The organism is Flaviflexus equikiangi (genome assembly GCF_014069875.1).
In the GTDB taxonomy this organism is placed as follows: Bacteria; Actinomycetota; Actinomycetes; order Actinomycetales; family Actinomycetaceae; genus Flaviflexus; species Flaviflexus equikiangi.
On the sequence record NZ_CP059676.1, the window covers coordinates 1,947,659 to 2,005,329 of the forward strand.

A 57,671-nucleotide genomic window follows, 5' to 3' on the forward strand; every position below is an offset into this window, starting at 1 on the left:
AACGTCGAGGGCGCACGCGAGAAGGCAGAGGCCGGCGATCTGCTGTTCGGCAACACCGACTCGTGGGTTCTGTGGAACCTGACCGGCGGCGTCGAGGGCGGCGTGCACGTCACTGACGTCACCAACGCATCCCGCACGATGCTCATGGATGTTCGCGAGCTCAAGTGGCACGAGGGCATCTGTGAGGACATGGGCGTACCGATGTCGATGCTTCCCGAGATCAAGTCGTCCTCGGAGGTCTACGGCTACGGCGCGAAGAACACCCTGATCATCGACACCCCGATCTCCGGCATTCTCGGCGACCAGCAGGCGGCAACCTTCGGCCAGGCCTGCTTCGAGAAGGGCATGGCGAAGAACACCTACGGCACCGGCTGCTTCATGCTCATCAACACGGGCGAAGAGGCTGTCACCTCGAAGAACGGCCTCCTCACGACGGTCTGCTACAAGATCGGCGATGCTCCCGCCGTCTACGCCCTCGAGGGTTCGATCGCTGTGACGGGCTCCCTCGTCCAGTGGCTGCGCGACAACCTCAACATGATCTCGTCCGCTCCCGAGATCGAGACGCTGGCTGAGACCGTTGAAGACAATGGCGGCGTCTACGTCGTCCCCGCATTCTCCGGACTCTTCGCCCCGTACTGGAAGGACGATGCTCGCGGCGCGATCGTCGGCCTGACACGCTTCAACAACAAGGGCCACATCGCTCGCGCAGTCCTCGAGGCAACCGCCTTCCAGACCGCCGAGGTCCTCGAGGCCATGAACCTCGACTCCGGTGCAGACCTCAAGGAGCTGCGCGTCGACGGCGGCATGACAGCCAACTCGGCACTCATGCAGTTCCAGGCCGACATCCTCGGTGTGGACGTTGTCGCACCGAAGGTGACCGAGACGACGGCACTGGGCGCAGCCTACGCCGCCGGCATCGCCGTCGGTTTCTGGAACGGCGAGCAGGACGTCATCGACAACTGGCAGGAGGGCTCGCGCTGGACGCCGAACCTGGACGAGGGCGAGCGCGCACGTCAGATGAGGCTCTGGAAGAAGGCTGTTACCCGCACCTTCGACTGGGTCGACGAGGACGTCACCAACGCCTGAGTCACCTCTAGCCGACTAGACGAGTAACGAAACCGTGGGGCCCTTTCGGGCCCCACGGTCTTCTTATGCGGTTTCTCGACTGCCGTTCTCGCGGATTCCGCGACAGGCCGCCGGGCTCCCCTCCTCGGACCCGTGTCGCGATCAGTGGGGTGCCGCGGCGGCCGCGGGGCTAGGCGTTCTTCTTGTCGTGGACGCGCCGCTGGAACTCCTTGAGCCGCGCCATGACATCGTTTGCTCCCCGACCGAAGTAGTCGTGCAGCGTGACGTACTCTTCGTAGAGCAGGTCGTACTTCTGGGCGTTGTCCTCGTTGGGGACATAGGCGTGTTCGATCTTGGATCCCATGTTCTTCGCAGCCGCGTAGACGTCCGGATATGCTCCGGCTGCGACGGCACCGTAGATAGCGGCCCCGAGTGAACCGGCAAGCTTCGAACCTGAGATCGAGAGCGGGATGCGGGTGATGTCGGCGTACATCTGCATGAGGACCTTGTTCTTGAGCAGGCCGCCCGCGGCAACGATCTCGTTGATCTCGACGCCGTGTTCGAGGAAGTTCTCGATGATGACGCGGAGTCCGAAGCCGGTTGCCTCAAGGTATGCCCGATAGATGTCCTCCGGGGTGGTGTTGAGAGTCATGCCGAGCAGCGTGCCCGACAGGTTCGCGTTGTTGAGGATCGAACGGTTGCCGTTGTGCCAGTCGAGGGCGATGAGGCCGTGCTCCCCCACCTCCTGCTTGCCCGCCTTCTCGGTGAGAAGCTCGTGGACGGAGATTCCGCGGCGATTCGCCTCGTTCTGGTACTCGCCCGGCACGATGTTGTCGACGATCCAGGCGAAGATGTCTCCCACGCCGGTCTGGCCGCCCTCGTAGCCCCACAGGCCGGCGGAGATGCCGCCATTGGTGATGCCGAAGACGCCGGGGATATCGCGAGCCGTCCTCCCGTTGACGATGTACACGTTGGACGTTCCCATGATTGCCGTCATCTGTCCGGGCTCCACCGCTTGGGCGGCAGGAGCCGTGACGTGAGCATCGATCTGGCCCACTGCTACGGCAATGCCGGAGGGCAGGCCGAGAGCCTCCGCCATCTCCTCCGTGAGAGCACCGGCACGCTCGCCGAGCTGCATGACGGGAGCATCGAACTTATCCGCGATGAATGTGCGGAACTTCGGGTTGAGCTCAGCGAAGTACTCTTCCGACGGATACTGATCATTCTGGCGGAGCGCCTTGTAACCGGCAGGTGCGGCGGAGTGGACGAGACGTCCGCACAGCTGCCACACGATCCAATCCACGGCCTCGACGTAGAAGTCCATGGCCTCGTAGACGTCGGGGGCCTTCTCGAGCGTCTCCAGCGCCTTCGGCAGAACGATCTCGGAGGAGAGTCGACCTCCGTAGCGGCCCAGCCACATCTCACCACGCGCCTCAGCGATCGCAATGGCGCGCTCAGCCTGCTCAGTACCGCCGTGATGCTTCCACATCTTCACATAGGCGTGCGGGTTGTTCTTGAACTCCTCCCGCTCGCACAGGGGTGTGCCGAGAGAATCGGTGGGAAGCGTGGAGGCCGAGGTGAAATCCGTTCCGATACCGATGACATCTTGAGCATCGATCTTCGCGTCCGCGACCGCCTCGGGCACCACTGCCCGAAGGACCTCGAGGTAGTCTGCCGGCACCTGGAGGGCGAAGTCCGGCGGCAGCTGCTGATCATCTCCCGCCGTCAGGGTTCGATCCATGACTCCATGCGGGTATTCCATGACGGAGCTGCCGAGCTCCAGGCCGTCTGAGACTCGGACGACTGTGGCCCGCCCAGACAGAGTGCCGAAATCGACACCGATGACAAATTTCTCGCTCATATGAATCACCTTTGATTCTCTTGTTGGGGTGGAACATCGTAGGGCCGGGTGAACAGTGGGGAAAGGTTGGGGTGTTCGACGGCCCCGGGACGAGAGCGCCCCGGGGCCGGTCGATCAGAGGGTGTCGAGGACCTTCTGCGTGCCGGAGAGACCGAGACGGCTCGCGCCTGCTTCGATCAGCTCGGTCGCGAACTTGCCGTCGCGGATGCCGCCGGAGGCCTTGACTCCGACCTCGGGGCCGACCGTCTCGCGCATGAGCTTGACCGCTGCGACGGATGCGCCGCCGGCCTTGTGGTATCCGGTGGACGTCTTGACATAGTCGGCCTTCGCCGCGACGGAGGCGCGGCAGGCGGCGACGATCTCGTCATCCGTCAGCGCGGCCGATTCGATGATGACCTTGAGGAGGACGTTCGGCGCGGCGTCGCGGACGGCCTGGATCTCGTGCTGGATGTAGTCGAAGTCGCCCTCCTTGGCCTTGCCCACGTTGATCACCATGTCGATCTCGTCGACACCGGCTTCGGCCAGTTCTTTCGCCTCGGCGGCCTTCACCGTGGCGCTGTGCGCGCCGGAGGGGAAGCCGCACACCGCGGCAACCTTGACGGTCGTCTCGCGCGGCAGCGGGATCTGGGAGGGGGACACGCATACGGAGAACGTGCCGAGCGCCTCCGCATCGTCCAGGAGGGCAAGGACATCGTCCCTAGTTGCCTCCGGTGCGAGGAGCGTGTGGTCGACCATTGCGACGACGTCCTGAGGATTCATGTTCTTCTCCGAATTCTGAGCGGCGCGAGCGCCGCATCGTAGGTGGTGGTATTCAGCCTGTCACGGATGTGCGGACGATGGCATTACTCAAGACTATTCCCGAGAACCTGCTCCGCGATCTTCGATTCTGTCACGAGAACGGTACAGAGCCCCGCGTAGAGGGCCGCCTTCGTGATCCCGCTCTTCTCCGCCCCGACAGAGACCGCTATCGAGGTCGGAATCGCCGCCAGGCGGTCAAGATCCAGCCCGATGGTGCGCTGATCGAGCTCGATGTCGACAACCCTGCCGGAACGGTCGATGAAGTGGCCGAGAATGTCGCCGATAGCACCTGACTTGTTGAGCCTGACAAGCTCATCGGCAGTGATGCAGTCCGTCTTCACCAGGACCGATTGCGGTGAGAGGACGCCGATCGAATAGACGGCGACATCTGCCTTGGCGGCAAGATTGATCGTGCCGGCGACCTGGCGGTCGGCCAGGAGGTGGCGCGCGAGCTCTCGATCGTGGACGACCGCTGATGATGGGAGGAGCGCCGTGCGGGGGTCGCGTGACTTGCTTGCGATCGTGCGGATGATGCTTCCAGCATCGACCGTATCCCGCAGCGAGTTGGCGCCCCCGTTGAGCTGGACGATCGTCGGCTCGCGCAAACCGCCCTCGGGGATGCGGTCGGCGATAGCGGCGACAGTATGCCCCCACGACACGCCGATGATCGATGGCTGCGGGCGCAGCTCCATGAGGTAGTCGGCGGCTGCCTGCGCTGCGAGCTCCATCGTTGCCGCATTGGTCGGCTGGCTCTCGATGACGACAGCCTCCGAGCAGTCGTAGCGTGCCACCAGCTTCCGCTCGAGGTCACGCCTGCGCGATCGGGGATGATGGATCTTGATCTCCACCAATCCCGAAGCTCGCGCTTCCTCGAGGAGCCTGCCGACTTTCCACCTGCTCATGCGGAGCTTGTCGGCAACCTCCGATTGGAGAAGCCCATCGTTGTAGTACAGCTCGGCGGCACGCACCATGGCGTGCTCGTGCTCAGCGCTCCCTGTTTTCATGCCTCGTTGACGGGAAGATCCATGCCGTTGGGGAAGAACATGACCTTCGAGGAGTGGATGGTCCGCTCCGACATGGCTCGGATCGTCTCGCCGACCTTCTCGAGCGGCTCTTCATGGGTGATCATGAACTCCCACTGGAGATTGCCCTTGGCCATGTGGTCCAGAGTGGTCGTCCACTCCGCACCCGGGAAGGGTGCGCTGAAGGAGTTCCAGGATCCGCAGATGTTGATCTCGAGTCGCATGAGACGGGCCCAGTTGGCGGCAGAGATCTCGACGGGGGCGTTGGGAATGCCGATGAGGGTGACGTCGCCATGACGGGCGGCGATCCCGACGGCCTGGTCTGCCACGGCAGGGACTCCCGTGGTCTCGACGACGACATCGAATCCGCGTCCCACGATGTCGGCGAGCTGCTCGGGCGAGGAGACAGCGGTCGTGGCACCGGCCTGGCGGGCGAGTGCGGCCTTCTCCTCCGAGACGTCGACAGCAACAATGTCGGTGGCTCCCATGATTCGCGCCCACTGGACTGCGAAGAGACCGATCGGCCCTCCGCCTCCCATGACCGCGACGCGAGATCCTGTTGTCAGTTTGGTGCGCCAGATCGCGTGCAGCGCGATCGCGGCCGGATCGACCATGGCGGCCGCTCTCGCGTCGAGCCCCGCAGGCACCTTGAGGAGAAGGTTGGCGGGCCCGGCAACATACTCTGCATAGGCCCCGTTTCTGCGGGAGCCGTAGTAGTCGTAGTCCTCGCACAGCGAGAAGTGGCCCTGGGTGCAGGGCTCACAGGCGAAGCACGGCAGCATGGGCGGGACTGTCACGAGGTCGCCGACGGCGAATCCTTCAACACCCTCACCCAACTCCTCGATGTAGGCCGAGAACTCGTGGCCGCACACGAGCGGCAGCTTGTGCGGGCCCTTCTTGAACATCCGGTCCATGTCGGAGCCGCACACGCCGCACACGGCGACTTTCATGACCACCTCACCGGGCCCCGCTACCGGCTTGTCGATTTCCTCGACACGAATGTCACCTACCGCGTGCATGACAACGGCTTTCATTTTCGCCACTGCGTACTCCTTACAAGTTGTCGTGCCCTCACGCTACGACACTTCACCACCTCGTTCAACATAAATAGGAAACACCAACATATGAGCATTTTGGTCTCACAATTGTTGGTAGACCGCCTTTTCGCCCCGTAGACGATAGGGTCGAGTATGCCCATAAAACTGATCGATGCCCTTCCTGACGCACTGTCCACGATCTCGGTGGCTGTCTTCGACGTCGACGGCACGCTGGCCCGCGAGGATGCCGCCGTCTCCGACCGGACAATCTCCGCCCTTCGGGAGCTCGCCGACACCGGCATCCACATCGTCATCGCCTCCGGGCGCATGGCTCCCGCGCTCCGCATCCTGTTCGACAGGATCGAAAGGCCCGGTTATGTCATCGGATGCAACGGCGCGATCACTGTCCACACCGACCACGACGAGATCATCGGGTCCACTCCCCTCGACGACGATCTCTATCGGGAGGTTCTATCGTTCGGGCGGTCAGAGGATCTCGAGACCGTCATCTTCGGCACCGACTCGTTCTACACCGAGGTAGACGGGGTTGGCCGCGAACTCTTGAAGGGCCCCAACGAGGGCCAATCTCCCGAGCTGACCGACCTTGAGCGGCTAGACCGCACGAACCGCCTCAAGGTCATGTACTACGTCGATCCCGCCCGAGAGGACGGAGTCGTGGAGCGGCTGAGGACGAGATTTCCCGCGACTGTCCAAACGCTCCCGGAGTTCTTCGAGCTCACTCACGAGAGTGTCGACAAATGGTCGGGCCTGCAGCCCGTCCTCAGGGAGCTCGGTGCCGACCCTGCCTCGACTCTCGGCATCGGCGACTCTGAGAACGATCTCTCCTGGCTGCCGAGGGTCGGCATCTCGATTGCCATGGGCAATGCGTATCCCGCGGTCAAGGAGGCCTGCCGCTATGAGATCGGGACGAACGATGATGACGGCGTCGCGGCCTTTGCGAGCGCATGGGCGCGGTCTCGCCGATGATCGAGCCCCACATCCGCCCCGCACGAGTTCGATAGGGTTCTTCCATGGCACAACCACTTCTCCACAACCTCCCTCCCGGCATCGATGAGTGCCGGGCCGCAGTCTTTGACGTCGACGGAACACTGGCCCGCGAGGATTCCACAGTCAGCGATGGCACGATAGCCGCGCTGCGGCGCCTTGCCGATACCGGCATCGCCATCATCATCGCGACGGGCCGCATGGCACCTGCCGCCGTCTCGATCCTCAACCGGATGGGGACATCCGGTTATGCGATTGGATGCAACGGGGCGATCACCGTCCACACGGATCATGCGGATCCCGTGTCTGTCATGCCTATCGAGGCCGCCGTCTACGATAGGGCGCTCGACTTCTGCCATTCAGCCGGCGTGGATGTCGCGGTCTTCACACCGACGACTCTCGTGGCCGAACGCCGCGGAGAGGCCTACCGTTTCGTCATGGAATCGAACGAGGGAATGGTTCCGGAGATCGCAGACTTGGCGGCAATCCCGCATGCGGACCGCCTCAAGTTCATGATCCATGTCAGCCATGAGCAGGACGGTGTCGTCGGCCCCGCGATCAGGCAGCAGTTCCCCGGCGTCATGAAGACCCTTCCCGAGTATTACGAGATCAACGAGCCCGGGGTGTCGAAGTGGCGGGGAGTATCGGCGGCTCTCTCCGATCTCGGCATCGCTCCGCACGAGGTGGTCGGAATGGGTGACTCGGAGAACGACCTGTCCTGGCTCCCCCAGATCGGCATACCGATCGCCATGGAGAACGCCTTCCCCAACGTGAAGGAGGTCTGCTCCTACGAGATCGGCAGCAACGAGGTTGATAGTGCCGCGGAGTTCATCAACCGCTGGGCAGCCGTGCGCGAGAGCAGCCTCGTCCGGGCTGTGCACCAGCCTGGGGCTACCCAGTCCTAGGATTCGAAATGGAACTGAAGCTTCATGCGGTCCCCCCGCATGAGGAGCTTCGTGCATTCGAAAACGCGCCCCGAAGAGTCGGAGAGAACGTCTTCGAGGAGGAGAAGGGGGGCGCCCGGTTCACATTCGAGCAGGGCCGCCTCACTCTCGTCCGCCATGACAACCTCGAGGGTCTCGTCCGTCCGGCTCACCACGAGCCCATATTCCGTGCTCAGCACCTCGCACAGCTGCCGTTCCACCACATCGAAGCGATCAAGGTCCGGAGCGAGCTCTGGGTTTACCCACGACTGGTGGAGTGTCACCACCTTCCCCTCGAGGAGACGGCGCCTCGTAATCTCGTAGGCCATGCCGAGCGGTCCTAGGTTGAAGTGCTGGCGAACGCCGTCGGAGGGAGCACCGAGCTCGAAGCCGAGCAGCTCGGTCTCCGTCTTGAAGCCTCGGGCCTCGAGCTGTTCACGGATCCCCTGATAGGCGGGTGAATGGGTCGTGATCTTCTGCTCCGACACGAAGGTTCCCTTGCCGGGCACCCGATGGAGCAGCCCCTCATCGGCGAGGAGATTGAGGACGCCGCGCACAGTCATCCGCGAGACGCCGAAACGCTTCTGCAGAACGGACTCTGACGGGATGCGATGGCCGGGAGCCCACTCCCCACCGTTTAGCTGGTCGCGCAGCACTCTCTCGATTTGGGTGTAGAGGGGGACCGCAGATTCTCGATCCAGTAGCTCTTCCATGTCATCCTCGTCTTCACGGTCCGCCTATCGCATCGCTCGGCGTCCGAACCTCACCGTGACGACCCGAGCGCCGGCATCATCATCTTAGCGCGATTGGACGACGTTCATCATGGCCCTTGCAATTCCAGGAACATCGAGGCCATTTCGGCGAAGCAGATCATCGTAGGTGCTCGACGGCTGATTCCTCTGCGGAACCGCAACCTTGCTGAGTCTGGCACCGCCGGAGGCGCTGAGGACATCAGCAACCCGAGACCCCAGTCCCCCGAATTCATAATGCTCTTCGACGGTCAGCACGAGACCGGTTCTGTTGGCGGACTCGAGGATGATGCCAGCGTCGATGGGGACGACCGTGGGGACGCACACGAGCTCGACGTCGAGGCCGCCAGCACGCGCCGCCGCCACTGCTTCACGGACGAGGATGGAGGTGTATCCAGTCGTGACGACCGTCAAATCGGCGCCCCGGGTCACGTAATATCCTCGCCCGATGACAAACTCGCGATTGTCGCGAAAGTCGGGGATAGGACCCGACCCAATCCTCATGTAGACGGGCCCCTCATAGTCGAGCATGGCTCGACAGGCTGCTCTCAGCTCGCCCGCATCACCGGGCGCGAGCACGACCACGTTCGGGATAGAGCCCGCGAGCGCATAGTCCTCGAGGCTGTGGTGTGTGGAGCCGAGCTCTGAGTAGGTGAAGCCGCCGTTCCGCCCCACGATCTTGACGTTCTGCTTCATGTATCCGATGTCGTTGCGGAAGAATTCGAAGTTCCTGCTCGTCACGAAGGGCGCGATTGAGCACAGCACCGGTATCGCACCCGTGGTCGCGAGGCCTGCCGCGATCGCTGTCGCGGCCTGCTCGGCAATGCCCACCTCGATATACCGGTCCGGTGCTTCCTCGGCGAATGCGCCGAATCCGGAGCTCTTGCCCGAATCGGTCGACAGCACGACGATCTCGGGACGCTCGAGCGCACAGTCAGAAACAGTGGCGCCGAAGGTCTTTCTTGGGTCAACGAGAGTCATGAGCAGTCCTGTCATCGAGGCCGAGGGAACGGATAGCATCGTCCAGCTCCTCGGGGGTCGGCTTCCAATAGTGGGATTCCACGCGGCTAGCAATGGTGGGGATACCCGCACCCTTGACGGTGCGCATGATGATTGCGGTGGGACGCGGCTCGGATGATGGCAGGGTCAGCACGTCGTGGAGGGCTTCATGATCGTGCCCGTCGACCTCGACGACCCGCCATCCGAAAGCCGCAAACTTCTCGGGGATGCTCTCCATGCTCATGACGGCCGCCGTGGGCCCGCTGATCTGCATCCCGTTGACGTCGACGAGCGCGGTCAACGAACCGAGTCGATAGTGCGCGGCGATCGCGGCCGCCTCCCAGTTCGAGCCTTCTGCCAGTTCTCCGTCACCGAGGATGACGAACACTCTGGCATCGCAGTTCTGCTGACGAAGCCCCATGCCCATGCCCACGCCGAGAGCCAGGCCGTGGCCGAGGGCGCCGGTGTTGCCTTCGATGCCCGGCAGCTTGTACATGTCTGGGTGCCCGCCGAGTGCGGTGTCCTCCTTGCCGTAGGTGTCGAGGAGGCTCTTGTCGAAGAAGCCGCACTCCGCCAAGATCGCGTACTGCGCCATGGCCTTGTGCCCGGCCGATAGCAGGAAGCGGTCCCGCCTGGGATCGCCAGGCCTCGAGGGGTCGATGGTGAGGACAGATGCGTAGAGGACGGCAAGAGCATCGATGCATGACATCGCCCCACCCACGTGCCCCGCGGGCGTCGCCTCGAGCATTCGCAGGACATTGCGTCGCGCACGCAGGGCGAGATCACGTGAACTGTCGCAAGATATTGGGGACATCGCTCCTCCTTTCGCCAATGGGCACCGCCTCGCGCGTTGCCGTGTCACCATCAGATCATGGTTGTCTAGCCCAGTCAATACAAGCATGTACAACCCGAGGAAGAAACCACTTTCCGTCCGCTGCACGGTCTTCTCGTTGAGGCGCTGGCGCGACCGTGCCATACTGTACCTATACATGGCTAGACGAGTTCGGCAACGAGGCTTGGACTCCGGCGACGAAGGGCGACACATGGACGATGTCTGGTTCCAGCGCGATGACCACACCGAACTCATTCGGGCCACCTATGTCATGGCGTCACCGGAAGGCTCCGCCGCTGCGGCGGCCGCGAAGCTCGCGGTCGGGCAGACCACGGGCACGTGGGTCGACGTCCCCGGGGTGACGGAGAGGATGCGAAGGGAACACGAGGGTCGGGTTATCCGCGTCATCGAGGTTCCATCCGTCGATGTCGGCACCGCGGACCGCGCCACTCACGCTCTCATGACGATCGGCATCCCAGCAGCGAACGTGGGAGGCGATATCCCGACCCTGCTGACCACTGTTCTCGGCAATGATGCCTCCACATCAGTTCTCGCCAAGCTGGTCGAGCTCGAACTCCCCGTCTCCTTCCACGACGCTGCCGGAGGCCCGCGGGTAGGACTGGAGGGAATACGGGAACTGACGGGCGTGAGGACTCGACCGCTCCTCCTCAGCATGATCAAGCCCTGCATCGGGCTCACTCTCGAAGAGTCTGCCCGGATCTTCCGAGAAACCGCGCTCGGCGGTGCCGACATCATCAAGGATGACGAGGTTCTTACCCACACGACGAACTCGTCTCCGGTCGACCGTGTGCGCGCTATTGCCCGTGAGGCCCACCGCGTCTTCGAGGAGACTGGCCGCCGCGTGCCCTACGCGGTGAATATCACCGGCAGGCCCGACCGCATGCTGGCTGACGCACGCGCATGTCGGGACGAGGGTGCCACCGCCCTCATGATCAACTACGCCGCGGCAGGCTACGGCGCGGTGCAGATGGTTAGGGATGCGGTCGATCTGCCCATCCTCGGCCATTTCGCAGGCTCTGGCCCCTTCATCGAGAGCCCGCATTCGGGCATGGTCGGCGCTATCGCCACGGGCCAGCTCCCGAGGCTCGCGGGAGCCGATATGGCGATGATCCTGACTCCGTGGGGCGGTTATCCACTGTCCGAGCACACGTACCGGCAGACTGTCAGCGCACTCCGAAGCCCGGTTCCCGGCCTCAAACCGGCACTGCCGCTCATCGGCGGCGGCGTTCATCCCGGCATGGTGGAGAGATATGTGTCGGACCTCGGCCACGACATCGCACTATCCCCGGGCGGAGGCGTTCATGGCCACCCGGGAGGTTCGCGAGCCGGGGCCGCTGCCATGCGACAGGCGATCGATGCTGTCCTGGATGGGCGGCCGATGCTCGAGGCCGCACGGGAACATCCCGAACTCAGAGCCGCGCTCGAAGCCTTCGGCACCGGGATCTAGGGTGTGTGGGCCGTCCAACCGACCCACACACCTCCCGCGCGCGGCCTAGACGCTGCTGACTTCCCGAGCCCAGCCCTTGGCGCTGTCCACGGCTAGTCGCCAGCCGTGATACATCTCCTCGCGCTGATCATCGGAGATCTGCGGTTCGAACACACGGTCAACAGTCCACAGGCTCGAGATCTCGTCCAAGCCTCCGAGCAGCCCGGTCGACAGACCCGCCAACCAGGCGGCGCCGAGAGCCGTGGCCTCCGTATCCCGCGGACGGATGACGGGAATACCGAGAACATCCGCCTGGAGTTGGCAGAGCATATTGTTGTTGACGGCTCCCCCGTCGACCCTCAGCTCGGGGATGCGGATGTCCTTGTCGGTCTGTGTCGCATCGACGAGGTCACGGGTCTGATAGGCCATCGATTCGACGGCTGCCCTGATGATGTGGAGCCTGGTCGTCGCATTGGACATGCCAACGATGTTGGCGCGAGCATACGGATCCCAGTGCGGTGCTGCCAGTCCGGTGAATGCCGGCACGAGATAGACCCCGTGCGTCGAGCTCACCTGCCCGCCATACCATTCAGAGTCGGTTGCGTGGTGGATGAGCTTCATGTCATCGCGCAGCCACTGCATGGTCTTGCCCATCGAGAACACGACACCCTCGATGTCGTAAGTCGTCTCCCCCTTCGCCTGCCACGCGGTCGATGCCGTCACGCCATCGACGAGCCGCGGAGTCCCGCCCGTGTTCATGACGAGTACCCCCGAGGTGCCGTAGGACATCTTGGTCTGCCCCTTGGAGAAGCACGCCTGGCCGAACAGCCCCGCCTGCTGATCGCCCATGACGGAGGCAATCGGAATGGGGCTGCCGAACGTGCTTTCCAGGTTTCCGAACTCCGCATCGGAGGGCAGCACCTCGGCGAGGATACGGCGCGGAATACCGTAAGCCGCCAGCAGTTCGTCATCCCAGTCCCCCGTGTGGATGTTGAACATCTGAGTCCGCGACGCATTCGACACATCGGTGACGAAGCGCTTGCGGCCCGTGAAGTTCCAGATCAGCCACGAATCGACCGTGCCCGCCATGAGCTCGCCGCGTTCGGCCCGCTCTCGCGCACCGGTGATGTGGTCGAGGATCCAGGCGATCTTCGACGCCGAATAGTAGGCATCCGAGATGAGGCCCGTCTTCTCTCGAATGATCGGATCAAGGCCCTTCTCGCGCCATTGCTCGATAATCCCGTTCGATTGGCGCGACGCCCAGACGATTGCGTTGTAGATGGGCTCGCCCGTGTGCCGATCCCACACGAGCGCGGTCTCACGCTGGTTGGTGATCGATACCGCGTGCACATCGGATGGATGGATTCCGTTGTTCCGCAGCACTGCGCGCATCGTCTCCAACTGGAAGGAGACCAGCTCTTCCGGATCATGTTCGATCCAGCCGGAATGCGGGTAATGCTGCGTGACTTCCTTCTGCGCCGTGTCGACAATGTCGTACTTGTCCGTCAGCAGGAGCGTGCGAACGCTCGTCGTGCCGCCGTCAACCGCAAGGATGTGTTTCGTCATAGTTATCCCTCGTCATTGAGTTCCATACTTCCCAGTTTCAGCCCTCAAGCATTTCTGTATATTGGGCTGACGTGCCGATGATCGGCACCCGCACATCATTGCACATTCCTGAACGGACTTGTATAGTCCTGTTAGATCTCGATCACATTTCTTTCGCCGAGGCGCTCGGCAGGTGGTTGAGCATCGCGCGGAGAATGACCTCCCGCGAGAAGGGGAATACGCCGATGGCAACCGATATCGCTTCCGAGATTGAACGCGGCACTGACTACCTCGAGCGCATACTCGAGCGCACGCCGACAACTCGGGTCGCCACGTTCGGCCATGGCGTCATGAGCGACCTGGGAAGCCTCATCGTCGCCAACCACGGGGCTGCCACGGTCGTCTGCGTAGCGGACGAGACAACATGGTCGGTCGCGGGCACGCCTGTCCTGGCCTCACTCATGGACTCAGCGCTGACCGTCGCGCCTGCCATCATCCTGCCCGCTCGCCCACGGCCCTATGCCGACATCGATCTCGTTCACCGCGTCCGGGACGCGCTCGCCGCACATCCAGGAGCCCTCCCCATCGCTCTCGGTTCCGGCACGCTCAACGACGCGGTCAAGCTCGCGTCGGCAGAGCTGGAAACGCCCTATTGGGTGGTTGGAACCGCGCCGTCGATGGACGGATATACGGCCGCGGGAGCATCGATCTCTCGCGATGGCTTCAAGCAGAACATTCCCTGCCCCGCCCCCTACGGCGTTGTCATGGACCTCGACGTGCTCCAGACGGCGCCGCAACCGATGTGGGCATCAGGATTCGGCGACATGATCGGAAAGATCTCGGCGCTGGCGGACTGGCGGGTTGCCGATGCGATGGGTGTCGAGACGATCGATCCATGGGTGTGGGACCTTGCGAAGCAGTCAGCTGTCGACGCTCTGTCGAACCCCTCGGGCGTGGGCTCTCGCGATCCCGAGGCACTGCCATCCTTGACGGTCGGTCTGCTCATGTCGGGACTCTCCATCCAGGCCTACAATTCATCTCGCCCGGGCTCCGGCGCTGAGCACATGTTCAGCCACCTGTGGGAGATGGAGCATGTCGGCTTGCAACTCGATCCGCCGCTCTCGCACGGAGCGAAGGTCGGCATCGGCTCGTATCTCGCGGCCGCCTTCTACGATGTTCTCCTCGACCAGGACCTGACGCAGCTCGACGTGAGGACGCGCTGCCAGTCCTGGCCCCCGCTCGAGTCCGAACTCTCTCTCGTCACTGCCCTGCACGGGGATTCACCGCTCGCGAGCGTTGCCGCATCGCAGCTCCCCCTCAAGTACCCGCACCCGGCCGAGCTCGAGAGGCGGCTTCACGCGGCACGCGATGTGTGGCCCAGTCTCCGAGTGGAGCTGCGCGGACTCATGAAGCCCGCCCCTGACATTCGAGACCACCTCATCCGGGCGAAAGCCCACCACCACCCCCACCAGATCGGACTCTCGCTCGAGCAGACCCAGGCCGATTTCCTTCGGTTGCGGTCGACTCGAGACCGATACACCAGCGTTGATCTGGCAGCCGAGACCGGTTGCCTGCCTGCGATCATCGCCGACCTTTTCACCCCATCGAGCATCCTTCGAGATGACGTGCCAACCATCCCCACACTCAGCGAAGAGAATGGACCATCATGACACGACTAATGAATAACCCCGACAACTTCCCCGTCGAATCGGCGGAGGGCTTCCTCCTCGCCAACAAGCGTCACGTCCGCGGACTTTACGGCGGCGCTGTTCGCGCCACGAAGACTCCCGACGGCAAGGTCGCCCTCGTCATCGGCGGCGGCACCGGTCACTATCCCGCTTTCGCGGGATGGGTCGGCCATGGCATGGCAGACGGCGTCGTCATGGGCAACATTTTCTCCTCCCCTTCGGCCGCCCAGGCTGTCTCTGTTGCCAAGGCTGCAGAGCGGGGCGGCGGCGTCCTCATCGCGTTCGGGAACTATGCGGGCGATGTTCTCCACTTCGGGGATGCGGCAGCGCAGCTGAGCGCCCAGGGGATCCCTGCTCGTGCTGTCGTCACAACTGATGACATCGCCTCGGCCGGCCCCGATGAGACGGAGAAGCGTCGCGGGATCGCAGGCTGGGTTCCGATTTTCAAGGCGACGGGAGCGGCTGCGGAACGCGGCATGGACCTCGACGAGGTTGAGCGCGTCTTCCACAAGGCGAACTCGCGGACGAGAACTCTCGGTGTCGCCTTCTCAGGATGTACTCTCCCGGGCGACTCTGAGCCTCTCTTCACCGTTCCCGAGGGCAAGATGGCAATCGGCCTCGGCGTGCACGGCGAACCTGGTATCGCGGAAGTCCCGTTCGGCACTGCGGATGAAGTAGCTCGTGTTCTCGTCGAGAAGCTTCTCGAGGAGCGCCCGGAAGGATCCGATCACCGGGTCATTGCCCTGCTCAACGGTCTCGGCACTGCGAAGTATGAGGAAATGTTCGTCACGTATCGTGCCGTCTATAAGCTCCTCGAGGCTGCCGGTCTGGAGATCGTCGATGGCGAAGTCGGCGAGTTCGCCACCTCCCTCGACATGTCCGGCATCTCACTCACCCTCTGCTGGGTCGACGACGAGCTCATCGACCTCTGGAACGACCCGGTGGATACGCCGACGATTAGGCGCGGCACGGTTGATGCGGGGGCACTGCGCGACGATATCGAGTCCCTCTCTCACGAGCCCACCCGCATCACTGTCACGGAGAAGGGCTCTGAAGAATCTCGCGCTCTCGCTTCGAACATCGCGGCCTCACTCGACACGATCGCAGCGATGCTGCGAGACAAGGCCGCTGAGCTTGGAAAGCTCGATTCCTATGCGGGGGACGGCGACCACGGGGTCGGTATGCAGCGCGGATCGGAGAACGCGGCGGACGCGGCCCGCAAGCTCGTGGCTGACGGAGCCGGAGCGGGCACCACTCTCGCCGGCGCCGGTGAAGCCTGGTCGGCGACCGCGGGAGGCACGTCCGGTGCGCTCTGGGGAGTCATTCTCAACGCGGCCGGCCACAGCATGGGCGACTCCTCGGTGCCGTCCCGCCAGGACGTCGTCGAGATCGTCCAGAATGTTGCGGACACTCTCCAGCAGGTGGGCGCGGCCGCCGAGGGCGACAAGACCATGCTCGATGCTCTCCTGCCCTTCGTTCGAGCGCTCTCGAGCGAATCCGAAACATCCACCCTTGCCGCGGCGTGGCGGAGCGCTTCGACCGTTGCCGCGCACGCCGCTGAGAAGACAGCCGAGCTGAGCCCGAAGATCGGCCGGGCACGTCCACTGGCAGAAAAGTCTGTCGGGCACGCCGATCCCGGCGCAGTCTCCCTCGCCTACATTCTGGCGGCGATCGGCGAGGACCTGTCGTGACCCTCCCCTCGAGGCTTGCCGGGTTCAGCTCCAAGGCCTACCAGTCGGTCGAGGACGCGAAGCGCTGGGCACAGACCGTGAGCGATCGCTTGGCGGAAGGGCGCGGTGCGGGCCATTACGTCTGCGTCCCCCACCCCATCCTCCCCCTCATGGCGGAGTGGCTCGAGGGCACGGGAATGGACGTGGGCGTACAGGATCTGTCACGCTTCGGACCCGGGCCGCATACCGGTGATGTGACCGCCGAAATACTGGCGGAGTTAGGTTGCCGCTACGTCATGCTCGGGCATCCCGAGCGGCGCAGAGACTACGGGGAGACATGGCAGATCGTGGCCGAGAAGTCGGCTCGAGCCGCACAGAACGGCATCGTGCCGATCATCATCGCGGGTGAGCCGCACCGGGATGATGACGTGCGCGCCGTCTGCGCTGAGCAGCTCGATCACGTTCTCTCGGCTATCGACCCCGACGCTGATCTTGTCATCGCCTATGAGCCCGCCTGGGCCATTGGGGTGGCCGACGCCGCTCCCGCCGCACACATCATCGACTCTGTCGCCGCGATCCGCGACCTACTAGGATCCCGCTCCGGTGATACTCGGATCGTGTACGGCGGCAGTGCGAAGTCGGGAACATTCACCGATATCGTCGCCGCGGGAGCCGCGCGTCCCGCGGGGATACCCGACGGCGTCTTTCTCGGCCGTGCCGGACTGGACCCGCACGCATTCCTCGCAAGCGTGGACGAGGTGGCATCCGACTAGATCAAGCTCAGCCACACTCTCGTCACGAAAACGTCCTTCAAAAGGAGAACATCATGCCTTACGTCAATACTCTCGACCTTGTCAGGGAGGCCGAGAAGCATGGCTATGCCGTGCCCGCTATCAACATTGTCGATCCCCTGACTATCGCAGCGATCGTCGCACAAGCCGATGAGATCGGATCCCCCGTGATCCTCCAGACATCCGTGAAGACGGTGAAGAGTGCTGGCGCGGAGATCCTCTATACGGCTGCCCGCGAGGCCGCGGACCGTGCACGTGTCGGCGTCGCCCTCCATCTCGACCACTGCCCCGACCGCAGCGTCATCACGCTCTGCATCGAGAAGGGGTGGAGCTCAGTCCTTTTCGACGCCTCCGACCGGGATCTCGAGACGGCGCGCCGGGAGACTGCTGAAGTCGTCGAGGAGGCCCACGCGGCCGGTGTCACGGTTGAATCCGAGATCGAGAACATTCTCGGTGTCGAGGACGGAGTCGGGTCGGATTCAGCCACCCACGCCTACACGGTCGAACAGCTCATCGAGGTCGCGCGGGAGACTGGGACGGACATGCTTGCCCCCGCTCTGGGCACGGCCCACGGCCAGTACACGTCCGATCCCGTCCTTGTCCCCGGGCGGGTGAAGGAGATCAAGGATCAGTTCGACATTCCCGTCGTCCTGCACGGCGGAACCGGGCTCACGGACGAGCAGTTCCATGAGTTCATCGATATGGGCGTCAGCAAGATCAACATTTCCACTGCCCTCAAGCATGCCTACATGAAGTCGGCACTCTCCTATCTCAAGGAGTGCGAGGCTACAGACAAGTGGGAGCCGGTCAAGCTCTTCGCCGAGATCGAGGCCGCCTCGAAGTCTGTCATTCGGGAGTTTGCCGAGATCTTCCGCTCAGCGGGTCAGGCAGGGTCACGATGAAGGCCCTGATCTTCGACTGCGATGGCGTTCTCGCCGATACGGAACTCGACGGTCATCTCGTCGCCTTCAACGAGACATTCGAACACTTCGGGCTGCCATTCCGGTGGAGCGTCGAGGAGTACGGTGAGCTCTTGGCTGTCGGCGGCGGCAAGGAACGGTTTATCGCCTACATCGGCGATCATCCCGAATATCGCGACGCAATCCCCGAATCGCTCGAGGACTTCGTCGTCAAGGTCCACGCCGAGAAGACGAGGCGCTACATCGATCGCGTCGACAAGGGCCTGCTTCCCGGCCGCCCCGGTATTGCACGCCTCATCACCGAGGCGCTCGATCAGGGATGGCAGGTTGCGGTGGCTTCCACCTCGGCGCTCAACAGTGTCGAGGCTGTTCTCGCGGCAGCGGTGGGGCCAAAGACACGCGAGCGCCTGGCGGGAGTGTGGGCGGGCGACATGGCCCGCGCGAAGAAGCCGGCTCCCGACATCTACCTGTTGGCGATGGAGGGGGTGGGTGTCGACGCCGAGAACGTTGTTGTCGTTGAGGACTCCAATACGGGCGCACGCGCCGCGGCCGCCGCGAACGTACGCTACCTCGTCACCTTGTCAACGTTCACGACAAACGAAGAGTTTCCCCGCGCGACGAGCGTGGTCACCAACCTTGGGGAGCCCGGCGCACCAGCGGCGGTCCGGGAGGGGGCGGATGTTCGGCGCGACGGCATGATCACCGTGGAGTCGCTCGACGAGATCCTCTCCCTTCCGTTACCCAACTAGAGCGGGATCCGCCCGTTCTACAGGTTGTACGAGTAGGACAGGCGGATCCTATCGCCTCGCAAGAGTATCCTCGTGTACTCGAACGGCACACCGGCGGGTGTGCTCACCTGCTGCCGCAGCAGGAGCAGCGGCTCTCCCGGGTTGATGCTGAGCTTCTCGCCCTCCCAGCGGGATGCTCTCGTGGATTCGAGGGTCTCTTCGACTCGCCCCATGACCAGACCGTATTCGCGGTCCAGGATGACGCAGAGCTGTTCACTGACAGCATCCTCGTCCAGGAGCGTCGGTGCGAGGGCACGGGGAACGTGCGAGATGTGGAGGGATACCGGTTCGTCTTCGACGCGGCGAAGACGCGTCACGCTCACGACCTCGTCACCCTCGGCGATCGTGAGATGGGAGGCGATGTGCTTGTCCGCCTTCTCGATCACAGCGTCGATCACTTCGGTGGACGTGCGATAACCGGCATCCTCCAGCTGCTGTCTCATCCCGGTATAGGCCGGGGACTTGGTCGAGATCTTTCCAGGAGCCACGTATGTCCCTTTGCCCTGCACCCGGAACAGCAGGCCCTCGTTCACAAGCGAGGTCAGCACCTGCCGGACCGTCATGCGGCTCAGGCCGTACTCTCGGTTCAGCTCATGCTCGGAGGGTATCTTCGTGTTGGGAGGCCACTCTCCTGCCTCGATACGAGTTCGGAGTATGTCGCCCAGCTGCTGATAGAGGGGAACAGCAGATGTTCGATCGAGCGACTTTTCCCCGGGATTCACCGCCGCGGGATCAATGATCGATGACATCGAAGAATTCCTCCTTGACCAACGTTGTATAGCCTCGTGTACACTTGTAAACAATTGTATAGTCTGCGCTAAGCACAAGACAGTGACGATCAACGCAACGTGGCGAAACGCGGCAACCACCACACGTGGCCCGTGGTCCAGCTTAGCGAATGCACGACTAACCCGGAATGTTCGACGAAGGAAGTCAATAATGCCGAAGTCCACCAAGCTCCAGACCATGGCTCCGTGGGTCGAGATCGAGAGCACCGACGACGATTGGAACGCGTTGTCCGAGAAGGACCTCGTGACGATGCTCAGCCAAATCCATCTCATCCGCGCCTTCGAGGAGTCCGTCCTTGATATGGCGGGACAGAAGCTCATCAACGGTCCCGCGCACTCGAGCATCGGCCAGGAGGGCGGCGCCGTCGCCTCGATCCTTCCGCTGCGCGTCGACGACCAGATCAACGGATCCCACCGCGGACATCACCAGTTCCTCGCCAAGGCCTTCAATGCTGTTGCGGCTGATGGGATGGACGTGCGGGAGGCTCTCGGTGACGACATCGATGACGTTCTCTACCGCACGCTCGCCGAGATCGCAGGATTGAAGGATGGATACTGCAAGGGCCGCGGCGGATCCATGCACCTGCAGTGGAAGGAGATCGGGGCGATGGGCACGAATGCCATCGTCGGCGGCGCTGTCCCCTTCGCCACCGGATTCGCATTCAACGCGAAGGCGCTCGGAACGGACGCCGTGTCCGTGTCCTATTTCGGTGACGGCGCCACCAACATCGGCTCCACGCTCGAGGCGATGAACCTCGCGGCGGCATGGGACCTGCCCACCTGCTTCTTCATCGAGAACAACCGCTACGCCGTATCGACCACTGCGGAGGAAGCGACCGGCGAGAGCCGACTGTCGGGTCGCGGCCCAGGCTTCGGCATCGCCTCCTGGAGGGTCGACGGCATGGACCCCGTGGCGGTCCGCATCGCCATGGAGCAGGCATTGGAGTACATGCGGGCGGGCAAGGGTCCGACCGTGATCGAGGCGCTCACCTACCGTTACTTCCACCAGAACGGCCCGATTCCCGGTTCCGCCTTCGGCTACCGCTCGAAGGATGAGGAGCAGGAATGGCTCGAGCGCGATCCGATCGCGAAGGTCGAGGCGCACCTCGTCCGCCGCGGACTCATGACAGAGGACGAGGTCAAGGCATTCCGGCGCGCCGCGAAGTCCGCCATGGCGCCGATCGTCGACCGCATCATCGAGGACGATCCCGACGGGAAGCCGGGCTCGAAACGGATTCGTCCCGACCTGTGGCCCGATCCCGCCTTCCTCGACGTTGGACTGCGCGGCGAGACAGACTCGGTGCCCGAGAGCGACTGCGTCGAGATCGACGACATCCCCGAAACGGATCTGGTCGAGACGAAGTTCCTTGATGCGGTGGCGTCGACCATGCACAGGAGAATGTCCGAAGACGACCGCATCTATGTCATGGGTGAGGACGTCCACAAGCTGAACGGCGGTTCTCGCGGTGCCACGAAGGGCCTTCCCGAGGCCTTCCCGGGACGCGTTCTCGGCACACCCATTTCCGAGGCGGCCTTTACCGGCTTGGGTGGTGGCATGGCGCTCGACGGCAGGCTCTACCCCGTCGTCGAACTCATGTACGCCGACTTCATCTGGGTAGCCGCCGACCAGATCTTCAACCAGATCGGCAAAGCGCGACACATGTTCGGAGGCCAGCATCCCATGTCGATGCTCCTCCGCATCAAGATCGGCACCCGCACCGGCTACGGTTCCCAGCACTCCATGGATCCTGCCGGTATTCTCGCCACGAATCCGGGATGGCGAATCATCGCCCCATCCACGCCATACGACTACATCGGCCTGCTCAATGCCGCCATGAAGCTCGGCGATCCCGTGGCAGTCCTCGAGCATGATGCGGATCTGTACCGAAGTGTCGGATTGGCACCGAAGGATCGCGACTTCACACTGCCCGTCGGCAAGGCGGCACTGCGCACCGAGGGCGACGACGTGACCGTCATCAGCTACCTGTCGATGGTCGCACAGTCGATCGAGGCGGCAGAGAAGACCGGCGTGAGCGCCGATGTCATCGATCTTCGCTGGCTCGACAAGGCGAGCATCGACTGGGACACGATCGAGACCTCCGTCAAGAAGACCAACCGGATTCTCATCGTCGAGCAGGCCAACCAGGGCACATCGTACGGCGGTTGGCTCGCTGACGAGATCCAGCGCAGATTCTTCGACTGGCTCGACGCTCCCGTCATGCGGGTCCACGGCTCAGAGTCGTCCCCCAGCATCTCCAAAGTCCTTGAGGCTGCAGCACTGGCCGACGTCAACGACGTAGCGGACGCTCTCGTCGCGCTGCGCGACATGTGAGCTAGGGAAGGAACTTTTCAATGGCTAAGTATTTCACCATGCCCGGACTCTCGGCGGATGCCGAGGAGGCACTGCTCGAAGAATGGCTGATCACCGAGGGCGAGGAGCTCTCCGCCGGCCACCCCATTGCGACCGTTGAGACCGACAAGGCCGTTGTCGACATCGACATCAACGATGATGGCATCGTCCACAAGATCCTCGTCGAACCGGGCGTCTCTGTTCCCGTCGGGGATCCCATCCTCGTCCTGCGTGGCGCAGATGAGGCACCGGAAGAGGCTGAGAAGCTCGTCCTGCTCGCCGGCGGATCCAACGCCGAAGCCTCCGCACCGGCCGTCCCGGACGTCGAGCACGAGGCGGCACCCCCGGCAGAGCTCCACGCACCGGCGAAGTCGGCACCCGAGCCGGGTGCCCCCGATTCGGTCGTCCACGCGGCTCCTGCCCGCGAAGGCCGCCTGTTCGTGACTCCGATCGTGCGGCGCCTGGCCAGGGAAGCTGGCCTGGACTTGTCGTCCGTGACGGGGACGGGCGCGAATGGTCGGATTATTCGGCGAGACTTCGAGAAGGCGCTCGCGGAGCGGACCTCCCCAACAGCACCGGCGACTGCGGCAGAACCGCCGGTCGTCGATAGTCCGGCAATCGACCTGGCCGCCTACCCGGGGGCCGAACTTGTCGAGCATTCGAAGATCAGGAGGATCGTGGCGCGCAGGCTGCAGCAGTCGAAGCGGGAAGCGCCCCATTTCTACCTGCGCCGCTCCGTGCAGGTTGACGACTTGCTGGCGTTGCGCACGAAGCTGAACAGCAGCTCGACGGTTCGCATTTCGGTCAATGATCTTGTTGTCAAAGCAGCCGCGAAGGCTCTTGCCGAGTTCCCCGAGGTCAACTCGGTCTGGGATGACGCAGGGTCCTATCGTCTCGCGACGGTCGATGTTGCTGTCGCCGTCGCATCCGACCGGGCCCTGGTCACTCCGGTCGTCCGCAGGGCTGACAATCTCGCACTCTCAGCCCTGTCGACCACGATCAAGGACCTCGCGTCGCGCGCCAGCGAGAATCGGCTCAAGCAGGACGAGCTCGTCGGCGGCGCACTGACGGTCTCGAACCTGGGAATGTTTGGGATCGAGAGCTTCGATGCCATCATCAACCCGCCGCAGTCGGCAATACTCGCTGTCGGCGCCGCACTGAAGAAGCCCATCGTCGTCGATGACCGTATCGAGATCGGGACAGTGATGGAGCTGTCGATCTCTGTTGATCACCGCAGCGTCGACGGCGCCTTGGCCGCGCAGTTCCTTGGCAGGATTGCAGAGCTCCTCGAAGCCCCGTTCGGGCTGCTGATCTAGTCCGGAAGGGCCCACCCGTGCGGGTGGGCCCTTCCTCAAGCGGACCTGCATCCGCCTACCAATCACCCTCACTATATGGGGGACTATTGGCCTAGTCACATCATCATAATGGTCACACCTGTCTGTGTTCAAGGAGGAACAACATGGAATACGTTATGGGCATCGATGCCGGAACGTCCGTTGTCAAGGCAACTATTTTCAGTCTGGAAGGCCGCGAAGTGGCGCGAGCGGCACGCACCGTGCCGATCCACAACCCCGAGTCGTACATGGCGGAGGAGAATCTCCACGATGTGTGGATGGCCGCCGTTGACGCGATCAGCGATTCTCTCACCGGCAGTGCTATCACGCCCGATAGGATTCGCGCCGTTGCCGTCACCGGCCAGGGCGATGGTTCTTGGCTGGTCGACACCGCCGGCAACCCGGTCGGTCCCGCGATCCTCTGGACGGATGGGAGGGCGGGAGACATCGTCGATCGCTGGGGAGAGGACGGCACGCTCTCGAAGACGTTCAAGAAGACAGGTGGAGGACCGTATGCGGGAACCACCGCCGCTATCCTCAGGTGGCGGATCGAGAATCAGCCCGAACTGGTCGAACGGGACGATATCCGCAATGTGTATTGCAAGGACTGGGTGAGCTACAAACTGTCCGGGGAACTCAACTCGGACCCCTCGGACTATTCGCTCATGGGGATCGACACTGTCAACCGGACGTTCGACGATGAGCTGCTCGACGACTTCGGGATCACCGCCGTCAAGAAATGGCTTCCCGAGCTGAAGAAGAACACTGACCAGGTCGGCACGGTGACAACACAGGCCTCACACCAGACCGGACTTCGGCCCGGAACTCCCGTCTTCAAGGGCGGGGTTGATATTTCGTGCTCGTCGCTCGGGTGTGGCGTTGCGGCCCCGGGGACTGCGATGGCGGTTATCGGCACGGCCGGCATCGTCACCGTCGCGACCGATCGTCCCGAGGAGGCTTTCACCCCCACCGACGTCGGTTGGCTCATCCCGCACACGGAGACGACCTGGATCAGGTCGCTCGGCATGAGCTCGGCCACCCCGAACCTCGAATGGTTCCTGCGGGAGTTCGGAGACAGGTTCCGGGAGGAGGCCCATTCGATCGAGGGACGCAACCTCTTCGACTATCTCGATCAGGAGTTGGGGGAAGATGCCGGTGGGGTCCGGCGGCATCCTCTACCACGGCTACAACGCACCGGGCGGGGAACGCGCTCCCTTCATCAAGCCGAGCGCCCGCGCCTCCTTCAACGGTCTCACCGGAAGCCACACGAGGTGGCACATGCTGAAATCCGTGTACGAGGGTGTCGCCCTCGGCATTCGGGACTGCCTTGATCCGATCCCCGTCACCGTCGAGTCGATCAACATGGCTGGCGGTGGGGTCAACTCCCCCGTCTGGAGCCAGATCTTCGCTGATGTTCTCGGCCGTCAAGTAGTCGTTCCCGCCGGGACCGAGTTCGGCGCGAAGGGAGCGGCGATCTGCGCGGCGACCGGCGTGGGACTGTACGACTCGCTCGAGGAGGGGGTCAAAGCAACTGTCGAGCCCCTCCGCATCTACGAACCGGATGCTGCGAAGACGGAACTGTATGACGAGCTGTACGACATCTATCTCAAGCAGCGCATCGCGACCCAAGACGTCTGGGATGACCTGCAGGCATTCACCCGAAAGGCAAGCAAGGCGTGAAAGCTATCGTCAAGACTGGTGATGGGCAGGTCGGGCTCCGCGAGGTCCCCGATCTGCCCCCGCCGGGCCCTGGCACGATCACCGTGAATGTTGCCGCCACAGGAATCTGCGGGACAGATCGGGGTGAGATCGCCGGCACCGACGGCCTGATACCGAGGATTCTGGGTCATGAGGTCGCTGGTGTCGTGGCCGCGATCGGCGGCCCCGTCCCGGGCGTACCGATCGCGGTGTCCGTGGGGGACCGCGTGGTCCTCGAGACGGACGCCTACCTGTGCAGGTCGTGCCACTGGTGCCGGACGGAGCAGTTCAACCGGTGCCCGTCACGGACTGGGATCGGCCGCACGGCTGATGGCGGTCTGGCCGAGCAGATCACGATCCGTGCCGATGCTGTTCACCGCTTGCCCGAAACGGTATCTCTGCTCGAAGGCGCACTGCTGGAGCCTCTCGCGGTCGCGGTTCACGCGGTCCTCGAGGGTCCTTTCGCGGTTGGCCCCGGCAGGACAGTGGTGGTGACCGGCCCGGGAACGATGGGGCAGCTCGTCGCCCAGGTTGCCGGGGCTGTCGGGGCTCGTGTTCTCGTCATCGGTCTCGACCGGCACGAGAAGCGGCTTCACACGGCCCGGCGAAACGGTGCGTTCGCTGCCGTGAGCGCCGAGACGACGGATGTGCCGGCCTTGATCAATGGCGTGACGGGCGGCATGGGTGCGGACGTCGTGTTCGAGTGCAGCGGCGCCATCTCTCAGGCCGCTGCCGGACTCGACTATCTCGGAAAGGGCGGCAAGCTCGGCCTTGTCGCCTTCTATAAGGAGCCGCTGACGATCGATGCGATGACGGTGGTGCACAACGAGCTGGAGGTTGTGGGATGCCGGGGCAAGCGCGCCTCGAGCTTCCGCACGGCACTGTCTCTCCTCGACGGCGGCCGTCTCTCCCTCTCGTCCTTGATCGGATCTGTCCGACCGTTGGAGGAATGGGACGAGGCAATCGACGAGGTCGGTCAGGGAATCAAGGTGGTCATGACTCCTGGCGGAGCTCCGCTCGACAATCCAGAACGGTGACGGGTGCGGCTCCCGCGGGGAGCCGCACCCGGCGCTACGGGAGCGGGCGTGCGACCTTGACGGTTGCCCCACGCTGGCGCAGTGCGGAGATTGTCTGATCGTCCGTGCCAGCATCGAGGACGACAGTGTCGAAGTCGGCCGTGTCGGCGACGCGGTGGAGGGCAGTGCGTCCGAACTTGGAATGCGTGACAGCAAGATGTTTGTGGGATGCCGCGGCAAGCATGAGCGACTTGTATTCTGCGACAGCCTCGTATGGATGGTAGACGACGCCGTCACTGATCGCGGCCGCTGACACGAACGCATGATCGGCGCGCACACGCTTGAGCATCTCGATGCCGGAGGGGCCGTAGTTCGCGTCCAGGTGACGATCATAGTGGCCACCGAGGGTGATGAGCTCCCAGTCGGGGACGGCACCCGCGAGCGCGATGATCGACCAGTTGTTGGTGATGACGGTGAGGCCACCGACATGCGTATAGGCCTTGAGGACGGAGTAGACGGTCGAGGAGTCGTCGCACAGGATCGATGTTCCCCGGCTGATGTAGGGCTCGAACTCGGCTGCCAGAGTCGCTTTCACGTCTTCTTCTTGAGTGAGCCGATACTTCATGGACGTCTCGCTGAGGGAGGTTGCGACCGCTGTCACCTCTCCCCTCGAGCGGACGATGACGCGATCTTCTTCGAGTTCCGAGAGGTCCCGATAGATCGTCATGGGCGATGCATCGACAAGCTTGAGAATGTCCTCGACTCGGACCGTTCCCTCGTTCAGAACGTACTCGGCAAGCATCTGTTGCCGTTCGTTCTTACTCAGTTGAGCCACGTGCTTCCTCCCTCTCTTTACATCTCAGGGTAACTGTTGTCATGTAGCGATAGCGAAACGACGGTGCCGGGAGCTTTTGCTCCCGGCACGCCATCTTTATGGTCGGAGAATGTACTTCGATCCCCGGCCTGCCGCCATGTCCTCCAGGGAGTCGACAAGCGCTTCGAGGGGACGCACCTCCGTGCAGAGCGACATCCCATCGAACTTGCCGGTCGACAGGAGCTCGACTGCAGTCTTCACGTAACGCGGCTGGTGATGGTAGACGCCCTTGAGTGTGTACTCCTTGTAGTGCATGTCTGAGGAGTTGACAGAGAACGGTGCGTTCTTCGGGGTGCCGCCGAAGAGCACTGCCGTCCCACCGGGGCGCAGACAGAGCACGGTCTGTTCCCAGACCTGCGGCAGCCCCACGGCTTCGATCGCAACGTCTGCGCCGCGTCCTCCCGGGGTGTGGGCCGTGATCGCCTTGGCACACTCCTCTGGACCGTCACAGCCGGATAGGTCGACAACACTCGCCCCTGCCGCTTCGGCCTGGGCAAGCCTGCCCGGGGAGCGATCCGCCGCGATCACGCTGGCCCCGCGCAGCTGCGCAAGTTTGATGAACATTTGGCCGATCGGGCCGGCCCCGTTGACCACGACGGTGTCTCCGAGCTGGATGCCCGACTCCGCCATGCCGTGAACGACGGTCGAGAGCGGTTCAAGCGGTGCCGCGGCCTCGAACGGCAGCGAGTCCGGAATCGTGTACGTGTTGCGCTCGACGATGGCTTTCGGGATGACGATCTGCTCGGCGAAGGCTCCGTTGAGATACTCGAGGTTTTCGCAGAGAGATTCCCGCCCGATCGAACAGGCCCAGCACGAGCCGCAGGGCGCGGTATTCGCGGCGACGACGCGGTCGCCCACGGCGAAGCTCGTGACGCCCTCCCCGACAGCGGTCACTACCCCCGCAAACTCATGCCCGAAACGTGCGGGCAGCGTGGGGAACAGGGTGGGATGTCCGCGACGGTAGGACTTGAGGTCGGTGCCGCAGGTGGCGGCGGCTTTGACCTCGACGGCGACTTCACCGGGGCCGGGGATGCCGACCTCGACGTCTTCCAACCGCAGGTCTCCTGGACCGTAGAACATATATGCGCGCATGGTGAATCCTCCTTTCGGGAATGCGCGACGGCGGGGGTCCGCGCAGATCACGCCTCCCCCGCCGTCGTGTATGAAGTCCTACTGATCGAGCGAAGGCTGCTTGCCGTAGTTGGCCATGCCTGCCACAGCACTTTCGATCTGCTCGTCGCTCAGGAGTGCGATCGGCTCCCGCGTCGCCATCACCTTGAGCTGGATCTCGCAGACGTACTCGAGGATGGGCAGGAGGTTGACGGCCTTCGAGAGGCTCGGGCCGATGGTGATCGCACCGTGGTTCTTCATGAGTGCACCGCTGCGACCGTCGAGTGCCCGAGCCACGTTCTCTGCCAGAGCATCGGTTCCGAACTCGGCGTAGGGCGCTACGCGGATGATCCCGCCGAACATGGCCGAATAGTAGTGGGAGGGCGGGATCTCGTCGACGATCAGGCCAAGCGCAGTCGACGATACTGCGTGGTTGTGGGTGACAGCCGCCGCGTCCGTGTTCTCGTAGACGGCGATGTGGAGAGGCAACTCTGAGGAGGGCTTCAGGCGCCCCTCGACGTGGTTGCCTGCCATGTCATAGACGACGACATCCTCTGCCGTCATCGTCTCGTAATCGACGCCGGATGGGGAGATGACGACGTGGTCGCCGATGCGGATCGACACGTTGCCGGCCGTCCCCACCACCAGATTCTCTTTCACCATGAAGAGGCAGGTATCGACAACTTCTTGGCGTTCTTTTTCGTACAGCATTATCGTCCTAACGTATCGGTCACTTCGGGGTTAGCAAGGAATGTCGGCAGCTCGCCGCGAGCAAAGGCCGCGATGTCGGCGGAGCCTATGCGCGCCGCGACCCGGGAAGCCTCCTGGGAGGCTCCTGCCAAGTGCGGGGTGAAGGTGATGTTGGGTGTGCGCAGCAGACGGTGGTCCGCGGGGAGCGGCTCCTCCGGCAGGCAGTCGAACGCCGCTCCGCGCAGGTGCCCGCTGTCAATCGCATCGCAGACCGCGTCGTAGTCGACGAGGGAACCGCGAGCGCAGTTGACGAAGATCGCACCCTTCTTCATTGCCGAGAGCGTCTCGGCGTTGATCATGTGCTTGTTGTCGTCGGTGACGCGGGCGTGGATAGTGACGAAGTCGGATTGCGCCAGGAGGTCGTCGAGGCTGACGAACTCCACATCCCCGTCGACTCCCATCTCCTTGAACGGGTCGAAGACGAGGACGCGAGCACCGAAGGCTGCCATGATTCCCGCGACGCGAGACCCGATCGCGCCATAGCCGATCACACCGACTGTCGACGAACCGATTTCTTGACCGGCATTGTCGAACAGGTAGTAGTCCGATCCCCACTCGCCGTCCACCACTTCACGGTGGCGGTGGGCGATCTGCCTGGCCGCCGCGAGAAGCATCGCGACGGAATGCTCTGCGGTTGCGCGAGCATTGCGTCCCGGCGCGTAGGACACCATGACGCCGTGCTTTGTCGCCGCCTCGATGTTGACGTTGACGGGGCCGCCTCGGCAGATGGTGATGAGCTTGAGGTCAGGGCTGGCCGCGATCACCTTTTCCGTGAACGGGAACGTGTGCGAGATGACTGCCTCGCACCCGCGCAGGGCCTCGATGAGCTCGTCTTCGTCACCGAGGGCTTCAATGACCTCGCCGACGTCCCCGAAGGGCGGGGTGGGCCAGGTGGATGCGATGCGGGAGATGTCGACGTCCGGGAGCTCGTTCGTCAGCGCCTCGGTGAGAACGCTATCGGTGAGGAAACCGTCCGATGCAATGAGTACTTTCATGTCTCTCTATTTCCTTAGTTCGTGAGCTTGCGGACGGACCTCATGGCGGGCCACACGGGACGCAGAGCGGCTCGTGTCTCGAGGAAGAGGTCGTACGCTGCGCGGTACACGTCGCGGTTGGCAGGGTTGGGCTCGAAGGTCTCTGTCGTTGCCCCCAACGCGTCTGCCGCGTCCTGGACGGTGACGAAGCGTCCTGCCGAGACGAGTGCGAGGACGGCTGCGCCGCGTGCTCCCGCCTCCGGTGCATCCTGGCGGACGACCGTCAGCCCCGTCGCATCGGCAAGGATCTCGCAGAGCAGGTCGGAGCGGAATCCGCCGCCCGAGACGAGGAGGTCGTCTTCGACTTCGAGGGTCTGGATGCACTCGACGAGCGAGAACGCGACACCCTCGTAGACGGATCGCAGGATGTCCTCCCGTTCGGTGGTGAGTGACATTCCCTGCCAGGAGGCGGATGCGTTCGGGTCGAGGAAGGGTGCCCGCTCTCCGCCCGGGGAGGCGTAGGGCAGGTAGACGACGCCGTGTGAGCCGGGGCCGGCCTTTCGTGCAACCGTCTCGATCTCGCTCCAGTCGGCACTGTCGAGGCTCAGCATCCGCTTGATCCAGTCAAGATTCGGCGTGCCTGTCATCGGGGCCATGAACTCGAGGACCTGGGTGTCGTTGCCGGTGGCGAGAACCATCGACAGGTCCGATTTCCGGTCGGCCACGGCGGGGAGAAGGGTGCCCACAAAGCCTGTCGTTCCGAGGATCAGCCAGGTCGCACCGTTTTCGACGGCACCGAGGCCGGCTCCCGTGATCGCGACATCGATCATGCCGATGCCGACGGGGGTGCCTGCGGGGATGCCGGTGAGCTCGGCTGCTTCCGCGGAGAGCGGCACGGCCGCGCCGGCCGGGTGGCGAACCTCTGGGAGGAGGTTGAGTGCTTCCGTGTGTCCGAGGGCCTCTGCCAGTTCGACCGAGTACCCGGATACGTCATTGACGTTGAGGAACGTGCGGGACGCCTCCGTGTAGTCGGTTGCTTTCACTCCGGTCAGCTTGAAGCGGAGCCAGTCCTTGCAGTAGAGCTGGGTGGCGGCGCTGGCCATCGCCTCCGGCTCCGCCTCCTGCAGCTCTTCGAGGAGGACGGGGAAGAGACCCGAGAAGAGGGACGTTCCGGTGGTCTGGAGGACCTTGTCGCCCTTGCCTGCAGCATTCCATGCGGCGACACGGTCTCCCGCTCGCCCGTCCATCCAGTTCGCGGCGGGGCGGACGGGATCGCCGTGCTCGTCGACGAGCCACAGACCATCGCCCTGGCCGGTGAGTCCGATGCCGACGATCTCGTGGCCGTCCAGCTGACCCGCGACTGACTTGAGGCAGGAGGCGACAGCTTCCCAGATCAGCGTCATGTCCTGCTCGGCTTCACCGCTGCTCCCGTAGTTGACCGGGACTGATTCGTGGTGGGTCGCGTAGATCTCGCCATCGAGGGTGAACGCGACTGCCTTCACGGCCGTCGTGCCGCCATCGACGCCGATGATTACTTCCTTCATGCTGACTCCTCTTTGAGTGGTAAGGCTTGGGTGTGTGGCCGTGCGGCCAGGTGCATCAGGAGCCAAGCCGCTCCCCCGAGCACCCTGGATCTAGGCGCCGGGAACGATCGCGACCTTGATGCCTTCCCCGGACTGTGCGAACTCGATGCCTGCGACAACGCCATCGAGCGCGAATGTGTGGGTATGGAGGGACGCGACATCGATGAGTCCTGCGCCGATGAGCTGGAGCGCCTTCTCGTGGCTGGCCCTGCCAGCATTGGACGCCCCTGTGACGACGAGCTCTCCATAGTGGATGAGATTCGGGTCGAACTCCGCGAGGGAGCCCTTCGAGAAGCCTGCGAAGGCGTTGACCCGGCCGCCCTTGCGCGCGGCGGCCAAAGCCTGGTTGACGAGTTCGCCTCGGCCGATGCAGATGATGACGACGTCCGCGCCGCGCCCCTCGGTCAGCTCCCTGACGGCCTCGGCCGGTTCGACCTCGAGCGGGTTGATCGTGTGCGTCGCACCCATGGATTCAGCGACAGCGCGGCGTTCCGGGGAGGGGTCGGAGACGATGATCTGATGTGCGCCGAGCAGACGGTTGACCTGCGCATGGAGGAGGCCGATCGGCCCGGCCCCCTGGATGAGGACGGTATCGCCCACCTCCGTCCGGTAGTTGTCTGCACCGTTGAGCACGCAGCCGAGCGGTTCAGCAAGCGCTACCTCTGCCGGGGTGAGGTGCGGCGCGGCCCGGAAGATTCCGCCGCGCGTCATCGCCTCAGCGGGGATCCGCACATATTCGGCGAGTCCGCCGTTGATCCGGTACCCGAAGATCTGCGAGTTCGTGCACAGGTGTTCGCTGCCGCGCACGCAGTAGAAGCATTCCAGGCAGGGCACTGTCGGCAGGACTCCGACGAGATCGCCATTGTTGAAGCCCTCGACCCCGTCGCCGATGTCGTCGACATAGCCGGCGATCTCATGCCCGAGGACGACCCCGATATCGATGCCGGCCGACTTCTCGCCGCGAAGGATCCGACCGTCCGTGCCGCACACCGTGTTGGCGCCGACCTTGAGGACGAGCTCTCCAGGGCCTGCGACCGGCTTCTCGATGTCTCTCAGCTCGAGCTTGCCCGGGCCTGCAAATACTGCCGCTTTCATTCTTTCTCCTCAACGTTGTGGCCGCGGCCGTGCCGCGGCACAGGAGTGCGGGAGAACAGATCATGCTCTCCCGCACCTGGTTCTGCTAGCGTGCCTGGATCTCTGCCAGCTTGTGGTTAATGGCGGCCGTTGCCGGGTAGAGGTCGAGGTACAGCTTGTACATGTCGCTGTAGATCTCGAGATTGTCCGGGTTGGGTTCGATTTCCCGCTCTGCCGAGTTCCATGTCGTGTCGATGTCGACAAGGCCGGCTGTCATGGCGGCCATGAGTGCGTCCCCGTACGAGGCGCCGATGCTGACCTTCGGGATGTACTGCTTGATGCCGATGATGTCGGACATGATCTGGGGCCACAGACCGCCCGTCGTTCCGCCGCCCACGGCCCAGTATTCGCTTGCCTCCCCGCCTGATTCCTTGATGGAGTCGAGCAGGTGGCGCGAACCGAAACCGGTGGCCTCGAGGGCCGAGCGGTAGATATCGCCGTACGTGTGGGTGAGGTTGAGTCCGGCGAGAACGCCTCGAGCATTCGGATCCGCGATCGGAGAGCGCTCTCCCGAGAAATACGGGAGCATGATGAGGCCTCGCGAGCCCGGGTCGGACTCGGCCGCCAGCTGGGACAGTTCGTCGTAGTCGCGCCCGGACAGGTCCGCCACCCAGGTCGTCAGGGACCCGGTTGTCGACATGCCGCCGGACACGTTCGAGGTGCCCTTGAGCAGCCCGGCGTTCGACCAGAGGGACGGCGCGACAAGCGCTTTATCGGAGATCTGCACGGCGACCATGGTGGAGCCGTACATGAGCATGACCTGCCCGGGCTGGCTGACGCCCACCGAGAGCGCCTCGACGAAGGCGTCGATCGAGCCGACCGAGACCGGGGTGCCGGGACGCAGGCCGGTGATCCGGGCCGCGTTGTCGGTGATGTAGCCGGCGACCTCGTTGGACCACATGAGCCTCGGCATCGGCAGGTCACCGCAGATGTCCTGCACCCACTCATCCACCCAGTCGTTCGTGAACGGCGAGTAGAGGGGTTCGCACATGGAGGCGGAGAGATGGTCGAGGACGTACTCGCCGGTCAGGTGGAACACGCAGTAGGAGTGTGCCATGAGGAAGCGCTGGGTGCGCTCCCATACGTCCGGCTCGTTGTTCTTCACCCACTCGATCTTCGGGCCGACAGACTGGGACGTCATGTGGTTGCCGCAGACCTCGAGAACCCTCTCGGCACCGTAGCGTTCGGTGAGCTCATCGATCTCGTTGGCGGAGCGAGTATCGACGCCGTACAGGATGGCGGGGCGCAAGCCCTGCCCGCGTTCGTCTGCCGCGAGGAAGACGGGGCCGATGCCGGAGATGCAGATGCCGGCGACATCCCCCTTCGCGAGAGTCGTGAGCCTGCGGCAGATTGCCACGACATCAGCCCACCACGTCGCGTCAGGATCATGCTCCGCCCATCCCGGCCGCGGGAAGGAGGTTTCGTGCCGAACAACTTCGCTGTGGATAACGTTGCCCGTGGAGTCGGCAAGAACGCCCTTCGTGGAGCCCGTACCGATGTCGATTCCGATAACAAGATCAGCCATGTCTCAATCTCCTTTGATGTGTGGACACGTGCCGCGGGGCATCCTTGCCCGGCAGCCTGCGTCCGTGACCGCTGTCACGCACGCCCCTTCATCTTCCCCGAGGCCACACACCCTGTCAACGCGGTTTCACACAGAAAACTGCACACTTTCCCACCAAACCTTGGTGCAAAATAACCCTGATTATTGTGACTTGTGATAATTACGAGAGACGACCGACTCCAGAACGTGGCCGAGATCAACCTTCTAGCAGGAGAAACGAGGGAGCTCTGAGCTCCAGATCGGCGTACCATAAAGTCTCCGAGTACGCCTGCGAACCCGCGGCTACCCTGACCCTACGAGGTACTACGTGGCGAAGAACACACCGCCCTCCGACCGCTCTGCGGCCTTTCCAACCATCCTTCTCATCACCCTGGCGATCCTGTCATCGATCACTCCGTTCGCGACAGATCTCTACCTTCCGGCCTTCCTCGATATTCAGGACACGTTCGAGGTCTCAGCCTCCTCTGTCCAGCTGACCCTTACGACATTCCTTCTCGGCGCGGGCATCGGCCAGGTCGTCTTCGGACCATTGTCGGACCGTCTCGGCCGGCGCGGCCCCCTTCTCGTGGGTGTTGCCCTCTTCGCCCTCTCGAGCATCGGGGCAGCGATCGCACCCTCGATCACCATCCTGATCGCGATGAGATTCCTTCAGGGCTTCAGCGGCTCTGCCGGCATGGTCATCGGCCGCGCCATCGTCAACGACATGGCGCGAGGCTTCGAAGCCGCCCGCATCCTCAACCTCTTCATGCTCATCGGCGGCCTCGCGCCGATCGTTGCACCCGTTCTGGGTTCCGCTCTCGCCGAGCCTCTCGGGTGGAACGGCCTGCTGTGGATCGTGGCGGGGATCGGCATGGTCAGTCTCGCCATGGCCCTCGTGTGGGTGCCCGAATCGCATCCCGCAGAGCGGCGCCTCATCGCCCGTGACAACCCCGCGGGAGGGTCTGTCGCCAACCGTCAGTTCATCTCCGCAACCGCCGTCTTCGTGCTGTCCTTCATGGCGCTCATGGCCTACGTGTCCGCGTCCCCGTTCGTCTACCAGACGGTCCTCGGATACTCGATCGGCACCTACGGGCTCCTGTTCGCCGGCAACTCCCTCATCCTCATGGTCTGCTCGGGCCTATCGGCACGCCTCGTCGCATCCCACGGCCCCCGCCCGCTCCTCCGCATCGGCGTCCTTGCCCTCATGCTCGGATCGTTCCTCACGCTTGCCGTCGTCCTCAGCCCCCTCGACAACAGTCTGATCGTCGTGACCCTCATGATCAGCGTGGGTTCCCTCGGCTTCTGCATGGGCAACGCGACTGCGCTGGCCATGGCCGCAGTGCCGCCCGCCAGGACCGGCTTCGGTTCGGCCATGCTCGGCCTGTTCCAGTTCGCGATGGCGGGGGCGGTCTCGCCGCTCGTCGGTCTCGCCGGGGAAGACAGCGCTATCCCCATGGCAATCGTCATGGCATCGGCCGCATTCCTCGCGTTCGGCGCCTTCGCCGCGACGAGGACGCCGACGAGCGATCCCATCGTCGTCCCCGCTCCGCTCGAGAGCGTCCGATAAAGATTCGCAGACAGATGCGGCCCCGAGGATAGCCTCGGGGCCGCATTGCTGTGGAGTACCTATGCCAGGTCGGCGAAGAACGTATCCCACGGGATGTCGAGTGGAGCATCCTCTTCGACGACGGAGTAGAGGAAGCGGCACAGCGGGTATTCGTCTGGACGGATGACGCCGCGTTCCGTGAGCGGACGGAGAGCCTTGCCGATGACCTTGATCGCGGCGACGCCCTCGAGCGTCACGCCCTTCATGTGCTGGTCGCGGACCTCCGAGAAGGGGATGCCCTGGCCGACGAGCGTGCCGGCCTTGACGTTGCGCCCGCCCATGGAGGTGACGAACATGTCGCCGACCCCGCCCAGACCATCTGCTGTTTCAGGGTTCCCGCCCATGAGGGTGACGAAGGAACGGAGCTCCTTCTGTCCCTGCGCGAAGAGGGCGGCACCATAGTTGTACATGACGTACTTGTTATCGGCCTTCCCCTGCTTCCTCAGGAGCCCCTCGGCGAAGCCTGCCGCGAAAGCATAGATGTTCTTCGTCGCGGCACCTGTCTCGTGCCCGATGAAGTCGGCCGATGTCCACACGTGGTAGTAGTCGGTGCGGAACAGGTCCGCCAAATACTCGGCATCATCCCGGTTCTCACCGCAGAAGACGACAGCCGTGTCATGGTGGACGGCGAGTTCGCCGGCAATGGAGGGGCCGACGATCGCATTCCACGAGATCGACTCGGCTAGCTCGGGATCCATGTAGGAGCGGATCACCTCGGGCAGGATATGCATGGTCCCGTCCTCGTCCGCCCTCATGCCCTTCGTGATGCAGAGGAACTTCTGACCCGGCTTGATGAGCCGGGCGAGCTGCTCCCCCGCCCACTCAACGCCGAACGAGTTGACTCCCGACATGACGACGTCCGCCCCGTCGAATGCTTTCTCAGCATCCTCCAGCTGGTAGGCGGTCACGCCGTCGTTCACCTTGAGGCCGAGATCGGGGTGGATGCCGGTGGTCTGGATCGAGTCGATGATCTCCCGATCGAGGAACGTGCCGACGAGGCGAACGTCGTGACCGTTCTCGGACGATGGGAATGAGAGCGCTGTTGCCATGATTCCAGCGCCGAGCATGACGATAGTTGCCATTATGTCTACTTCCGTTTCGTAGCTGTGTTGATGCGGGTGAAGATGTCGGCAAGCGCCGGGTAGATGTCCTGCTGGATGGCGGCCCACTCCCCGTAGACCTCGTACGCCGCCATGTCCGGCTCGGTCTTGTCGACGAAGCTTGACATGTTCTCCGACGCGGTCTGGACGTCCGGGTATGCGCCGATTGCTGCCATCGCCATCATCGCCGCACCCTGCGCGCTCACCTCGTCCACACCCGAGACGACAAGGGGAAGACCAGTCGCGTCAGCGAAGATCCGACGATAGAGCGGGTTGCGCGACCCGCCGCCCGTGCACCGCAGCTCCGTGAGCCGCCGTCCAGACGACTCCTGGACACGCTCGAGATTCCCGCGCAGCTCCATCGCCATTCCCTCGATGATGGAGCGATACAGGTGTGCCCTCGTGTGGGCCGAGCCGAAGCCGACCATGATGCCCTTCGCGAAAGGATCCCAATGCGGGGACTGGACCGCGTTCCAGTAGGGCACCGTCAACAGTCCGGCCGTGCCGGGCTCGAGCTCCGCGGCCGCACGATCGAGTTCCGGATCGAGCCCGCCCTCGAGGGCGGGGTCGCCGAGCTCCTGGCGGAACCAGTTCGCGAGAACGGACCCGGAGTTCTGGACGATCTCGAGCACGAAAGAATCGGGGATGCCGCCGAGGAGTGTCCGGTAGGCGGGCGAGTAGGCGAACTCGAAGGCGTGGACGCCTGCCACGATCGAGGTGCCGATGTTGACGTAGGCGACATCCTCTGCAATGGCGGAGGTGCCGAGCCCGGCTGCCTGACCATCGCCGACACCGGCGACGAGCACGACATCGGGTCCGAGCCCCCAGGACGCGAGGATGTCAGGATTGATCGTGTCGATGATCGATGCGGGAGGGGCGAGTTCCGCCATCTGCTCGCGCGTCACACCCGCGATGTCGAGCAGTTCGTCCGAATAGTCGACGTTCGCGATGTCGAGAAGGTTCAGCGTGTCTGCGGAACCGACTGCGGACACCCACCGACCCACGAGACGGTGGGCGAGATATGCGTGGACGTCGACGAGCTTGTGGGCCGCGGACAGCACCTCCGGCTCATGCTTCTTCAGCCAGGCGATCTTGTAGAGCGCCGGCGTCGTGTCGGCCGGCTTCCCGGACAGTTCGTGGATGTGCTCGGAGCCGTATTCGCGGATCTCTTCGCCTGCCCGGGAGTCCAGCCAGAGGATGGCGGGGCGCAGGGCCGCGCCATCCTCGTCGACGAGTGCGAAAGACTCGCGCTGGTGGGTGATGCAGATTGCCCTGATCCGATCCCGTTCGTCCGCGCCGAGCGCCGCACATGCCTGGGCAACAGCGGACTCGGTCGATGACCACCACTGGGCCGGATCGTGCTCATACATGTCCATCCCCGGCGTCAGCAGATCGATGTCTGCCTTCCCGCTGGAGAGGACCGCTCCCGTGGTGTCGACGACGACCGCTTTCGTGGCGGACGTCGAGGAATCGATGGCGATGACTAGTGGATCGGACATGGCTCACCCCTTCGTTACTGTTTCTGTCCGTAGACGTTCTGGTACCGGTCGTAGAGGGCGTCGATGTGCTCCTCCGCAATCGGAACAACATCTCCCAACGCCTGGGCTGCCGCGACAGTTCTCGCGACCTCTTCGACCATGACGGCGGCCTTGACGGCCGCGACAGAATCCCGGCCGATCGTGAACGGACCGTGGTTCGCCATGAGGACCGCGGGTGACCGCGATTCCTTGAGGGTCTCCACGATTCCGCGGCCGATCGAATCGTCTCCGATGATCGCGAACGGTCCGACGGGCACTTCGCCGCCGAACTCATCCCCCATCATCGTCAACACGCACGGGATCGGCTTGTGAACGGCGGCGAAGGCGGTGGCGTAGGTGGAGTGCGTGTGCACCACCCCGCCCACCTCCGGCATGTGACGGTAGACGTAGGCGTGTGCCGCCGTGTCGGAGGAGGGGGACAGGTGGTCCGGCGTGCCGTCCACGATCTTCTCCCCATCCAGCGTGCACACGACCATGACGTCCGCGCTCAGTTCGTCGTAGCGCACCCCGGAGGGTTTGATGACGAACAGGTCCGCGCCGGGAACGCGCTCAGACACGTTCCCGGCCGTCCACACGACGAGATTGTTGGCGGGAAGCTCCGCGTGGAGCTTCGCAACCTTCTCCCTCGTTGCCGCGACAGCGTCCTGAATATCCTGCGATAGTTCAGCGAGAATCATTTCGAGCTCTCGAACGCCTTCGCCTTGATGTCCTTGAGCCTGTACATCGGCGAGTTCTCGTTGCGGCCGAACTGGTCGTGCAGCTCGAGGTAGATCTCGTACAGCGCGTCGTACTTGGCGGCACGATCCTCGTTCGGGACGTAGGCGTGCTTGCGGACGTTCGCCATGGCCTCGGCGGCCTGGAAGACATCCTCGTACACGCCGGCAGCGACGGCCGCGAACACGGCGGAGCCGAGCGCACCCGTCTGCTCTGCCTCGGACACGGAGATGGGGCGGCGCGTGATGTCAGACATGAGCTGCATGTAGAAAGCGTTCTTCAGCAGTCCGCCGGCGGCGACGATCTCTTCAACCTCGACGCCATGCTTCTCGAAGTTCTCGATGATGACACGGGCACCGAAAGCGGTTGCCTCGAGCAGCGCACGGTAGGTCTCCTCCGGCGTCGTCGTCAGCGTCTGGCCGATGATGAGGCCGGACAGACGAGCATCGGCCAGGATCGACCGGTTGCCGTTGTGCCAGTCCAGGGCCACGAGACCGTGCTCGCCGACTTCCTGGTCAGCGGCCTTCGCGACGAGATAGTCGTGCAGCGAGACGCCCTTGCGGGCTGCCTTCTGCGCGTACTCGGCGGGAACGCACGTATCGGTGAACCAGCCGAAGATATCGCCGACGGCCGTCTGGCCGCCCTCGAAGCCCCAGTAGCCGTCCACTGCACCGCCGTCGACGATGCCGAACGTGCCGGGGACCTCTTTGAAGTCTTCGCCGTTGATGACGTAGCAGGAGGACGTTCCGAGGATCGCGGTGAGCTGTCCCGGGCGAACAGCGTTCGCACCGGCGACGACGACGTGGGCGTCGATGTTGCCGGAGGAGACGGCGGTGCCGGGCTTGAGGCCGGTCAGTTCTGCCATCTCGTCCGTCAGGCCGCCGACCTTCGCGCCGAGCGGCAGGATCGGGCCCGCCATCTTCGTCTCGAACACGTCTCCGAAGCCGGGGGCAACCGACTCCAGGTAGTCCTTCGACGGGTATTCGCCATCCTGGTACATGCGCTTGTAGCCCGAGTCACCGGCGGAGTAGGCGCGCACGCCCGTCAGCTTCCATGTCGCCCAGTCGAGCAGGTTGACGATGTAGTCGGTCTGCTCGTAGACCTCGGGAGCCTTCTCGAAGACTTCGAGGGCCTTGGGCAGGAGCAGTTCGGAGGACAGGACGCCGCCGTAGCGCGCAAGCCAGGATTCGTTGCGATCCTGGGCGGCCTTGACGAGGCGGTCCGCCTGATCCTGGGCGCCGTGATGCTTCCACAGCTTGATGTAGGCGTGGGGGTTGTTCTTGAACTCGTCGCGCTCGCACAGGGCGTTGCCCTCGGCGTCGGTGAAGAACACGGTGGCGGACGTGGCGTCGATGCCGATGCCGACGATATCGGCGGGATCCACGCCAGCGTCCTTGACGGCGTTCGGCACGGCCGTGCCGAGAACCTCAATGTAGTCAGCCGGGACCTGGAGTGCGAACTCCGGGGGAAGCTTCTGACCATCGCCAGCATCCAGCGTCCTGTCCATGACAGCGTGACGGTATTCGGTGACGGCGGTGCCGAGCTGTTCGCCGTCAGAGGCGCGTACGACGACGGCGCGGCCCGAGAGCGTGCCGAAGTCGATTCCGACGAGGTATTTGTCTTCAGACATGAAATTTTCTCCTAGGGATGATGGGGTTGATCAGGCGTCGGGATGTGGGTGCTGGCCCCAGAATCCGTCGGGCGAGAAGAGGGTGTCGACGACCTCGTCGAGGATGCCGAGATCGGTGAGGATATCGAGGACCGTGTAGCGGGGGCGAATCATCTGAGCCTTGAAATGGGTCTGCCTGAAGCGGTCCATGTCGATCTTGATGAGTTCGGGATGGTAGGGGGCACCGGCAGCCTTGAGCATGTCCATCGCCTCCTGTGCGGTGACGAGCTGCTCGCGGCACCGCTCCTGGATGACGGGCCACTTCTCCTTGAGGAGTTCGATGCGGGCGACGAGCTCATCGCCCGCCATGCGCTTGCCGACGGAGTGCTTGACGGACTCGTCCTGGATGTTCTCGTTGAGGGTCGCGCGAACATTCGCTTCGATCTCCTCGGCGGACTTCACCGCGGCGAGAGCCTTCTCCACATCGAAGTCCTCGACGTCCATACCCAGGAACACTTCCCAGATCGCACACGAGGCGATGGTGCCGACGCCGACCTTGAAGCCGTGGCTGAGGGGCGGTTCCCAGTCGAGGCCATGCCCTTCCATCTCCCACGTGTGGGAGAACTGGTGGCCTGCGCCGGAGGCGGGACGGGACGACTTGTGCGCCTGCATCGCCAGACCGGACATGATCTGTCCTTCGCCGAGCTTGGCGATAGCGTCCTCCTCCGCGTTCGCCACGGCGACGGGATCGGAGAGGGAGTCGCGGAGCGGGCCCTGGACGAGGCTCCACACGTAGTCGTCGATCTCTTCGATGCCGAGCTCGTGGGCGAGGATCCAGTCCGCACCGGCCGGGATCTTCTCGATGAGATCGCCATACCCGGTCGCGGTGAGGCGTGCCGGTGCGTTGACCATCGTGTCGACGTCGGCGATGAGGCCGACGGGGGCGGGGCAGTTGCGGGTGATCTTGAAGCCGTCCTTCGCGATCGATGCGCCGAAGGCGGCGAAGCCGTCGACCGACGCTGCGGTGCACACGTTCATGTACGGGCGGTCGAGCTCACCGGACGCGAGCTTGGCGATGTCGTTGAGTGTGCCGGCGCCGAGGGAGACGACGACGGTGTTCTCGTAGGGGCGCAGCGCTTCGCGGAGGATCTCCACATTCTCGTAGCCCGCGTAGAGGGTGGGCGTGCCCGGGAAGATGTAGGGGTCGTCGGCGAACTCGATGCCGGATTCCTTGAGCGAGGCGACAACATCTTCGCCGACAGCGGCGTACGTGTTCTCGTCTGCGACGACGAGGACTTTCGCTCCGGGGAACTGCTCCGCAAACATCGGCCCAGCATCCCGGTTCACGTCCTTGCCGAATGAGATGGCTTTCGTCTCGTCCGCTGTCTCCAGCGCCTTGGCGATAAGTGAGTTAGACATAATCGATTCCTCTCCTGCTACCTGCAGTAGCACGGGACGAGATCGCCCCGTTTGTGTGGCTTGCGCGGTCAGAAATTACGCGACGATAACGTGCGTCTCCTCCTTCAACTGGGCCACAACACTGTCGGGCGTCGAGTCGTCGATGATGACGCAGTCGAAGTCGGACACGGTGGCCATCTTATGAAGAGACGTTCTGGTGAACTTCGAAGCGGTCGCGACAAGGACGGAGAATTCTGCCTGGGACAGGGCGAGAGCCTTGAAGGACGCCACTTCGGCGAAGGGATGATAGACGGCCCCGTTCTGGACCGCTGCGGCTCCGAGGACGACCGCGGACGGGCGGAGGTTGCGGAGCTCTGAGGTGGCCGTGGGGCCGAAGAAGGCGTCGAGCTGGTTGTTGTAGACGCCGCCAAGAGAAATGAGTTTGCCAACGGGACGTTGGGAGAGTGCCCGCGACATTGCGAGCGAGTTCGTGATGTAAGTCTTCTGCTGCGACTCGTCGAGATAATCGACAACCCCGAGGGCCGTCGACGAATCGTCGAGGAAGATCGTCGAATAGTCGACGAGAGCGAGCGCCGTGGCGCGCGCTATCGCCTCTTTGGCCGACACTTCCTGCATGAGCCGGAACGACATCGGCGTCTCGGAGATCGAGTGGGCCACTGCCGAGACCTCGCCACGGGAGCGGCGCACTAAGCGCTTCGCTTCCAATGTGGCGAGATCCCGGTACAGCGTCATCGGGGATACGTCGAAGAGTTCGATCAGCTCATCGGTCCGGATGGCGCCGCGGGCGTAGATCAGCTGTGCAAGATCATCCTGCCGCTGCTGCTTTGATACGCTCACCGCTACCCTCCGTCCAGCCGTCGACTCGTCGACGTCGATCAGTTGTTGCGCATGTTGTCGACGTAGTCGACCGTGGCGTGGATGTGATCCTGGACGAGCGGGTACTGAGCGACGTACTGGTCAGCGAAGAACTTGTATTCCTCGTGCTTCGCCATGTCCGGCTCGATGTGCTCGCGCTCGTGCACCATGTTGTCGGCCGCGTCCTGCACCGAGTCGTAGAGGCCAGCGCCGGCCGCTGCGAGGATGCACGAGCCGAGGGTCACGGCGTCGCCGACCTCGGTGAGCGTGATCGGGATACCGGTGACATCGGCGTGCATCTGCGTCCAGCCGCGCGACTTGGTGGCGCCGCCACAGGCCACGAACTGCTTGACCTCGAAGCCCGCCTCGGCAAGCTTGCGCATGTTGGCTTCCACGCCGTAGCAGACGGCTTCCTGGATCGCCTTGTACATGTGCTCGCGCGTGTGGGACAGGGACAGGCCGGTGATGACACCGCGGGCCTTCGAATCGGAGTACGGGGTGCGGTTGCCCTGGAAGTACTCGTTGATGATGAGACCATCGCAGCCGATCGGGATGTTGGCCGAACGCTGGTTCATGATGTCGTACGTGTTGAGACCCGTCGACTGTGCGGCGGCCTCGATGTCGGGGCAGAAGTTGTCCTTGAACCACTTGAGCACCGAACCGGAGGACACGAGCGACGTCTCGACCGTGTACTGGCCGGGAACGACACCGTCGGTGTAGCCGCCGAAGAAGCCCGGACCGGATACGGGATCCGGAGCCTGGCCGGACATGACGTGGGACGAGCCCGTCACGAGGGACATCTTGCCCGGACGCAGCACGTTGAGGCCGATCTGGCCGTGCCAGGCGTCGCCGCCGCCCTGGGCAACGGGGGTGCCCGGGATCAGACCGAGCTGCTCGGCAGCGCGGTTGGCAAGTCCGCCCACGGGCACGCCGAGGTCGTTGACCTGGGTGGGGAGCTTGTCGAAGATGTCGCCGGCGCCGGCCTCTTCGTAGAGGTCGACCGGCCATCCGCCGTTGTCGCGATCGTAGTAGGCGCGGTGTGCGGCCGTGTTGATGTTGAGCGTCCACTCACCGGTCAGCTGGTAGGTCAGCCAGTCGGGAGCGTCGACGATACGGTAGGCGTTCTTGTAGGTCTCCGGCTCGTTCTCGCGCAGCCAGGCGGCCTTGAAGGGGAACCACTCTGCCGTGGGGGGAAGTGTGCCGTTGCCGGTGTAGCGGCGTGCAGGCGACTTCGTGTCGATGACACGGGCGGCCTGGTCGGTGGCGCGGACATCCATCCACATGATTGCGGGACGAAGCGCTTCACCGGTCTCGTCGAGGGCCACGACGGTCATCGTCGTCGCGTCGTAGGAGATGCCGGCGATCTGGTGCGGCTGGAGGCCAGCGCGCTCCATGACGCGGTGCGCGGATGCGACGAGAGCACCCCACCAGTCGATGGGTGACTGCTCGGCCCAGCCCGGTGCGGGGTGGGTCGTCTTGTAGGTGGTCGCGGCGAACGCGACCGGGGAACCAACAAGATCAAAGATACCGACGCGACACGACTCCGTGCCGAAGTCGATGCCCATGACGTAGGGGCCGCCAGTGAGCGAGTTCTTGTTTTCAAATGTTGACACAGTGATCTCCGCCTAGGAATTAAATATCTGAATCGGACCAGCCCCAGTCGGAGCGGATGCTCTCTGGGATCAGGTGATCGACGCGGTTAAGAACGTACGTGGGCTGGTGACTCGCGTCGAGGGCTTTGGCCTCGTCAAGGGTCGAGTCGCCGGTCAGGACAAGTGTGGAGGCCATGCCGGTGTTGATGGCCATGCCGATGTCGGTGGCCAAGCGGTCGCCGACCATCATGCAGTTCGCGGGGTCGACATCGAGGTCGCCCAGTGCCGCCTCCAGCATCGTGCCCTCCGGTTTGCCCATGTTTGCCCTGAGCTTCGTGCCTGTCGTCGCTTCGATTGCGGCGACGATGCCCGCAGCATCGGGTTCCCCTCTTCCCCCGGGGAACGGGCAGAACTTATCCGGATTCGTGGTGATGAGGAATGCTCGCTTGTGGTACCAGATCGCGTCGAAGGCGATCTGGAGCTTGCGATAGTCAAAAGTTCGATCGTAGGAAGCGATGACGATGTCGATCTCTTCCGGGTTGTCGCTCATGCGGATGCCGGCCGCGGCCAGCGCCTTCTTGAGCGGCTCTTCTGAGATGGGGAACACCGTGGCGTCCGGGTGGTACTTCTTGAGCCACCGGGTGGTAGTGACGACGGTGTTGGCAATCTCAGAGATAGGCGTGGGGAGTCCGAGCATGTCGAGCTTCTGTGCGTACTGCTCGGGATCCTTGGTGGGGTTGTTCGAGAGGTAGCGAACCGGCTTGCCCAAGGAATGCAATCCTTCGATGAGTCTCTTTGCTCCGGGGAGCAGGTGATCACCGAGGTAGATCGTTCCGTCCATATCAAAGACATATGCGTCAAAAAGTCTGTCCGGCGAGTTGAAGATCATTGTGGATTGCATTCCTTGGGTAGTCGGTCAATGTCGCTTAAGCGAGGATCGAGGTCATTGCGAAGAGGACGGTTGTGCCGATCCAGATCGCGAACGCCGGGGGGTCGATGTGGGTGTCGCCGTTGGAGTTCGTCGCACGCGCCAGGGCTTCGCCGAGGAGGCCGCCGAGTGCACCGACGATGCCGCCGATAACGACCGCGACAACGATCATGCTGTTGTCTGCCCACTCGGCGATGTCAGACGAGCCGACGAGGATCGGAGCGAACTTGAGGGCTGCGATCGAGGCGAGGATCGTCATGTGGTGCGTGACCGGGGTCTTCATGCCGAGCGACAGGAAGATGAGGGTGACGGCGGAGATGGCCCAGCCGATGAGCTGCGCGTATCCGACGATTCCGTAGTCTCCCGTGTTGGTGACGTAGAAGACGACGATCATGATCGTCGCGAAAGCGGACATGAGGCCGGAGGTGAAGCCGTGCATCGCGGTGATGCCCCAGCCTTCCTGGTGCTCGACCCAGTGCTTGCCTTCTCCAACTTCGAGGAGCTTGTGGTCGCGAGTGGAGAACAGGCCGGTGGTGCCGAACATGAAGCGGACTGCGATCGAGATGATGATGATCGTCAGGGCGACCGTGTCGGTCCAGCCGACGGTCTCGACGCCGTACTGGAGGGCGGGGTCGTTGACCGTGAACGCGGGGACCATGGCCAGAACGTTGTTCAGGAGGTAGCCGAGCATGCCGAAGACGCCGCCGACGGCGAGAACGTCAACGCGCGAAATGCCAGCAAGCGGGGTGACGATGTCACGGCCGTTTGCACCGCCCGCCATCACACCCTTCTTCGCCGCGTAGGCGGCCGCTGCTGCACCACCGAGGAAGGCGATGTGCGGGCCGAAGACGGGGCCGAAGACGACGGAGCCCATGAAGGCACCCGTGTCGATTCCGCCGAGGTAGCCGCCGAGGCCGATGAGGTAGAGAAGACCGGTAAAGATAAAGGCGGTCTGGCCGCCGATTGCTGCGCCGAAGGCGCCGCCGCCGAAGGAGGCGACGAGCCATAAGAGATCAAATTCCACGTTGAAATCCTCTTGTTAGTTTGTGGGCCTGAGTACGCCGCGCATCCCTGACAGGGGGATGCCGTGCCGTCCGCCGTCCTTGGCGGGGAGGTCGTGCGACGCTGATTGATAGGCGGGAGAACATCGTTCACCCAACCCTGTTATATGACGGCGACCATGTTTTTCGACCAAGGCTCTCCGTAGAGGCCCCGCCGACGAATCACGATATCCGGAGAGACAAAGGGACTCGAGCATCGCCTGCGCGCTGTCCGCAGCCCCTTTGCGGGTGCTAAGAACACCGGGGACGCTCACGCCGAGCATCGAGCAGACTGTCTTGTCGAGAGCGGTATCGCTGCAGATGTTCAAGGTGGACCTCCCGTCTTGACGCCATTGCCAACTCAAGAACCGAAACACCGATGTGTCGGCTCGCCATCACATAGACATTAACAGTCTGCGTGTTAATTTCCCCATCGGCTCCGTTGAAGTGCACCTATTCCCGCACGGACGAACGTCCCGTGAGATGCGTTTCAGCCAGGGTGTGGGATGCGCCGACTATTCCTCACCCGTTCGGCAAAACCCTCTAAGGTTGTGGTGTGACGACGACAGCGACCCCAGTACTCGACTACTCAAATCTCCCTTGGCCTCAGGACCAGCCCGAACACTTCGTCTTCGACGTCGACGGCACGCTGACGGACCACCACTCCGTCACCCATCCGCCGACGTTGCATGCTCTGCGGGCCGCTCGGGATGCTGGCTATCCCATCACCGTGGCAACGGGACGCCTGTTCCACGCGGGCGCCCGCCTCCTCGAGCGCGCCGGTGTCGAGGGATGGGTTGTCGCCAACTGCGGCAGCGTCGTCTGGAACGGATCCGAGGTCGTCGAGGAGTACACGATCCCCGTCGAGACGGTCGAGTCCTTCATCGAGCTCGGCAGGTCGCTGGGAATGATTCCTGCCGTCTACTACGTCGATGACATCTATACCGATCCTGTCGACACGGTCGACCTGCCGGTCGCGACGCTCAACGCGAACGAGGGCCGCCCGATCCGTGTGGCAGACCTCGACTCGCTCGACCTCGAGCACGTGACAAAGGTCCAGTTCGGCGCCGACATTCCCGTTATCGAGAAGTATCAGCCGCTCATCGCGGAACAGTTCCCCGGCGTGGTTCGCGGCCATCCCTACTTCCTTGAACTGCCTCCCACCGGCATCACCAAGTGGGAGGGCATCGAAACCGCGCTCTCCCATCAGGGCCTGTCGGCGGACCGCGGCCTCGGGGCCGGCGATTCCGGCAATGACACGCCGTGGCTGCCGAAGATGGGGATCTCTATCGCAGCCCCCGATTCCCCCGTGGAGGTCAAGAACGTCGTCGATGCTGTCCTCCCTCCCGTCGAGTTCCCGGTCGCCACTCTCATCAACGCCATCCTGAGGAGGAACGATGAAGGCTGAACAGATCACCGATCCCGTCGCATATCACGGCGAGGGGCCCTGCTGGCACGAATCCTGGGGTGGTATCCGCTGGGTCGACATGCTGGCAGGGGACCTCCTGACACTGACCCCCCAGGGCGACGTCGACCGCCTGCACGTGGGCGAGATCGCGGCCTTTGTCCGTCCCCGCTCCCGCGGAGGCTATGTCGTCGGCCTGGAGAACACAATCGGTCTCGCTACGTCGGCATTCTCGGACCCCGAGCCGGAGCCGCACTTCTGGGACGACCACAATCTCCGCTTCAACGAGGGCGGGTGCGATCCCCTCGGCAACCTCTATTGCGGTTCGATGGCGTACGACCGCACGGAGGGAGCCGCCTCCCTCTACCGGGTCACCCCGAGCGGGGAACGCACGGTCGTCTTGAGGAACGTGTCCACGTCGAACGGGATCGCTTTCACCGCGGACGGCACTCGCGCCTACTACAACGATACGAAGCTGCGCCGCACCGACGTCTTCGACGTCGTCGATGGGGAACTCGCCAACCGGAGGCCTTTCGCGGACTCTGACGGGGCAAGCCCCGACGGGCTGACCGTCGATTCGGCGGGCAACGTGTGGGTTGCGATGAACCGGCACGGAAAGGTGCGCCTCTACTCTCCCGAGGCGGAGATCCTCGAGGAGGTTCTCCTGCCCGTGCAGCTCGTCACTGCCTGCACGCTCGGCGGCCCCGACTATCGCACCCTGTTCGTGACGACGTCCCGCGAAAACCTGGAGGATCCCGAGCCTGAGGCGGGAGCCCTGTTCGCTGTGACGGTCGACGTACCGGGTCTGCCTATTGCCGAGTATGGCGGGTAACGGACTATCGTTGATCCCGTGACGACGAATCTCGCTGGAGACGGCGGCCTTTTTGAACTTCCCCCCGAGGAGCGCAAACCTCACGCTCGGGTCATTCTCGTGACCGGTCCGTCCGGCTCGGGGAAGACGCGGTTCACGAACCGCACCGGACTGCCCGTCGTATCTCTCGACGACTTCTATTTCGATGACACCCATCCCGGCCTGCCGCGCAAGCACGGGATCATCGACTGGGATTCGGCAGAGTGCTGGAACAAGGAGGGCGCGTTCAATGCCCTTGTCGAGCTCGCGACAACCGGGGAATCCCTGCTGCCCGTCTACGACATCCCCTCGAACTCGAAGGTTGCCGAACGCAAGCTCGATCTGCAGGGATCCCAACTGTTTCTCGCGGAGGGCATCTTCGCCGCAGAGCTCGTCACCCTCTGCAAGCGCGAGGGAATCCTGGCCGATGCTCTCTGCATCTCCCGCCCCCGCCTCCAAACCTTCTGGTTCCGGCTCATGAGGGATTTGGATGAGGGCCGCAAGTCCACGCCGACGCTTCTGCGCCGGGGAATCTCCCACGCCATTCACGAGCCGGAGATGTATCGCAAGCTCGAGCGGAAGGGAGCCCGGCGCGTCAGCATCGTCGAGGCGCACGAATCGCTCACGCAGATGCTGGCGAAACAGCGCTAGACCATTATCTTTGAGGGGCCGGTCCACCGGCCCCTCACTCGTCTGCTAGGACGGGACGACGGCTGTTTTGATGCCCTTGCCTGCGCTCGCGTGCTCGATCGCGGCGGCCGTGTCCTCCAGGGCGAACGTGTCGGTGAGCAGGGCTCCCACGTTGATCGTGCCATCGCCGATGAGCTGGACGGCGCGGCGGTAGTTGTTGCGCCCCATGTTCGAGCCGCCGGTGACGGTGAGCTCGTTGTAGTGGATGAGGTTCGGGTCGATGCTTGCCATCTCCCCCTTGGGGAACCCCGCGAAGGCGTTGACGCGCCCGCCGTTGCGGACGGACATGAGGGCCGTCTGGAACAGGTCGAGGGCTCCGATGCATTGCACGGCGACGTCCACCCCCAGTCCCCCGGTCATATCCTTCACGTACGTGGGCACGTCGATATCGCCTGTCAGTGCCGTGTGGGTGGCGCCCGCCTGCCTGGCGGTCTCGAGCCGTTCGGCCGACCTGTTGACGACGATGATCTGGGACGCTCCCATCTGCTTCGCCACCATCGTGTGCAGCAGTCCGATCGGACCGGCGCCGATGATCAAGACCGAGTCGCCGATCGTGACCCCGTAGTTGTCGACTCCGTTGAGGACGCAGCCGAGGGGTTCCGCGAGCGCGATCTCTGCCGGATTCGCGTCCGGGTCTGCGACGACGATGGCGCCGCGTTCGATCGCTTCAGCGCTGACGTGGACGTATTCGGCGAGACCGCCGTCGATCCAGTAGCCGAAGAGCTTGGCGTCGACACACACGTGTTCGAGGTGGTTGAGGCAGTAGTGGCAGCGCAGGCAGGGCACGGTCGGCATGACGCCGACGAGGTCGCCTTCGCGGTATCCGACGACGCCCGCACCGACTTCGTGGACGTATCCGGAGAACTCGTGGCCCATGATCACTCCGGGACGGACTCCCGCGGTCTTCTCTCCGCGCAGGATGCGGCCGTCGGTGCCGCACACGGTGTTGGCTCCGACTTTGAGGACGAGTTCTCCCGGCCCTGCGGTGGGTGTGGGGACGTCTTGCATCTCGAGCCGCCCGGGGCCGACGAGTACTGCTGCGCGCATGTTTTCTCCTTCTCTGCTGGTGTTCTAACCGTACCCGGTTCGGCCGGGCCGGGCTGTCACCATGCATTGTTGCGGCCTGGCGCTGTGGCTGTCAGATCACATTCCCTCCGGTATACGCCGGGGGTGGGGAGGCGTATATTGCCATTCATGAAACTCCCCGTGCGGGGCGATGCGCTGCTGGCGCTCGGTGCTCTCGGTGTCGTCTTCGGCGACATCGGCACGTCTCCGCTGTATGCCATGCATGCCATCCTGTCCCACGACATCATCCCCCGAACCCCGGAGGCCATCACCGGCATCATCTCCCTCGTGTTCTGGGCCCTCATCACGATCGTGACCGTCAAGTACATTCTCTTCCTCCTCTCTGTCGATAACGATGGGGATGGTGGGATCATTGCGCTGTCTGCCCTGGCTGTGAAGTCTTTCGGGGTGCGCCTTGCGGGTCTCGCCACCGCCGCCGGCATTGTCGGCGCCGGCCTGTTCTATGGTGATGGCATCATCACGCCCGCGATCTCCGTCATGTCGGCGACCGAGGGTTTGACGACGATCAACCCCATTTTCGAGAAGCTCATCGTCCCCCTCTCGGTTCTGATCGTTGCCGCCCTGTTTTCGGTGCAGCGTTTCGGGACGGGCCGGGTGGGGGCCCTGTTCGGGCCGATCATGGCGGTGTGGTTCTTGACGTTGGCTGTCCTCGGCCTCCCCCACATCGCCGCTCATCCAGCCATCCTCTCTGCCCTCCTGCCGCACAACGGGATCCTCTTCATCGTCCACAACCCGACGGCGGCACTGATCGCTCTCGGGTCGATCGTCCTTGTCGTGACGGGTGCGGAGGCGCTGTACGCGGACATGGGTCATTTCGGCCCGGATCCGATCCGGTTGGCGTGGTTTGCGATTGCGCTGCCCTGCTTGACGCTGAACTATCTCGGCCAGGGGGCTCTCGTCATTGCCCGCCCGGAGATGGTGGAGAATCCGTTCTTCGCGATGGGGCCGGAGTGGTCGCGGCTCCCCCTTGTCATCCTGGCGGGTTTCGCGGCCGTCATCGCATCGCAGGCCGTGATCTCCGGGATCTTCTCGATGACGCGCCAGGCGGAGCGGCTCGGCTACATGCCTCACGTGTATGCCGTGCAGACGTCCGCGTGGGCCCGGGGGCAGATCTATCTGCCCACGATCAATCGGCTCCTGTTTATCGGCGTGGTCGGTCTCATCCTGATCTTCCAGTCCTCAAATGGTCTGGCCAATGCTTACGGGCTGGCGGTGACGTCAACCCTGATCCTCACGTCCCTTCTCTTCATGGGATACGTGCGGTTCGTTCGGGGGTGGCGGGTGTGGCAGGTCCTTCTCTTCGCGGTCTGCGTCGTCTCCATCGAGCTCGTCTTCTTCGGCTCTGGCCTGTTGAAGCTGTTCGCGGGCGGCTGGATTCCGCTGCTCGTGGCCTCGTTGACGGGAGGCCTCATGGTGATCTGGATCCGCGGCCGGCGCCTGCTCAACGCTCAATACAAGACGCTCGTCGATTCTCGCGACCATTTCCTCCGCGTTCCCGGCCTCGACATCGTGTCCGGCACCGCCGTCTATCCCCACCTCAATCACCGCACGACACCATCGGCACTGCTGGCTACCGCCCGCGCCTACCGCGCGATCCACGAGCGGATCATCGTCGTCTCGGTCGAGACGCTCCCCCAGCCCCACGTCCACGTCGATGATCGGTTCACAGTCCATACGACGTTCCGCTCCGTCTATCCGATCAGGTTCGAGGATGTGAGCGTGCGCTACGGATTCAAGGATGAGGTGGATATCCCGGCGGCCCTGGCCGAGGCAACGGTCCAGGGCCTACTGCCCCCGGTGGAGCAGCCCTGGTACATCACGAGCGAGGCTCATTTCCCGCCCCACGGCTCGGGGGCCCTGCCCGCCTGGCAGAGGGCGGCCTTTATCGCCATGTACCGAAACTCCGCCCGCCCGACGGGACGTTTCAAGCTGCCCCGCGAACGAAACATCGTCGTCGGAATCAGCGCCATGATGTAAGGAATGGCTCCCCACGATCGTGGGGAGCCATTCGATGTCTGAGGCTAGCGGCGCGTGGCGAACTAGCGGCGCTTGACGAAGGGGAACGCGATGGTCTCGCGGATGCCGAGGCCTGTCAGAGCGGTGAGAAGCCGGTCGATTCCCATTCCCATGCCGCCTGCGGGCGGGAAGCCCTGCTCCATGGCCTGGATGAAGTCCTCGTCGAGCTGCATGGCCTCCGGGTCACCATCGGCGGCCGCAAGGGACTGTGCGACGAGGCGCTCCCGCTGGATCACGGGATCGGCCAGCTCGGAGTAGGCGGTCGCCGTTTCGACGCCGCGAATGTAAAGGTCCCACTTCTCCGTCAGGCCGGGCTTCGTGCGGTGCGCCCGCGTGAGCGGGGAGGTGTCGACCGGGAAGTCCCTGAGGAAGGTTGGCGCCCACAGCTTGTCGCCGACGAGCTCCTCCCACAGGTCTTCCACGATCTTTCCCGCCACAGCATAGGGAGGGACAGAGATATCGTGCTGGTCGGCGATCTTCTCGAGGACCTCGCGCGGGATGTCGACTCTGATCTCTTCACCGAGAGCCTCCGACAGCGACGTGTACAGGTCGAGTTCCGTCCATTCCCCGCCGAGATCGTAGTCGGTGCCGTCCGCGAGCGTGACCGTCGTGCTGCCGAAAGCCGCGATCGCCGCCTTCTGGACGAGGTCGCGAGTCAGCTCCGCCATCGTGTCGTACGTGCCGTAGGCCTGGTAGGCCTCGAGCGCCGTGAACTCGGGAGAGTGCGTCGAGTCCGCACCCTCGTTGCGGAAGTTCTTGCCGATTTCGAATACCCTGTCGACGCCGCCGACGACGGCGCGCTTGAGATAGAGCTCGGTGGCGATGCGGAGGTAGAGGTCCTCGTCATAGGCGTTGATATGCGTGGTGAAGGGGCGCGCGGCCGCACCGCCGTGAATCGGCTGGAGCGTCGGCGTCTCGATCTCGACGTAGCCGCGATCGTCGAAGTTCGCGCGCAGCGACTTCATGACCTCGGAGCGGACGCGGATCATGTCGCGGGCGGCGGGCCTCATGATGAGGTCGAGGTGGCGCATGCGGACGCGGTTCTCCTCCGACAGGCCCGCTTCCTCACCGTCTTCCTTCGTGTAGGTCTTCGGGAGGGGGCGCAGTGCCTTCGCCGCCATCTGCCATTCGTGGGCGAAGATCGAAAGCTCTCCCCTCCGGGAGGTGCCCACGTGGCCGTTGATGAAGATGTGGTCGCCCAGGTCCACGTCGGCCTTGAAGCGCGCCATCGCATCCTCCCCGACGACCTTCTGGGAGAGCATGACCTGGATGCGGTTGCCGGGGCCGTCCTGGAGGGTGGCGAAGAAGAGCTTGCCGGATGTGCGAAGGAGCATGACACGCCCGGCGATGCCGACGACCGTGTCCAGTTCGGTACCGGGTTCGAGCTCGGAATATTCGTCACGCACGTGCGCGATCGTCGTCGTCACGGGAAGCTCGGCCGGGTAGGGTTCGATGCCCTCCGAGATCATCTTCATACGCTTGGCGGCACGCACCGCCATCTGTTCCGATGAGGTCGTTTCAGTCTGCTCGTTCTCAATCACCCCGCCATTCTACTCAGGCGGGGAGATAACCGACCATACTCCGCGGTGTGCGACTGCTCGCCATGTCACCACCCCCGCCGCCCATTTCCGAACCATGAATGTTGCGTTAATCGGCGTCTCGTGGCGGATTCCTGCACCTCGGTGCGCGTTATGAGGGGGTTTCATGCACGTCGGAAGAAAGGGTCCCTTTAGTCCCGAACTTTCGAAGCATCGTCGGTAACCTGGAGTGGTCACCAATGATGTTGTTCACCATTGGCACTCTTTCTTCCCAGGGAGCCCACATGAAGAAGCTAGAAACTGACGTCGTCGTGATCGGCGGCGGTGCAACAGGAGCGGGTGTCGTCCGCGATGTCGCCATGCGCGGATATCGCACGATCCTCGTCGATCGCGCCGACCTCGGGCAGGGGACGACGGGCCGCTACCACGGCCTCCTGCACTCAGGCGGACGCTATGTCGTATCCGATCCTCGATCGGCCACGGAATGTGCGGAGGAGAACGAGATCATCACCCGCATCCACGCCGATGCGGTGGAAACCACGGGGGGCCTCTTCGTCGTCGGCCCCGATGATCCGCTCGACTTCGCAGATGACTGGTTGAAGGGCGCGCAGGCCACCGGCGTGCCGCACGAGGAGATCACGGTCGCTGAAGCTCTGCGCCGCGAACCTCGACTCAACCCCAAGTCCAAGCGTGCCTTCGCCGTTCTCGACGGCACGGTGGACGGCTGGCAGATGGTGTGGGGGGCGGCGCGCTCCGCCGAAGACTACGGCGCCCAGATCCTCACCTACCACGAGGTCACGGAGGTGATCCGCGACGGCGAGAAGGTTCTCGGCGTTCGCGCCATCGATCACAAGAGCGGGGAAGAGGTCCAGATCGACTGTACGTTCGCGATCAACGCGGGCGGCCCGTGGGCCGGTCAGATCGCCGGCATGGCGCAGTGCCCGGACGTCGACGTCGTCCCCGGCCGCGGCATCATGATCGCGATGAACCACCGTCTCGTCAACCAGGTCGTCAACCGCTGCATCTACCCCTCCGATGGTGACATCCTCGTCCCCGTCCACACGGTCTGCATCATCGGCACGACGGACGTCAAGGTCGAGGATCCCGATCATCTCGCCATTCCGCGCGACGAGGTGCAGCAGATGCTCGACGCCGGTGAGGTGCTCGTCCCTGGCTTCCGCCAGGCTCGAGCATTGCACGCATGGTCGGGCGCACGCCCCCTCGTCAAGGACAGTCGCGTCTCCGCGACGGACACCCGCCACATGTCTCGCGGCATGTCGATCATCGATCACCAGTCGCGCGACGGTCTCAACGGCCTGCTCACCATCGCTGGCGGCAAGCTGACCACGTACCGTCTCATGGCGAAGAACATTGTCGACGTCATGGTGGAGCAGATGGGAGATGATCGTCCGTGCCGCACCGAGACGGAGGCCGTTCCCGGGTCGAAGACCCAGAAGAACTACCACGTCACCCACCGCTTGGAGAACGCGGAGAAGATCCTCCGCAAGGAGCAGATCGTCTGCGAATGCGAGCTCATGACTCGCGGTCAGCTCGAAGAGCTCATCCACGAACAGCCCACGGCTTCGTTCGATGACCTGCGCCGCCAGCTGCGCCTCGGCATGGGCCCCTGCCAGGGCGGCTTCTGCTCCGTCCGTGCCGCCGGCATCATGCAGGAGACCGGCAAGGCCGACGTGGAACGGGTCACGGAACTGCTCCGCAAGTTCCTCAAGAACAGGTGGATCGGCCTCTGGCCCATCCTCTACGGCGATCAGGTCCGCCAGACCGCCCTCGATAACTGGATCTTCCAGGGCACTCTCGACATGGATCACCTGCCCGAAGCCGAGGAGGCTCACGTATGAAAACCGTCGTCATCGGTGCCGGCATCGCCGGACTCGTCACCGCTATCCGCCTGCGCGAAGCAGGGCAGGACGTCACGCTCGTCACGAAGGGTCTCGGCGGGCTCCAGCTGGGCCAGGGCACTCTCGACGTGTTCGGGTACAACCCCGATCGAGTCGACAGCCCGATCGCCGAAGTGGAGAAGGTCGCCGCGGCTGACCCCGGCCACCCCTACGCGGCGATCGGTGCGGATGCTGTCCGTACCGGTGTGGAGTACATGGCCGGTCTCGTCGGGGGGCTCCTTGAGGGCTCTGTCGACGAGAACATCCTCCTCCCCACCGCGGTGGGCGCCATGCGCCCCACGTCCTACATCCAGTCCTCGATGGCGAACGGCGCCTGCACCGCCGGGAAGAAGCTCCTCATCGCCGGTCCCGAGCAGCTCAAGGACTTCTACCCGCAGCTGATCGCGGGCAACCTGGCTCGCACCGACCTGCCCGGTGGTGGCCGTGTCGAGGCACGGTCGGCTTCCTTCTCCATCCCTGCCCGCGGCACCGAGGCGGATTCCTCCGGCCTGCAGTACGCACGCGCTCTGGACCGTCCCGAGTACCGCCGCCAGTTCGCCGCCGCGATCAAGCCTCTCGTGCGGGACGGCGAGACGGTGGGGCTTCCTGCCGTGCTCGGCCTGAACGACCTGAACGCATGGCGGGATCTGCAGGACCTGATCGGCGCCCCGATCTTCGAGATCCCCCTGCCCCCGCCGGGTGTGCCCGGCATGCGACTCAACCAGCTCCTGACGGACCTGGCGAAAGAGAAGCGCGTCAAGGTCATTCTCGGTTCCCCCGTCCTCGGCGGCACCGCGGAGGACGGTCGTCTCGTGTCTGTCACGGTGGGCTCCACCGGGCACGACATGGTCGTCCGCGCTGATCACGTCGTGCTGTGTGCGGGTGGCTTCGAATCCGGGTCTCTCGAGCTGGACTCCTATGGCGTCATGAGCGAGACGATCTTCGATCTCCCGCTCGTCGGAACCGACATTCCCGAACCCACCCACGGCCAGTACTGGGGTGACCCGCAGCCGATGTTCCGTGTCGGCGTCAAGGTCGACTCTGCTATGCGGGTGCTGGACGCAGCAGGCCAGCCCGTCTACGCTAATCTGCACGCCGCTGGCGGCATCCTCGCGGGTGCGGTTCGGTGGACCGAGAAGAACGGCGAGGGCATCGCGCTCGGCTCCGCGATCGCCGCAACCGACGCAATCCTTGGAGGTATCTGATGAGCACCGATGCTCTCGCTAGCACCCACGAAAGTCCCCTACAGTTCGCCGCGGATCAGGTGGCTCGAGCATCGCTCGATCACTGCGTCAAGTGCACGATCTGCGAGACGCAGTGTCCCGTCGCCCGCGTGACGGACATGTTCCCCGGCCCGAAGTATGTCGGCCCTCAGGCGGAGCGCTACCGGCACGAGAAGTCGGTCGACAATTCGCTCGACTACTGCTCCTCGTGCGGCATCTGCACCTATGCGTGCCCGCAGGGCGTCAACATTGCCGAGCTCAACTCCCAGG

Annotated in this window: 49 protein-coding genes (2 of these 49 running past the window's edge); 22 read left to right on the forward strand and 27 right to left on the reverse strand. The window is 63.8% G+C overall.

Annotation, left to right across the window (positions count from 1 at the left end):
* Positions 1–1,086 carry the 3' portion of a glycerol kinase GlpK gene (gene glpK, locus H2O75_RS08995; protein ID WP_182171098.1) on the forward strand. 441 nt of this gene lie to the left of the window's left edge, so the window shows 1,086 of its 1,527 coding nt (coding positions 442–1,527); its start codon lies off the left edge, out of view; it ends in the stop codon at positions 1,084–1,086.
* Between the two features lie 169 nt (positions 1,087–1,255).
* On the opposite strand, the gene araB is transcribed toward glpK (H2O75_RS08995), so the two are convergent.
* From araB to H2O75_RS09015, 4 genes are all read right to left on the reverse strand, one after another.
* Entirely contained in the window at positions 1,256–2,926 is a 1,671-nt protein-coding gene (gene araB, locus H2O75_RS09000) for a ribulokinase (RefSeq protein ID WP_182171101.1), read from the reverse strand.
* 114 nt (positions 2,927–3,040) lie between these two features.
* Positions 3,041–3,685, reverse strand: a complete 645-nt coding sequence (deoC, locus tag H2O75_RS09005; RefSeq protein ID WP_182171104.1) for a deoxyribose-phosphate aldolase — start codon at positions 3,683–3,685, stop codon at positions 3,041–3,043.
* Positions 3,686–3,768: 83 nt separating this feature from the next.
* Positions 3,769–4,728 carry a sugar-binding transcriptional regulator gene (locus H2O75_RS09010; RefSeq protein WP_182171107.1) on the reverse strand — a complete coding sequence of 320 codons (960 nt, stop codon included), beginning with the start codon at positions 4,726–4,728 and terminating at the stop codon, positions 3,769–3,771.
* The gene (locus tag H2O75_RS09015; RefSeq protein WP_182175128.1) at positions 4,725–5,780 is read right to left on the reverse strand and encodes a galactitol-1-phosphate 5-dehydrogenase; all 1,056 of its coding nucleotides are present in this window, start codon (positions 5,778–5,780) and stop codon (positions 4,725–4,727) included. Before H2O75_RS09015 ends, H2O75_RS09010 begins: the two co-directional genes overlap by 4 nt.
* Before the next feature lie 156 nt (positions 5,781–5,936).
* Between H2O75_RS09015 and H2O75_RS09020 the strand changes: the two genes are divergently transcribed.
* The gene (locus H2O75_RS09020; RefSeq protein ID WP_182171110.1) at positions 5,937–6,770 is read left to right on the forward strand and encodes an HAD family hydrolase; all 834 of its coding nucleotides are present in this window, start codon (positions 5,937–5,939) and stop codon (positions 6,768–6,770) included.
* Positions 6,771–6,814: 44 nt separating this feature from the next.
* The gene (locus H2O75_RS09025) at positions 6,815–7,693 is read left to right on the forward strand and encodes an HAD family hydrolase (RefSeq protein WP_182171114.1); all 879 of its coding nucleotides are present in this window, start codon (positions 6,815–6,817) and stop codon (positions 7,691–7,693) included.
* Here H2O75_RS09025 and H2O75_RS09030 read toward each other — a convergent pair.
* The 3 genes from H2O75_RS09030 to H2O75_RS09040 all read right to left on the reverse strand — a co-directional run bounded on the left by H2O75_RS09030 (position 7,690) and on the right by H2O75_RS09040 (position 10,273).
* Positions 7,690–8,424, reverse strand: a complete 735-nt coding sequence (locus H2O75_RS09030; RefSeq protein WP_182171117.1) for a GntR family transcriptional regulator — start codon at positions 8,422–8,424, stop codon at positions 7,690–7,692. The two genes, H2O75_RS09025 and H2O75_RS09030, sit on opposite strands and share 4 nt — an antisense overlap.
* 84 nt (positions 8,425–8,508) lie before the next feature.
* A complete protein-coding gene (locus H2O75_RS09035) occupies positions 8,509–9,441 on the reverse strand; it encodes a transketolase family protein (protein WP_182171121.1) in 933 nt (310 codons plus the stop codon).
* On the reverse strand, positions 9,428–10,273 hold the full coding sequence (locus tag H2O75_RS09040; RefSeq protein WP_182171126.1) for a transketolase: 846 nt from the start codon (positions 10,271–10,273) through the stop codon (positions 9,428–9,430). The genes H2O75_RS09035 and H2O75_RS09040 overlap by 14 nt, the downstream gene beginning before the upstream one ends.
* A 175-nt stretch (positions 10,274–10,448) precedes the next feature.
* On the opposite strand from H2O75_RS09040, the gene H2O75_RS09045 reads away from it, so the two are divergent.
* On the forward strand, positions 10,449–11,759 hold the full coding sequence (locus H2O75_RS09045) for a RuBisCO large subunit C-terminal-like domain-containing protein (protein ID WP_220462722.1): 1,311 nt from the start codon (positions 10,449–10,451) through the stop codon (positions 11,757–11,759).
* Positions 11,760–11,804: 45 nt separating this feature from the next.
* Here H2O75_RS09045 and glpK (H2O75_RS09050) read toward each other — a convergent pair whose 3' ends face one another.
* A complete protein-coding gene (gene glpK, locus H2O75_RS09050) occupies positions 11,805–13,304 on the reverse strand; it encodes a glycerol kinase GlpK (protein ID WP_204736319.1) in 1,500 nt (499 codons plus the stop codon).
* 194 nt (positions 13,305–13,498) lie between these two features.
* Between glpK (H2O75_RS09050) and H2O75_RS09055 the strand changes: the two genes are divergently transcribed.
* The 5 genes from H2O75_RS09055 to H2O75_RS09075 are packed head-to-tail and all read left to right on the forward strand — an operon-like array spanning position 13,499 to position 19,101.
* Positions 13,499–14,953 (forward strand): sn-glycerol-1-phosphate dehydrogenase, encoded by a 1,455-nt coding sequence (locus H2O75_RS09055; protein ID WP_182171129.1) that lies wholly within the window; start codon positions 13,499–13,501, stop codon positions 14,951–14,953.
* A complete protein-coding gene (locus tag H2O75_RS09060) occupies positions 14,950–16,662 on the forward strand; it encodes a dihydroxyacetone kinase family protein (protein WP_182171132.1) in 1,713 nt (570 codons plus the stop codon). The genes H2O75_RS09055 and H2O75_RS09060 overlap by 4 nt, the downstream gene beginning before the upstream one ends.
* Positions 16,659–17,414: a triose-phosphate isomerase family protein gene (locus tag H2O75_RS09065; RefSeq protein WP_182171135.1), complete on the forward strand. Its 756-nt coding sequence runs from the start codon at positions 16,659–16,661 to the stop codon at positions 17,412–17,414. Before H2O75_RS09060 ends, H2O75_RS09065 begins: the two co-directional genes overlap by 4 nt.
* Positions 17,415–17,467: 53 nt before the next feature.
* Positions 17,468–18,334 (forward strand): class II fructose-bisphosphate aldolase, encoded by an 867-nt coding sequence (locus tag H2O75_RS09070; RefSeq protein ID WP_182171138.1) that lies wholly within the window; start codon positions 17,468–17,470, stop codon positions 18,332–18,334.
* Positions 18,331–19,101, forward strand: a complete 771-nt coding sequence (locus H2O75_RS09075; protein WP_182171141.1) for an HAD-IA family hydrolase — start codon at positions 18,331–18,333, stop codon at positions 19,099–19,101. The genes H2O75_RS09070 and H2O75_RS09075 overlap by 4 nt, the downstream gene beginning before the upstream one ends.
* Positions 19,102–19,118: 17 nt before the next feature.
* Here H2O75_RS09075 and H2O75_RS09080 read toward each other — a convergent pair whose 3' ends face one another.
* Positions 19,119–19,889: a GntR family transcriptional regulator gene (locus H2O75_RS09080; RefSeq protein ID WP_182171144.1), complete on the reverse strand. Its 771-nt coding sequence runs from the start codon at positions 19,887–19,889 to the stop codon at positions 19,119–19,121.
* Positions 19,890–20,079: 190 nt separating this feature from the next.
* Between H2O75_RS09080 and H2O75_RS09085 the strand changes: the two genes are divergently transcribed.
* The 5 genes from H2O75_RS09085 to H2O75_RS09105 all read left to right on the forward strand — a co-directional run bounded on the left by H2O75_RS09085 (position 20,080) and on the right by H2O75_RS09105 (position 26,347).
* Positions 20,080–22,260 carry an alpha-ketoacid dehydrogenase subunit alpha/beta gene (locus H2O75_RS09085; RefSeq protein ID WP_182171147.1) on the forward strand — a complete coding sequence of 727 codons (2,181 nt, stop codon included), beginning with the start codon at positions 20,080–20,082 and terminating at the stop codon, positions 22,258–22,260.
* A 20-nt stretch (positions 22,261–22,280) separates the two neighbouring features.
* The gene (locus tag H2O75_RS09090; RefSeq protein ID WP_220462723.1) at positions 22,281–23,594 is read left to right on the forward strand and encodes a dihydrolipoamide acetyltransferase family protein; all 1,314 of its coding nucleotides are present in this window, start codon (positions 22,281–22,283) and stop codon (positions 23,592–23,594) included.
* 143 nt (positions 23,595–23,737) lie between these two features.
* A complete protein-coding gene (locus tag H2O75_RS09095; RefSeq protein ID WP_182171150.1) occupies positions 23,738–24,943 on the forward strand; it encodes an FGGY family carbohydrate kinase in 1,206 nt (401 codons plus the stop codon).
* Entirely contained in the window at positions 24,831–25,292 is a 462-nt protein-coding gene (locus H2O75_RS09100; protein WP_259365340.1) for a xylulokinase, read from the forward strand. Before H2O75_RS09095 ends, H2O75_RS09100 begins: the two co-directional genes overlap by 113 nt.
* Positions 25,289–26,347, forward strand: coding sequence for a zinc-dependent alcohol dehydrogenase (locus tag H2O75_RS09105; protein ID WP_182171153.1), 1,059 nt, complete (start codon positions 25,289–25,291; stop codon positions 26,345–26,347). The genes H2O75_RS09100 and H2O75_RS09105 overlap by 4 nt, the downstream gene beginning before the upstream one ends.
* Positions 26,348–26,381: 34 nt before the next feature.
* Here H2O75_RS09105 and H2O75_RS09110 read toward each other — a convergent pair whose 3' ends face one another.
* The 7 genes from H2O75_RS09110 to H2O75_RS09140 form a co-directional block, all read right to left on the reverse strand.
* Positions 26,382–27,161: a DeoR/GlpR family DNA-binding transcription regulator gene (locus H2O75_RS09110; protein WP_182171156.1), complete on the reverse strand. Its 780-nt coding sequence runs from the start codon at positions 27,159–27,161 to the stop codon at positions 26,382–26,384.
* Between the two features lie 96 nt (positions 27,162–27,257).
* Positions 27,258–28,292, reverse strand: a complete 1,035-nt coding sequence (locus H2O75_RS09115) for a zinc-dependent alcohol dehydrogenase (RefSeq protein WP_259365240.1) — start codon at positions 28,290–28,292, stop codon at positions 27,258–27,260.
* Between the two features lie 78 nt (positions 28,293–28,370).
* The gene (locus H2O75_RS09120; RefSeq protein ID WP_182171159.1) at positions 28,371–29,021 is read right to left on the reverse strand and encodes a class II aldolase/adducin family protein; all 651 of its coding nucleotides are present in this window, start codon (positions 29,019–29,021) and stop codon (positions 28,371–28,373) included.
* Positions 29,021–30,055: a 2-hydroxyacid dehydrogenase gene (locus H2O75_RS09125; protein ID WP_182171162.1), complete on the reverse strand. Its 1,035-nt coding sequence runs from the start codon at positions 30,053–30,055 to the stop codon at positions 29,021–29,023. Before H2O75_RS09125 ends, H2O75_RS09120 begins: the two co-directional genes overlap by 1 nt.
* A gap of 14 nt (positions 30,056–30,069) precedes the next feature.
* A complete protein-coding gene (locus H2O75_RS09130; RefSeq protein WP_182171165.1) occupies positions 30,070–31,578 on the reverse strand; it encodes an FGGY-family carbohydrate kinase in 1,509 nt (502 codons plus the stop codon).
* 90 nt (positions 31,579–31,668) lie between these two features.
* Entirely contained in the window at positions 31,669–32,712 is a 1,044-nt protein-coding gene (locus tag H2O75_RS09135; RefSeq protein ID WP_182171168.1) for a zinc-binding dehydrogenase, read from the reverse strand.
* Positions 32,713–32,797: 85 nt separating this feature from the next.
* Entirely contained in the window at positions 32,798–34,276 is a 1,479-nt protein-coding gene (locus H2O75_RS09140; protein WP_182171171.1) for an FGGY-family carbohydrate kinase, read from the reverse strand.
* A 346-nt stretch (positions 34,277–34,622) separates the two neighbouring features.
* Between H2O75_RS09140 and H2O75_RS09145 the strand changes: the two genes are divergently transcribed.
* Positions 34,623–35,861: a multidrug effflux MFS transporter gene (locus H2O75_RS09145; RefSeq protein ID WP_220462724.1), complete on the forward strand. Its 1,239-nt coding sequence runs from the start codon at positions 34,623–34,625 to the stop codon at positions 35,859–35,861.
* A gap of 59 nt (positions 35,862–35,920) precedes the next feature.
* Here the strand turns inward: H2O75_RS09145 and H2O75_RS09150 are convergent, their stop codons facing one another.
* The 9 genes from H2O75_RS09150 to H2O75_RS09190 form a co-directional block, all read right to left on the reverse strand.
* Positions 35,921–36,982, reverse strand: a complete 1,062-nt coding sequence (locus tag H2O75_RS09150; protein ID WP_182171174.1) for an NAD(P)H-dependent glycerol-3-phosphate dehydrogenase — start codon at positions 36,980–36,982, stop codon at positions 35,921–35,923.
* 5 nt (positions 36,983–36,987) lie between these two features.
* Positions 36,988–38,499, reverse strand: coding sequence for a xylulokinase (locus H2O75_RS09155; protein WP_182171177.1), 1,512 nt, complete (start codon positions 38,497–38,499; stop codon positions 36,988–36,990).
* A 14-nt stretch (positions 38,500–38,513) separates the two neighbouring features.
* Positions 38,514–39,215: an L-ribulose-5-phosphate 4-epimerase gene (locus H2O75_RS09160; protein WP_182171180.1), complete on the reverse strand. Its 702-nt coding sequence runs from the start codon at positions 39,213–39,215 to the stop codon at positions 38,514–38,516.
* Complete coding sequence (locus H2O75_RS09165) at positions 39,212–40,882, reverse strand: ribulokinase (RefSeq protein WP_182171183.1); 1,671 nt, start codon at positions 40,880–40,882, stop codon at positions 39,212–39,214. Before H2O75_RS09165 ends, H2O75_RS09160 begins: the two co-directional genes overlap by 4 nt.
* A gap of 30 nt (positions 40,883–40,912) precedes the next feature.
* Entirely contained in the window at positions 40,913–42,280 is a 1,368-nt protein-coding gene (locus tag H2O75_RS09170) for a sn-glycerol-1-phosphate dehydrogenase (protein ID WP_182171186.1), read from the reverse strand.
* 75 nt (positions 42,281–42,355) lie between these two features.
* Entirely contained in the window at positions 42,356–43,117 is a 762-nt protein-coding gene (locus H2O75_RS09175; RefSeq protein WP_182171189.1) for a DeoR/GlpR family DNA-binding transcription regulator, read from the reverse strand.
* A gap of 38 nt (positions 43,118–43,155) precedes the next feature.
* Positions 43,156–44,700 carry an FGGY-family carbohydrate kinase gene (locus H2O75_RS09180; RefSeq protein WP_182175146.1) on the reverse strand — a complete coding sequence of 515 codons (1,545 nt, stop codon included), beginning with the start codon at positions 44,698–44,700 and terminating at the stop codon, positions 43,156–43,158.
* Between the two features lie 67 nt (positions 44,701–44,767).
* Positions 44,768–45,616 (reverse strand): HAD-IIA family hydrolase, encoded by an 849-nt coding sequence (locus tag H2O75_RS09185; protein ID WP_182171193.1) that lies wholly within the window; start codon positions 45,614–45,616, stop codon positions 44,768–44,770.
* A gap of 37 nt (positions 45,617–45,653) precedes the next feature.
* Entirely contained in the window at positions 45,654–46,679 is a 1,026-nt protein-coding gene (locus H2O75_RS09190) for a DUF7973 family transport facilitator (RefSeq protein ID WP_182171196.1), read from the reverse strand.
* 572 nt (positions 46,680–47,251) lie between these two features.
* On the opposite strand from H2O75_RS09190, the gene H2O75_RS09195 reads away from it, so the two are divergent.
* Genes H2O75_RS09195 through H2O75_RS09205 form a run of 3 tightly spaced genes read left to right on the forward strand, consistent with a single transcriptional unit; the run spans position 47,252 to position 49,601 of the window.
* On the forward strand, positions 47,252–48,103 hold the full coding sequence (locus H2O75_RS09195) for an HAD-IIB family hydrolase (protein WP_182171199.1): 852 nt from the start codon (positions 47,252–47,254) through the stop codon (positions 48,101–48,103).
* Positions 48,093–48,932, forward strand: a complete 840-nt coding sequence (locus H2O75_RS09200; protein ID WP_182171202.1) for an SMP-30/gluconolactonase/LRE family protein — start codon at positions 48,093–48,095, stop codon at positions 48,930–48,932. Before H2O75_RS09195 ends, H2O75_RS09200 begins: the two co-directional genes overlap by 11 nt.
* An 18-nt stretch (positions 48,933–48,950) precedes the next feature.
* On the forward strand, positions 48,951–49,601 hold the full coding sequence (locus tag H2O75_RS09205; RefSeq protein ID WP_182171205.1) for an ATP-binding protein: 651 nt from the start codon (positions 48,951–48,953) through the stop codon (positions 49,599–49,601).
* A gap of 45 nt (positions 49,602–49,646) precedes the next feature.
* On the opposite strand, the gene H2O75_RS09210 is transcribed toward H2O75_RS09205, so the two are convergent.
* Positions 49,647–50,687 carry a zinc-binding dehydrogenase gene (locus H2O75_RS09210; protein WP_182171208.1) on the reverse strand — a complete coding sequence of 347 codons (1,041 nt, stop codon included), beginning with the start codon at positions 50,685–50,687 and terminating at the stop codon, positions 49,647–49,649.
* 147 nt (positions 50,688–50,834) lie between these two features.
* Here H2O75_RS09210 and H2O75_RS09215 point away from each other — a divergent pair, with 147 nt between their 5' ends.
* Positions 50,835–52,703 carry a potassium transporter Kup gene (locus H2O75_RS09215; protein WP_182171212.1) on the forward strand — a complete coding sequence of 623 codons (1,869 nt, stop codon included), beginning with the start codon at positions 50,835–50,837 and terminating at the stop codon, positions 52,701–52,703.
* 62 nt (positions 52,704–52,765) lie between these two features.
* Here the strand turns inward: H2O75_RS09215 and lysS are convergent, their stop codons facing one another.
* Positions 52,766–54,241, reverse strand: a complete 1,476-nt coding sequence (gene lysS / locus H2O75_RS09220) for a lysine--tRNA ligase (RefSeq protein ID WP_182175149.1) — start codon at positions 54,239–54,241, stop codon at positions 52,766–52,768.
* A gap of 323 nt (positions 54,242–54,564) precedes the next feature.
* Between lysS and glpA the strand changes: the two genes are divergently transcribed.
* The 3 genes in view from glpA to H2O75_RS09235 are tightly spaced (each overlapping or abutting the next) and all read left to right on the forward strand, a layout consistent with a single transcriptional unit that may run on beyond the window.
* A complete protein-coding gene (glpA, locus tag H2O75_RS09225; protein WP_182171215.1) occupies positions 54,565–56,139 on the forward strand; it encodes an anaerobic glycerol-3-phosphate dehydrogenase subunit GlpA in 1,575 nt (524 codons plus the stop codon).
* Positions 56,136–57,383: a glycerol-3-phosphate dehydrogenase subunit GlpB gene (gene glpB / locus H2O75_RS09230; RefSeq protein WP_182171219.1), complete on the forward strand. Its 1,248-nt coding sequence runs from the start codon at positions 56,136–56,138 to the stop codon at positions 57,381–57,383. Before glpA ends, glpB begins: the two co-directional genes overlap by 4 nt.
* Positions 57,383–57,671: the 5' end (the start) of an anaerobic glycerol-3-phosphate dehydrogenase subunit C gene (locus H2O75_RS09235; protein ID WP_182171222.1), read on the forward strand. Its footprint extends 1,004 nt past the window's final position; 289 of the gene's 1,293 nt are visible here — the first part of the coding sequence; the start codon lies at positions 57,383–57,385; its stop codon lies off the right edge, out of view. Before glpB ends, H2O75_RS09235 begins: the two co-directional genes overlap by 1 nt.

Coding starts and splice junctions, on each gene's coding strand:
- araB (WP_182171101.1), bottom strand. CDS start 2,926: ATGAGCGAGAAATTTGTCATCGGTGTCGATTTCGGCACTCTGTCTGGG.
- deoC (WP_182171104.1), bottom strand. CDS start 3,685: ATGAATCCTCAGGACGTCGTCGCAATGGTCGACCACACGCTCCTCGCA.
- H2O75_RS09010 (WP_182171107.1), bottom strand. CDS start 4,728: ATGAAAACAGGGAGCGCTGAGCACGAGCACGCCATGGTGCGTGCCGCC.
- H2O75_RS09015 (WP_182175128.1), bottom strand. CDS start 5,780: ATGAAAGCCGTTGTCATGCACGCGGTAGGTGACATTCGTGTCGAGGAA.
- H2O75_RS09020 (WP_182171110.1), top strand. CDS start 5,937: ATGCCCATAAAACTGATCGATGCCCTTCCTGACGCACTGTCCACGATC.
- H2O75_RS09025 (WP_182171114.1), top strand. CDS start 6,815: ATGGCACAACCACTTCTCCACAACCTCCCTCCCGGCATCGATGAGTGC.
- H2O75_RS09030 (WP_182171117.1), bottom strand. CDS start 8,424: ATGGAAGAGCTACTGGATCGAGAATCTGCGGTCCCCCTCTACACCCAA.
- H2O75_RS09035 (WP_182171121.1), bottom strand. CDS start 9,441: ATGACTCTCGTTGACCCAAGAAAGACCTTCGGCGCCACTGTTTCTGAC.
- H2O75_RS09040 (WP_182171126.1), bottom strand. CDS start 10,273: ATGTCCCCAATATCTTGCGACAGTTCACGTGATCTCGCCCTGCGTGCG.
- H2O75_RS09045 (WP_220462722.1), top strand. CDS start 10,449: ATGGCTAGACGAGTTCGGCAACGAGGCTTGGACTCCGGCGACGAAGGG.
- glpK (WP_204736319.1), bottom strand. CDS start 13,304: ATGACGAAACACATCCTTGCGGTTGACGGCGGCACGACGAGCGTTCGC.
- H2O75_RS09055 (WP_182171129.1), top strand. CDS start 13,499: ATGACCTCCCGCGAGAAGGGGAATACGCCGATGGCAACCGATATCGCT.
- H2O75_RS09060 (WP_182171132.1), top strand. CDS start 14,950: ATGACACGACTAATGAATAACCCCGACAACTTCCCCGTCGAATCGGCG.
- H2O75_RS09070 (WP_182171138.1), top strand. CDS start 17,468: ATGCCTTACGTCAATACTCTCGACCTTGTCAGGGAGGCCGAGAAGCAT.
- H2O75_RS09075 (WP_182171141.1), top strand. CDS start 18,331: ATGAAGGCCCTGATCTTCGACTGCGATGGCGTTCTCGCCGATACGGAA.
- H2O75_RS09080 (WP_182171144.1), bottom strand. CDS start 19,889: ATGTCATCGATCATTGATCCCGCGGCGGTGAATCCCGGGGAAAAGTCG.
- H2O75_RS09085 (WP_182171147.1), top strand. CDS start 20,080: ATGCCGAAGTCCACCAAGCTCCAGACCATGGCTCCGTGGGTCGAGATC.
- H2O75_RS09090 (WP_220462723.1), top strand. CDS start 22,281: ATGGCTAAGTATTTCACCATGCCCGGACTCTCGGCGGATGCCGAGGAG.
- H2O75_RS09095 (WP_182171150.1), top strand. CDS start 23,738: ATGGAATACGTTATGGGCATCGATGCCGGAACGTCCGTTGTCAAGGCA.
- H2O75_RS09115 (WP_259365240.1), bottom strand. CDS start 28,292: ATGCGCGCATATATGTTCTACGGTCCAGGAGACCTGCGGTTGGAAGAC.
- H2O75_RS09120 (WP_182171159.1), bottom strand. CDS start 29,021: ATGCTGTACGAAAAAGAACGCCAAGAAGTTGTCGATACCTGCCTCTTC.
- H2O75_RS09125 (WP_182171162.1), bottom strand. CDS start 30,055: ATGAAAGTACTCATTGCATCGGACGGTTTCCTCACCGATAGCGTTCTC.
- H2O75_RS09130 (WP_182171165.1), bottom strand. CDS start 31,578: ATGAAGGAAGTAATCATCGGCGTCGATGGCGGCACGACGGCCGTGAAG.
- H2O75_RS09135 (WP_182171168.1), bottom strand. CDS start 32,712: ATGAAAGCGGCAGTATTTGCAGGCCCGGGCAAGCTCGAGCTGAGAGAC.
- H2O75_RS09140 (WP_182171171.1), bottom strand. CDS start 34,276: ATGGCTGATCTTGTTATCGGAATCGACATCGGTACGGGCTCCACGAAG.
- H2O75_RS09150 (WP_182171174.1), bottom strand. CDS start 36,982: ATGGCAACTATCGTCATGCTCGGCGCTGGAATCATGGCAACAGCGCTC.
- H2O75_RS09155 (WP_182171177.1), bottom strand. CDS start 38,499: ATGTCCGATCCACTAGTCATCGCCATCGATTCCTCGACGTCCGCCACG.
- H2O75_RS09160 (WP_182171180.1), bottom strand. CDS start 39,215: ATGATTCTCGCTGAACTATCGCAGGATATTCAGGACGCTGTCGCGGCA.
- H2O75_RS09165 (WP_182171183.1), bottom strand. CDS start 40,882: ATGTCTGAAGACAAATACCTCGTCGGAATCGACTTCGGCACGCTCTCG.
- H2O75_RS09170 (WP_182171186.1), bottom strand. CDS start 42,280: ATGTCTAACTCACTTATCGCCAAGGCGCTGGAGACAGCGGACGAGACG.
- H2O75_RS09180 (WP_182175146.1), bottom strand. CDS start 44,700: ATGGGCATCGACTTCGGCACGGAGTCGTGTCGCGTCGGTATCTTTGAT.
- H2O75_RS09185 (WP_182171193.1), bottom strand. CDS start 45,616: ATGATCTTCAACTCGCCGGACAGACTTTTTGACGCATATGTCTTTGAT.
- H2O75_RS09200 (WP_182171202.1), top strand. CDS start 48,093: ATGAAGGCTGAACAGATCACCGATCCCGTCGCATATCACGGCGAGGGG.
- H2O75_RS09210 (WP_182171208.1), bottom strand. CDS start 50,687: ATGCGCGCAGCAGTACTCGTCGGCCCCGGGCGGCTCGAGATGCAAGAC.
- H2O75_RS09215 (WP_182171212.1), top strand. CDS start 50,835: ATGAAACTCCCCGTGCGGGGCGATGCGCTGCTGGCGCTCGGTGCTCTC.
- lysS (WP_182175149.1), bottom strand. CDS start 54,241: ATGGCGGTGCGTGCCGCCAAGCGTATGAAGATGATCTCGGAGGGCATC.
- glpA (WP_182171215.1), top strand. CDS start 54,565: ATGAAGAAGCTAGAAACTGACGTCGTCGTGATCGGCGGCGGTGCAACA.
- glpB (WP_182171219.1), top strand. CDS start 56,136: ATGAAAACCGTCGTCATCGGTGCCGGCATCGCCGGACTCGTCACCGCT.